The 57,351-nt window shown below is 71.2% G+C and carries 50 protein-coding genes (2 of these 50 running past the window's edge); 22 read left to right on the forward strand and 28 right to left on the reverse strand.

The window, feature by feature from the left end:
- Nucleotides 1–310, forward strand: the 3' portion of a protein-coding gene (locus ACT3UL_RS03785; protein ID WP_444576816.1) for a MerR family transcriptional regulator. 275 nt of this gene lie to the left of the window's left edge; 310 of the gene's 585 nt are visible here — the last part of the coding sequence; its start codon lies off the left edge, out of view; its stop codon occupies nt 308–310.
- A 167-nt stretch (nt 311–477) separates the two neighbouring features.
- On the opposite strand, the gene ACT3UL_RS03790 is transcribed toward ACT3UL_RS03785, so the two are convergent.
- Nucleotides 478–1,269, reverse strand: a complete 792-nt coding sequence (locus ACT3UL_RS03790; protein WP_444576817.1) for a ParA family protein — start codon at nt 1,267–1,269, stop codon at nt 478–480.
- A gap of 95 nt (nt 1,270–1,364) precedes the next feature.
- On the opposite strand from ACT3UL_RS03790, the gene ACT3UL_RS03795 reads away from it, so the two are divergent.
- Nucleotides 1,365–2,384 carry a methyltransferase gene (locus tag ACT3UL_RS03795; protein ID WP_444576818.1) on the forward strand — a complete coding sequence of 340 codons (1,020 nt, stop codon included), beginning with the start codon at nt 1,365–1,367 and terminating at the stop codon, nt 2,382–2,384.
- 54 nt (nt 2,385–2,438) lie between these two features.
- On the opposite strand, the gene ACT3UL_RS03800 is transcribed toward ACT3UL_RS03795, so the two are convergent.
- From ACT3UL_RS03800 to ACT3UL_RS03815, 4 genes are all read right to left on the reverse strand, one after another.
- Complete coding sequence (locus tag ACT3UL_RS03800; RefSeq protein ID WP_444576819.1) at nt 2,439–3,068, reverse strand: TIGR03085 family metal-binding protein; 630 nt, start codon at nt 3,066–3,068, stop codon at nt 2,439–2,441.
- A gap of 4 nt (nt 3,069–3,072) precedes the next feature.
- Nucleotides 3,073–4,074: a sugar phosphate isomerase/epimerase family protein gene (locus ACT3UL_RS03805; protein ID WP_444576820.1), complete on the reverse strand. Its 1,002-nt coding sequence runs from the start codon at nt 4,072–4,074 to the stop codon at nt 3,073–3,075.
- Between the two features lie 87 nt (nt 4,075–4,161).
- A complete protein-coding gene (locus tag ACT3UL_RS03810; protein WP_444576979.1) occupies nt 4,162–5,307 on the reverse strand; it encodes a Gfo/Idh/MocA family protein in 1,146 nt (381 codons plus the stop codon).
- A 96-nt stretch (nt 5,308–5,403) separates the two neighbouring features.
- Entirely contained in the window at nt 5,404–6,513 is a 1,110-nt protein-coding gene (locus ACT3UL_RS03815; protein ID WP_444576821.1) for a Gfo/Idh/MocA family protein, read from the reverse strand.
- 233 nt (nt 6,514–6,746) lie between these two features.
- Between ACT3UL_RS03815 and ACT3UL_RS03820 the strand changes: the two genes are divergently transcribed.
- Nucleotides 6,747–7,544, forward strand: a complete 798-nt coding sequence (locus tag ACT3UL_RS03820) for a transglutaminase-like domain-containing protein (RefSeq protein ID WP_444576822.1) — start codon at nt 6,747–6,749, stop codon at nt 7,542–7,544.
- Nucleotides 7,545–7,576: 32 nt separating this feature from the next.
- Here ACT3UL_RS03820 and ACT3UL_RS03825 read toward each other — a convergent pair whose 3' ends face one another.
- Together ACT3UL_RS03825 and ACT3UL_RS03830 are read right to left on the reverse strand one after the other, a co-directional pair.
- Nucleotides 7,577–8,539, reverse strand: coding sequence for a PAC2 family protein (locus tag ACT3UL_RS03825; protein WP_444576823.1), 963 nt, complete (start codon nt 8,537–8,539; stop codon nt 7,577–7,579).
- 100 nt (nt 8,540–8,639) lie between these two features.
- Entirely contained in the window at nt 8,640–9,443 is an 804-nt protein-coding gene (locus tag ACT3UL_RS03830; protein ID WP_444576824.1) for a TSUP family transporter, read from the reverse strand.
- Between the two features lie 66 nt (nt 9,444–9,509).
- Here ACT3UL_RS03830 and ACT3UL_RS03835 point away from each other — a divergent pair, with 66 nt between their 5' ends.
- From ACT3UL_RS03835 to ACT3UL_RS03845, 3 genes are read left to right on the forward strand one after another with little or no spacing between them, the layout of a single operon-like run.
- The gene (locus ACT3UL_RS03835; protein ID WP_444576825.1) at nt 9,510–10,130 is read left to right on the forward strand and encodes an HAD-IA family hydrolase; all 621 of its coding nucleotides are present in this window, start codon (nt 9,510–9,512) and stop codon (nt 10,128–10,130) included.
- A 31-nt stretch (nt 10,131–10,161) separates the two neighbouring features.
- Nucleotides 10,162–11,076, forward strand: coding sequence for a hypothetical protein (locus tag ACT3UL_RS03840; RefSeq protein ID WP_444576826.1), 915 nt, complete (start codon nt 10,162–10,164; stop codon nt 11,074–11,076).
- A gap of 44 nt (nt 11,077–11,120) precedes the next feature.
- Nucleotides 11,121–11,690 carry a maltokinase N-terminal cap-like domain-containing protein gene (locus ACT3UL_RS03845; RefSeq protein WP_444576827.1) on the forward strand — a complete coding sequence of 190 codons (570 nt, stop codon included), beginning with the start codon at nt 11,121–11,123 and terminating at the stop codon, nt 11,688–11,690.
- 138 nt (nt 11,691–11,828) lie between these two features.
- Here the strand turns inward: ACT3UL_RS03845 and ACT3UL_RS03850 are convergent, their stop codons facing one another.
- The 5 genes from ACT3UL_RS03850 to ACT3UL_RS03870 all read right to left on the reverse strand — a co-directional run bounded on the left by ACT3UL_RS03850 (nt 11,829) and on the right by ACT3UL_RS03870 (nt 16,821).
- Nucleotides 11,829–12,557 carry a GNAT family N-acetyltransferase gene (locus ACT3UL_RS03850; RefSeq protein WP_444576828.1) on the reverse strand — a complete coding sequence of 243 codons (729 nt, stop codon included), beginning with the start codon at nt 12,555–12,557 and terminating at the stop codon, nt 11,829–11,831.
- Between the two features lie 200 nt (nt 12,558–12,757).
- Nucleotides 12,758–14,191: a multidrug effflux MFS transporter gene (locus tag ACT3UL_RS03855; RefSeq protein WP_444576829.1), complete on the reverse strand. Its 1,434-nt coding sequence runs from the start codon at nt 14,189–14,191 to the stop codon at nt 12,758–12,760.
- Between the two features lie 135 nt (nt 14,192–14,326).
- A complete protein-coding gene (locus ACT3UL_RS03860; RefSeq protein ID WP_444576830.1) occupies nt 14,327–15,091 on the reverse strand; it encodes a queuosine precursor transporter in 765 nt (254 codons plus the stop codon).
- A gap of 99 nt (nt 15,092–15,190) precedes the next feature.
- Nucleotides 15,191–16,003, reverse strand: a complete 813-nt coding sequence (locus ACT3UL_RS03865) for a GH25 family lysozyme (RefSeq protein WP_444576831.1) — start codon at nt 16,001–16,003, stop codon at nt 15,191–15,193.
- 146 nt (nt 16,004–16,149) lie between these two features.
- Nucleotides 16,150–16,821, reverse strand: a complete 672-nt coding sequence (locus tag ACT3UL_RS03870) for a TetR/AcrR family transcriptional regulator (protein WP_444576832.1) — start codon at nt 16,819–16,821, stop codon at nt 16,150–16,152.
- 220 nt (nt 16,822–17,041) lie between these two features.
- Here ACT3UL_RS03870 and ACT3UL_RS03875 point away from each other — a divergent pair, with 220 nt between their 5' ends.
- Nucleotides 17,042–19,816, forward strand: coding sequence for an MMPL family transporter (locus tag ACT3UL_RS03875; protein ID WP_444576833.1), 2,775 nt, complete (start codon nt 17,042–17,044; stop codon nt 19,814–19,816).
- Entirely contained in the window at nt 19,813–22,611 is a 2,799-nt protein-coding gene (locus ACT3UL_RS03880; RefSeq protein WP_444576834.1) for a YhgE/Pip family protein, read from the forward strand. The genes ACT3UL_RS03875 and ACT3UL_RS03880 overlap by 4 nt, the downstream gene beginning before the upstream one ends.
- Nucleotides 22,612–22,623: 12 nt before the next feature.
- On the opposite strand, the gene ACT3UL_RS03885 is transcribed toward ACT3UL_RS03880, so the two are convergent.
- From ACT3UL_RS03885 to ACT3UL_RS03895, 3 genes are read right to left on the reverse strand one after another with little or no spacing between them, the layout of a single operon-like run.
- A complete protein-coding gene (locus ACT3UL_RS03885; RefSeq protein ID WP_444576835.1) occupies nt 22,624–26,049 on the reverse strand; it encodes an error-prone DNA polymerase in 3,426 nt (1,141 codons plus the stop codon).
- A 27-nt stretch (nt 26,050–26,076) separates the two neighbouring features.
- Nucleotides 26,077–27,828 (reverse strand): DNA polymerase Y family protein, encoded by a 1,752-nt coding sequence (locus ACT3UL_RS03890; protein WP_444576836.1) that lies wholly within the window; start codon nt 27,826–27,828, stop codon nt 26,077–26,079.
- Nucleotides 27,828–28,691, reverse strand: a complete 864-nt coding sequence (locus tag ACT3UL_RS03895; protein WP_444576980.1) for a hypothetical protein — start codon at nt 28,689–28,691, stop codon at nt 27,828–27,830. Before ACT3UL_RS03895 ends, ACT3UL_RS03890 begins: the two co-directional genes overlap by 1 nt.
- A gap of 872 nt (nt 28,692–29,563) precedes the next feature.
- Between ACT3UL_RS03895 and ACT3UL_RS03900 the strand changes: the two genes are divergently transcribed.
- The 5 genes from ACT3UL_RS03900 to ACT3UL_RS03920 all read left to right on the forward strand — a co-directional run bounded on the left by ACT3UL_RS03900 (nt 29,564) and on the right by ACT3UL_RS03920 (nt 34,248).
- Nucleotides 29,564–31,318: an HNH endonuclease gene (locus ACT3UL_RS03900; protein WP_444576837.1), complete on the forward strand. Its 1,755-nt coding sequence runs from the start codon at nt 29,564–29,566 to the stop codon at nt 31,316–31,318.
- Between the two features lie 170 nt (nt 31,319–31,488).
- Complete coding sequence (locus tag ACT3UL_RS03905; protein WP_444576838.1) at nt 31,489–32,520, forward strand: NAD(P)-dependent alcohol dehydrogenase; 1,032 nt, start codon at nt 31,489–31,491, stop codon at nt 32,518–32,520.
- A 2-nt stretch (nt 32,521–32,522) separates the two neighbouring features.
- Nucleotides 32,523–33,071, forward strand: coding sequence for a histidine phosphatase family protein (locus ACT3UL_RS03910; RefSeq protein ID WP_444576839.1), 549 nt, complete (start codon nt 32,523–32,525; stop codon nt 33,069–33,071).
- Between the two features lie 10 nt (nt 33,072–33,081).
- Nucleotides 33,082–33,426 carry a 2'-5' RNA ligase family protein gene (locus ACT3UL_RS03915; protein WP_444576840.1) on the forward strand — a complete coding sequence of 115 codons (345 nt, stop codon included), beginning with the start codon at nt 33,082–33,084 and terminating at the stop codon, nt 33,424–33,426.
- Between the two features lie 75 nt (nt 33,427–33,501).
- Nucleotides 33,502–34,248, forward strand: coding sequence for a class I SAM-dependent methyltransferase (locus ACT3UL_RS03920; protein WP_444576841.1), 747 nt, complete (start codon nt 33,502–33,504; stop codon nt 34,246–34,248).
- Here ACT3UL_RS03920 and ACT3UL_RS03925 read toward each other — a convergent pair.
- Genes ACT3UL_RS03925 through ACT3UL_RS03935 form a run of 3 tightly spaced genes read right to left on the reverse strand, consistent with a single transcriptional unit; the run spans nt 34,220 to nt 38,066 of the window.
- Nucleotides 34,220–35,065 (reverse strand): TrmH family RNA methyltransferase, encoded by an 846-nt coding sequence (locus ACT3UL_RS03925; RefSeq protein ID WP_444576842.1) that lies wholly within the window; start codon nt 35,063–35,065, stop codon nt 34,220–34,222. The genes ACT3UL_RS03920 and ACT3UL_RS03925 overlap by 29 nt on opposite strands.
- Nucleotides 35,066–35,072: 7 nt before the next feature.
- On the reverse strand, nt 35,073–35,867 hold the full coding sequence (locus ACT3UL_RS03930; protein WP_444576843.1) for an ABC transporter ATP-binding protein: 795 nt from the start codon (nt 35,865–35,867) through the stop codon (nt 35,073–35,075).
- A gap of 15 nt (nt 35,868–35,882) precedes the next feature.
- Entirely contained in the window at nt 35,883–38,066 is a 2,184-nt protein-coding gene (locus tag ACT3UL_RS03935; protein WP_444576844.1) for a DUF6351 family protein, read from the reverse strand.
- 211 nt (nt 38,067–38,277) lie between these two features.
- Here ACT3UL_RS03935 and ACT3UL_RS03940 point away from each other — a divergent pair, with 211 nt between their 5' ends.
- The gene (locus tag ACT3UL_RS03940; protein ID WP_444576845.1) at nt 38,278–39,777 is read left to right on the forward strand and encodes an RNB domain-containing ribonuclease; all 1,500 of its coding nucleotides are present in this window, start codon (nt 38,278–38,280) and stop codon (nt 39,775–39,777) included.
- The gene (locus tag ACT3UL_RS03945; protein WP_444576846.1) at nt 39,774–40,547 is read left to right on the forward strand and encodes a hypothetical protein; all 774 of its coding nucleotides are present in this window, start codon (nt 39,774–39,776) and stop codon (nt 40,545–40,547) included. Before ACT3UL_RS03940 ends, ACT3UL_RS03945 begins: the two co-directional genes overlap by 4 nt.
- Here the strand turns inward: ACT3UL_RS03945 and glgA are convergent, their stop codons facing one another.
- On the reverse strand, nt 40,548–41,741 hold the full coding sequence (gene glgA / locus ACT3UL_RS03950; protein WP_444576847.1) for a glycogen synthase: 1,194 nt from the start codon (nt 41,739–41,741) through the stop codon (nt 40,548–40,550).
- A 91-nt stretch (nt 41,742–41,832) separates the two neighbouring features.
- Here glgA and glgC point away from each other — a divergent pair, with 91 nt between their 5' ends.
- Together glgC and serB are read left to right on the forward strand one after the other, a co-directional pair.
- The gene (gene glgC / locus ACT3UL_RS03955) at nt 41,833–43,074 is read left to right on the forward strand and encodes a glucose-1-phosphate adenylyltransferase (RefSeq protein WP_444576848.1); all 1,242 of its coding nucleotides are present in this window, start codon (nt 41,833–41,835) and stop codon (nt 43,072–43,074) included.
- Nucleotides 43,071–43,739, forward strand: a complete 669-nt coding sequence (gene serB, locus ACT3UL_RS03960; RefSeq protein WP_444576849.1) for a phosphoserine phosphatase SerB — start codon at nt 43,071–43,073, stop codon at nt 43,737–43,739. The genes glgC and serB overlap by 4 nt, the downstream gene beginning before the upstream one ends.
- Nucleotides 43,740–43,751: 12 nt before the next feature.
- Here serB and sixA read toward each other — a convergent pair whose 3' ends face one another.
- On the reverse strand, nt 43,752–44,279 hold the full coding sequence (gene sixA / locus ACT3UL_RS03965) for a phosphohistidine phosphatase SixA (protein ID WP_444576850.1): 528 nt from the start codon (nt 44,277–44,279) through the stop codon (nt 43,752–43,754).
- Nucleotides 44,280–44,345: 66 nt separating this feature from the next.
- On the reverse strand, nt 44,346–45,071 hold the full coding sequence (gene fabG, locus ACT3UL_RS03970) for a 3-oxoacyl-ACP reductase FabG (protein WP_444576851.1): 726 nt from the start codon (nt 45,069–45,071) through the stop codon (nt 44,346–44,348).
- Between the two features lie 167 nt (nt 45,072–45,238).
- On the opposite strand from fabG, the gene ACT3UL_RS03975 reads away from it, so the two are divergent.
- From ACT3UL_RS03975 to ACT3UL_RS03995, 5 genes are all read left to right on the forward strand, one after another.
- Nucleotides 45,239–46,540 carry a hypothetical protein gene (locus tag ACT3UL_RS03975; protein ID WP_444576852.1) on the forward strand — a complete coding sequence of 434 codons (1,302 nt, stop codon included), beginning with the start codon at nt 45,239–45,241 and terminating at the stop codon, nt 46,538–46,540.
- Nucleotides 46,537–47,064, forward strand: a complete 528-nt coding sequence (locus ACT3UL_RS03980) for a hypothetical protein (protein WP_444576853.1) — start codon at nt 46,537–46,539, stop codon at nt 47,062–47,064. The genes ACT3UL_RS03975 and ACT3UL_RS03980 overlap by 4 nt, the downstream gene beginning before the upstream one ends.
- Nucleotides 47,061–47,999, forward strand: coding sequence for an SURF1 family cytochrome oxidase biogenesis protein (locus ACT3UL_RS03985; protein WP_444576854.1), 939 nt, complete (start codon nt 47,061–47,063; stop codon nt 47,997–47,999). Before ACT3UL_RS03980 ends, ACT3UL_RS03985 begins: the two co-directional genes overlap by 4 nt.
- Nucleotides 47,971–48,783, forward strand: a complete 813-nt coding sequence (locus ACT3UL_RS03990; RefSeq protein WP_444576855.1) for a glycerophosphodiester phosphodiesterase family protein — start codon at nt 47,971–47,973, stop codon at nt 48,781–48,783. The genes ACT3UL_RS03985 and ACT3UL_RS03990 overlap by 29 nt, the downstream gene beginning before the upstream one ends.
- A gap of 112 nt (nt 48,784–48,895) precedes the next feature.
- Nucleotides 48,896–49,246, forward strand: coding sequence for an RNA polymerase-binding protein RbpA (locus ACT3UL_RS03995; protein ID WP_444576856.1), 351 nt, complete (start codon nt 48,896–48,898; stop codon nt 49,244–49,246).
- Nucleotides 49,247–49,359: 113 nt separating this feature from the next.
- On the opposite strand, the gene ACT3UL_RS04000 is transcribed toward ACT3UL_RS03995, so the two are convergent.
- The 7 genes in view from ACT3UL_RS04000 to tatC are tightly spaced (at most 37 nt apart) and all read right to left on the reverse strand, a layout consistent with a single transcriptional unit that may run on beyond the window.
- On the reverse strand, nt 49,360–49,923 hold the full coding sequence (locus ACT3UL_RS04000) for an FxsA family protein (RefSeq protein WP_444576857.1): 564 nt from the start codon (nt 49,921–49,923) through the stop codon (nt 49,360–49,362).
- A gap of 37 nt (nt 49,924–49,960) precedes the next feature.
- A complete protein-coding gene (locus tag ACT3UL_RS04005; protein WP_444576858.1) occupies nt 49,961–50,716 on the reverse strand; it encodes a polyprenol monophosphomannose synthase in 756 nt (251 codons plus the stop codon).
- A gap of 2 nt (nt 50,717–50,718) precedes the next feature.
- The gene (gene lnt, locus ACT3UL_RS04010; RefSeq protein ID WP_444576859.1) at nt 50,719–52,326 is read right to left on the reverse strand and encodes an apolipoprotein N-acyltransferase; all 1,608 of its coding nucleotides are present in this window, start codon (nt 52,324–52,326) and stop codon (nt 50,719–50,721) included.
- A complete protein-coding gene (locus ACT3UL_RS04015; protein ID WP_444576860.1) occupies nt 52,323–53,132 on the reverse strand; it encodes a hypothetical protein in 810 nt (269 codons plus the stop codon). The genes lnt and ACT3UL_RS04015 overlap by 4 nt, the downstream gene beginning before the upstream one ends.
- Nucleotides 53,129–56,029, reverse strand: coding sequence for a DEAD/DEAH box helicase (locus tag ACT3UL_RS04020; protein WP_444576861.1), 2,901 nt, complete (start codon nt 56,027–56,029; stop codon nt 53,129–53,131). Before ACT3UL_RS04020 ends, ACT3UL_RS04015 begins: the two co-directional genes overlap by 4 nt.
- Entirely contained in the window at nt 56,026–56,967 is a 942-nt protein-coding gene (locus ACT3UL_RS04025) for a diacylglycerol/lipid kinase family protein (protein WP_444576862.1), read from the reverse strand. The genes ACT3UL_RS04020 and ACT3UL_RS04025 overlap by 4 nt, the downstream gene beginning before the upstream one ends.
- Nucleotides 56,964–57,351, reverse strand: the 3' portion of a protein-coding gene (tatC, locus tag ACT3UL_RS04030; protein WP_444576863.1) for a twin-arginine translocase subunit TatC. The gene runs 485 nt beyond the window's last position; 388 of the gene's 873 nt are visible here — the last part of the coding sequence; the start codon falls outside the window, past its right edge; its stop codon occupies nt 56,964–56,966. The genes ACT3UL_RS04025 and tatC overlap by 4 nt, the downstream gene beginning before the upstream one ends.

A 57,351-nucleotide genomic window follows, 5' to 3' on the forward strand; every position in this document is an offset into this window, starting at 1 on the left:
CCTCGACACCGGCGTCTCCCTCCAGCAGATCCGTGTGGCCGTGAATGCTCTGCGTGAGCGCGGCAGCGACGACCTCGCCGGGATCACGCTCATGAGCGACGGAGCCTCGGTGTATGAGTGCACGTCCGCCGAGGACGTCTTCGACCTGGTCCAGGGCGGGCAGGGCGTGTTCGGCATCGCCGTGGGCCGTGTCTGGCGCGAGGTCGAGAACGACCTGGCCGTGCTGCCCGGCGTGAACCCCGCCGACGACGCGGCACTCGCCCTGCAGGACGAGCTGGCGGCCCGCCGCCGCTCCCGCCAGGCCGGCTGAGCAGCAGCCTTCCTCACAGCACGACGGCGAGCCCCGGGAAGGGACTCGCCGTTTCTGTGTCTCCCAGTGGCTCTGAGCCCGGTGCGTGGCTCTGAACCCGGTGCAGCGACGAGAGTGCGCGGACGGAGATCGCCGCCGCCCTCGAGCGTTCACGAGTGCGGGGGAGCTCAGGAGTGCTGGCGCGACTCGAGCACGGTCTTCAGCAGTGCGTCGAAGTCCTCGGTCAGCCTCTTGCCGGATGCGCCTTCGTACCGGTGGAGCGGGACTGCGCCGCCCTGCGCCTGCTGCAGACCCACACGCTCCTCGATGACCGGCTCGAGCACGGCGTCCCCGAAGAGGTCCCGCAGTTCGGCCAGGCGGTACTGGTGCTCGACCGAGCGGGGCCGGTAGCGGTTGACCACGAGCCCGAGGGGCTGCAGCCGCGGAGCGGTGCCTGCCTCGTGCATCTCGGTGGCGAGCTTGAGGGCACGATCGGCGGCGGTGACCGCGAAGAATCCGGGCTCGGCGACGACGAGGGCCCGATCCGAGGCGGCGAGCGCCATCTGGGTGAGCCCGTTCAGCGACGGCGGGCAGTCGATCAGCACCAGGTCGTACTGGTGGGTGCGCTTGTCCAGCGCCTCATGCAGACGACGCGCGTCCTTCGCGCTCGGTGCGGGGGAGTCCATCACCGAGGAGCGGCTCGAGCCGGGGATCATGTCCAGATGGGAGGCCGCACCGGTGGACCACGGCGTGGGCAGGATCGACCTGTCGATGGTCTCGGTGCGCGGCGAGGAGAGCACCTCGGCGATGTCGACGGTGGAGGCGGGCTCGCCCAGCAACCCCAGCGTCGTATCGCCTTGAGGGTCCAGGTCGATGACGAGAGTGTTCACCTCCTGATGCAGGGCGGCAGAAGCCAGGCCCAGGGTCACGGACGTCTTGCCGACGCCGCCCTTCAGGGAACACACACTCACGATGAACACAGGACGAGTCTACCGACCCGAGCCTGATCATCGAGCACGCCACGGGCGGTAACCTGCGTGAATCGTGTGCAGAACCCGCCGAGGAGGAGGAGACGATGTCGCAGATCACGCATGAGCTCGTGCTGGAGGTGCTCGACGGCTGCGGAGACAGCGCCCTGGAGGAGGCCGGCCGGCTGGGCCCGGCCCGTCAGGTCACTCCCACGGAGCTGTCCCTCGTCACGGACGACCTCGACGGCGTGCGGGGTCTGCGCCGGGTGGTGGCCGCCTCCTCGGGGCTCACCGTCCCTGCTCGGCGGCCGCGGGAGCTGCTCGAGACCTCCGTGCAGCAGCAGCTCGCGGAGCTCCTGGCGGACATCGGCCGGCAGCGTCCCCGCCAGCGCTTCCACGGCCTCCGGCTCGAGGCGGCGGGGTCGCAGACCCCGGACATGCGTCGCATCGCGGAGGCGATTGCGGAGCTGGCCGGGGTGGAGGTCTCCGAGGACGGGGACCTGGTCGTGCGGGTGCGCCGCGGCATCCCCGAGCACACCTGGCAGATCCTGCTGCGGACCACCCCGCGCCCTCTGTCGACCAGGCCGTGGCGCACGGTCAACTACCCGGGCGCGGTCAACGGCACGATCGCCGCGACCGTCCTGGACCTGCTCGAGGTGGGGAGCGAGGACAGCGTGCTCGACATGACCTGCGGGTCCGGGACGTTCCTCATCGAGCAGCTCCATGACGTGGTTCCCGCTCGTGCGCTCGGCGTGGATCTGGACCCGTCCGCCATCGAGGCCGCGCAGCAGCACCAGCGCGCCGCCCGCCGCAAGGGGAGGATCGACTGGATCGCCGGGGACGTCCTGACCGCCGAGATCGATCCCGGCTTCACCCGGATCCTCACCAACCCGCCCTGGGGAACCCTCCATGGGGAGCACGAGAGCAACGAGCAGCTGCTCGCGGATCTCCTCGCCCGGGCCGCACAGCTGGCCGCGCCGCAGGCGCGGATGGGTGTGCTCACGCACGAGATCACGCGGATGCAGCGCGTGCTCGAGGAATCTTCCAGCGGCTGGCGCCCGATCGAGGAGCACCGGTTCTTCCAGAAGGGGCACCATCCGCGCCTGTTCCTGCTCGAGCGCGGCTGACTCAAGCGCGGCGGAGACGACGCCAGGCACGTCCCGCGCACGGTCGTCAGGAGGTCAGAGTCCCCGTCGGCCCTCGCGCAGGGCCTGCTGCCCGGCCTGGTCGCCGTGGATCCTCACCCGGGCCACGTCATCGCGCCCGGAGGCCCACAGCAGCAGCTCGAGCGGCTCGCCGTGCACCCGCACGCTCCCGGCGGAGCGCCGTGCCCGCCGCAGCAGTCCACCGCGCGACGAGACCAGCGTGACGTCGACCGGGACGCGGAGGACGACCCGGGACAGCAGCCCGAGCGCCTTCCACGCCGACGCCTCCTGCGCGGCGGAGAGTCGCCGGGGCTCCCAGCCGTCCTGGGCACGGCGCAGATCCTCATGATGGATCAGCAGCTCGCCGTCACCGCTGAGGGAATCCATGGTCCCGGCGGGGGAGAGACGCCCGGGCCCGGCGCGGAACCGCTCCACGAGCTGCTCCCACGGCGTGGCCCGCAGATCCTCCCGGGCCCGGACGGCGCGCCGACCGAGGGGTCCGGGCAGCGCCGAACCGACCATGAGGTGGGGGAGGCTCTCCCGCATCAGCAGGTGCTCCAGGAGGTCCGGAGCGTCCCATCCCGGCAGGATTGTCGGCGCGTCCTGACCGAGCTCGAGGAAGCTCGCGGCGAACTCTGCACGTTCCTGGGCACCTGCTGCGCTCATGCGATCACTCCTGGTTGCTGAAGGCGTCGTCGAAGGAGCCCTGGGCGACGGGATAGTCGAGTCCCTCGAGTGTGGCCAGGGCTTCCTTCGCCCCGTGGAGACGGTCCATGCCCGCATCCTCCCACTCGATGGAGATCGGGCCCTCGTAGCCGATGTGCCGCAGCGCGCGGAATGCGGCATCCCACGGGACGTCCCCGCGCCCGAAGGAGACGAAGTCCCAGCCGCGCCGAGGGTCGCCCCAGGCCAGATGCGAGCCCAGGCGCGTGTTGCGCCCGGTGATGCGCACCCGGATGTCCTTGCAGTCCACGTGGTAGATGCGGTCGGCGAAATCGGTGATGAAGGAGACGGGGTCGATGTCCTGCCACATGAAGTGGGAGGGATCCCAGTTCAGGCCGAAGGCAGGGCGGTGGCCGATCGCCTCGAGGGTGCGCTGGGTGGTCCAGTAGTCGTAGGCGATCTCGGACGGGTGCACCTCATGCGCGAAACGCACGCCGCACTCGTCGAAGACGTCGAGGATCGGGTTCCACCGGTCGGCGAAGTCCTGGTAGCCCTCGTCGATGACCTCCTGGGACACCGGCGGGAACATCGCCACGTACTTCCAGATCTTCGAGCCGGTGAAGCCGATGACGGTGTCCACCCCGAGCTTCTGCGCGAGGCGGGCGGTGTTCTTCATGTCCTCCGTCGCACGCCCGCGCACGCCCTCGGGATCTCCGTCGCCCCAGATCGCGGAGCCGACGATCGCCTGGTGACGGAAGTCGATCGGGTCGTCGCAGATCGCCTGGCCCTTGAAGTGGTTCGAGATCGCCCAGCACTTCAGGCCGTGCTTGTCGAGGATGCCCAGACGCTCGGCGATGTAGGACTCGTCGTCCCAACGGGAGGCGTCGAGGTGCTCGCCGCCCACGCAGATCTCGAGTCCGTCGTAGCCGATGGACGCGGCATGGGCGGCGACCTCGTCGAGGGTGAGGTCGAGCCACTGCCCGGTGAACAGGGTGTGCGGGTGGGACATGGGGGAGATGCTCCTTCTCAGCGGTGAGCGTTGGTGCGGGTCGAGGGGATCAGAAAGGGTCAGAGGGTGCGGTGTCGTGGCCGCAGGTCAGAGGGCGACGCCGGCGCCGTCCGCGGCGTCGGACGCGATGATCGCGTCGAGCACGCGCTGCAGAGCGAGCCCCTCGGCGAAGCCGGGCGAGTAGGCGGCGTCCTCGTCGCGGATCGCGAGCAGCAGATCGCGGGCCTGGTTGGTGAAGGCGTTCTCCCAGCCCAGCACGTGCCCCTGCGGCCACCAGGCCTCGAGATACGGATGCTCGGGCTCCGTGACCAGCACCCGGGTGAAGCCCTGCTCGGCGACCGGCACGGTGGCGTCGAGGTACCAGAGCTCGTTGGGGCTCTCGAGGTCGAAGCGCAGCGCGCCCCGGGTCCCGAAGAGATCGACGGTCAGCCGGTTCTTCGCCCCGGTCGCCATGCGGGAGACCTCGACGGAACCGATCCCCCCGCCATCCAGCTCGAGGGTCGCCCAGGCGGCGTCGTCCACGGTGACATCCTCGAGCCCGTCCTCGCCCGGGCGCTGGGGGACCATGGTCGCCAGGCGCCCCCGTACGGCGGTGGCCCGCTGGCCGGTGAGGAACTGGATCTGGTCGATCGCATGGGAGGCGATGTCGCCGAGCGCGCCGGAACCGGCGGTCTCCCGGCGCAGCCGCCACGACATGCCGGCCTCGTCGTCCACCAGCCAGTCCTGCAGGTAGGCGGCCTTGGCCTGACGGATCGTGCCCAGCTTGCCGGCGGCCACGAGCTGCTGGGCCAGGGCGAGCGCCGGGACCCGGCGGTAGGTGAAGCCGAGAGCGGCGATCTGGCCCCGCGCAGTGGCCGCCTCGGCCGCGGCGACCATGGCCTCCGCCTCGGCGGTGTCATTGGCCAGCGGCTTCTCGCACAGCACGTGCTTGCCCGCGTCGAGGGCCGCGATCGCGATCTCGGCGTGGAGGAAGCCGGGGGTGCAGATGTCGACGATGTCGATGTCGTCGCGGGTGATGACCTCACGCCAGTCGGTGGCGTGCTCCTCCCAGTCCAGGCGTCGGGCCGCGGCGGCGACCGCGTCCTCGTCGCGGCCCACGATCACGCGTCGGGCGATCTCGGGCACCTCGAAGGCAGCGCCGACGGTGCGCCAGGCCTGGGAGTGGGCTCGCCCCATGAAGGCGTAGCCGATCAGGGCGACGCCGAGCGGGCGGTCTGCGGGCAGGCGGGGCACAGTGGCCACATCGGTCTCCTGGGGTCGGGGAGCGGTCAGACGGTCAGAAAGTCAGGCGGTCGAGCGGTCAGCGTGCCCGGTGTCAGGGTCAGCGCCTCACAGGGTCGCGGCGAGAGGGTCGAAGTCCTCGGGCAGCAGCTCCGGGACCTCGACGCTCGAGTCGATCGCCGCGGAGCCGTCGCCACGGGAGGCCTCGTCCAGACCGATCATGATGTCCAGCACGTGCCCGGCCAGGTCGCCGGTGAGGCGGTGGGGGCGACCCGCGCGCAGGGCCCGGGCCATCTCGAGGGTGCCGAGTCCCCGGCCGCCGACGGCGCCGACGGCTTCCCGCTCGGTCCAGTCCTCGTCGCCGCGCTCGGCCCTGCCGGTCTCGCCGACGAAGCCGTTGGGGTCGGGCAGGGACAGGGATCCGGTGGAGCCTGCGAGCTCGAGCACATGGGGCTGTCCCGTGGCGTCGTCGAAGGAGAACTCGACGGCGGCGACGGCGCCGCTCGCGAATCGCAGGAGGCCCTGCACCCGGGTGGGCACCTCCACCTCGAAGGTTTCTCCGGCGCGCGGGCCGGAGCCGATGGTGCGGGCAGGCACGGACTGCGAACCGACCGCGGAGACCGAGGTGACGGGACCGAGGGCGAGCACGAGGCTGGTCAGGTAGTAGGGGCCCATGTCGAAGAGCGGGCCCGCGCCGATCTGGAACAGGAAGTCGGGATTGGGGTGCCAGGACTCCGGACCGGGGGAGCGGAACTGCGCGAGCGCGGAGCGCGGCTCGCCGATCTCACCGTCGCGCAGCGCCCGCAGGCCCGTCTGCACCCCCGCGCCGAGCACCGTGTCCGGGGCGCCGCCGACGCGAAGCCCCTTCTCCCGTGCGGCAGCGAGCAGGGAACGGGCGTCCTCACGCGTGGTGACCAGCGGCTTCTCGGTCCAGACGTGCTTGCCGGCCTCCAGGATGCTGAGGGAGACCTCGTAGTGCGCCGCCGGGATCGTCAGGTTGACGACGATCTCGATCTCAGGGTCCTCCAGCACGACCTCGGCCGGTCCGTGCGCCGGGATGCCGTACTCCTCCGCGCGGGTGGCGGCGGCCTCGGGCCGCAGGTCACCGATGGCGCGCAGCTCGATGTCCGGGTAGGTGGTGAGCTGATCGAGGTACTGCGTGGAGATCACGCCGGCCCCGATGATGCCGACGCCGACGGGTCCTGTGGATCGGGTCATGAAGGTTCTCCTGGAGTGCTGGGTACGAGGGGGTACGAGGTCGACGTCGGTCGTGCCGCGCCGGGGAACCGGGGAAACGGCGCAGTGCGCCACGGGGGTCGAGCAGGTCCGGAGGGACCGTGCCGACGATGACGATGCCGACGATGACGACTGGGTCACAAGCCTATGTCGCGGATCACCCGGCGGCAAAGGCGTCCGGGCCTCGGCCAGCCGGCGGATGCCACACTGAGGAGGTGAAGAGACACGTACGCGCATGGATGACGGCCGACGTCGCCGAGGGCACCGACGTGGCCCTGCTGATCGCGGTCTCCGATGCCCCTGCCCGGCAGGAGTCCCTGACCGTGGTCGCCGGTGGCCGCGAGCACCCGAGCACGGAGACCCGCGACCGTTTCGGCAGCAGGATGCACCTGGTCACCGGTCTGCCGGAGGGGCGGGTCGAGATCACCTACGAGGCCCACGACGTCACGGCCGCCCGGACTCCCAGCGCGAGCGAGGCCGACGCGGTGCTGCATCTGCGGCCCTCGCGCTACTGCGAGGTCGACGAGTTCACGAAGATCGCGGAGGAGGTCCTCGACGGGCGCACCGGGAACGCGGCGGTCGACGCGGTCGTGCAGTGGGTGCACGAGCATCTCGACTACGTGCCCGGATCCAGCACGATCACGGACTCCGCGAGGAGCACCTACGTCTCGCGCCAGGGCGTGTGCCGGGACTACGCCCATCTCACGGCCACGCTCCTGCGTGCGGGCGGGATACCCGCCCGCTGCTCCTCCGTCTATGCGCCCGGGCTCAGTCCGATGGACTTCCATCTGGTGGTCGAGGCGATGGTCGACGAGGCCTGGACGGTCGTGGACTCCACCCATCTCGCCCCGCGGAGCTCGATGGTGCGCATCGCGACCGGGCAGGACGCCGCGGACACGGCGTTCATGACCACCCTGGCCGGGAACGTCGTGCTCACCGGCATCCAGGTCACTGCCGTGGCCGACCCGGACCTTCCTGTCGAGGTCATCGGCGCGGCAGTCGCTCTGCGCTGACCTGTCGACGGGGTCGACGGATCAGTGGTGGCTCAGCCCTGTGCGGGCGGCTCCTGCTCGTCCGGTGTCTCGTCCGGACCGGCCGGTCCGTCCTCGGGCGTGTCCTCGATCGTCCCGTCCTCGGCGATCCCCGCCAGGTAGCGCTCGACCTCAGCCGCGATGTCATCGGCGGTCGGGACCTCGGCGGTGGCCCCCGAGGTGATCATCCGGTCGTAGCGCTGCTCGAGACCGGAGACCATCTCCTGCAGCTGCTCCTGCGAGGCGATCTGGGCGGCGACGGCCTCGCGCACCGGCGCGGCCAGCGCTTCGAGCCCCTCGACGGGGATCATCGGACCCTTCTCCTGGCCGATCGCGGCGAGCAGCGCGATCGCGGCGTCGGGATAGGACATCTCGTGGAGGTACTGCGGCACGTGGACCACGAGCCCGACGACGTCGTGGCCGGCGTCGGCCAGCCGCAGCGTCAGGAGCGCCGTGAACGGGGCGCGGAGGCGGAAGGTGCCCGGCATCGTGCGACGGACCTCGATGGAGTCCGGATCGCCCGCGAAGCGCGTCACCGGCAGCTCGCGGGTATGGGGGACCGGTGCGGGGAAGCCCTGCACGAGCAGGGTCCGCTCGATGCCCAGCTGCTCGACGATGATCCGCAGGGACGTCGCGACCCGCTCCCACTGGAAGGACGGCTCCGGTCCGGTGAGCAGGAAGAACGGTTCGCCCTCGGGGTCGGTGACCTCGTGCAGCAGGATCTCGGGCTTCTCGTAGCCGTCGAAGTGATCGAGCTCGAGGGTGACCTCGGGGCGGTGGCCCGCGTAGTCGTACACCTGGTCCATGTCCAGGCGCCCGACGATGCGGCTGGGGAGGGTGTTGAGCAGATGGTCGTCGATGAGGTCCTGGGCGTTCCCGGCATCGGTGAACGCTCCGAGGCTCACCACGAGGGTGCGTCCGTGCAGCGAGCGCGAGTCGACGTGGCGCTCGTAGCTGAACAGGGTCGTCGGATCCATGGTGACCTCCAGGCAGACGGGCCGCAGGCAGGAGCGGCGAGGGTGACGCATTCTTCAACGACCTGCGGTGGAGGACTATTCCCCGGCTCGAGCAGAGGGGTCAGGTGAGCAGCGCCACAGAATCCGCCGCAAGGCGCACGGCGAGAGCTCCGGTGACGAGGAGGAACACGATCCGCACGAACCGCGAGCCGAGTCGGAGCGCGAGGCGGGCCCCGAGGAAGCCGCCGAGCACGTTGGCCACGGCCATGACCCCGCCGAGCACCCACCACACCTCGCCCTGCAGCCCGAACACCAGCAGCGCCCCGATGTTCGTGGTGAGGTTCGCGAGCTTCGCGTGCACGCTGGCCTCGAGGAACCCGTACCCGAGCAGCGCCACCATCGCGATGATGAAGAAGCTGCCGGTGCCGGGACCGAGCATTCCGTCGTACACGCCGATCACGGCGCCGATCCCGCCGGAGCGCAGCATGTGGCCGCGCCCATGGTGGCGCGGCTCGTGCACGAGTCCCATCGCCGGGCGCAGCAGGGTATAGAGCCCCACGGCGATCAGGGCGACGAGCACGATGGGGGAGAGCCACGGCTTGGGGACGAACGTCGCCAGCCCCGCCCCGAGCGCGCTGCCCGCGAGGGCGCAGAGCACGAGGGGGATCGCGGTCGCCGCGATCGGCATGATCCGTCGGACGTAGGTCCAGGAGGACACCGCCGTGCCGGCGGCAGAGGCGAGCTTGTTCGTGCCCAGCACGGTCGACGTCGAGGTGTCGGCCGGGAGCGCGGTGAGCAGCGCCGGCAGCTGGATCAGCCCGCCGCCGCCGACGACGGCGTCCACCCAGCCCGCGACGAAGGCCGCGCCGACGAGCAGCACGAGGGTCAGCACGGAGAGCTCGAGGATCTGGTCGGTCAGCGGCACCGGACCAGTGAACACCGATGCCGCTCCCGTCGACGAATCCGGCGCCCCACTGTCAGAATGGCGGACATGGAGGCAGTGATCTGGGACCTGGGAGGCACCCTCCTGAACACCTATCCCGATGTGGACCGGGCACTGGCTGCGGTGATCAGCGCGGAGCCGGGGGAGAGCCTCCTCCAGGAGGTCGCGCAGCTGACACGGCGCTCGAGCGGCGAGGCGATCAGCACCCTCGCACGTCGCTACGACCTGCCCGAGCACGATCTCCGAACGGCCTATGACGGCACCAAGGCCCGCTGGGTCGACCACCCGCCGCCGGTCATGGACGGAGCGCGGGAGGTGCTGGCCGCCGTGCGCGCCGCCGGCGGGCTGAACCTGGTGGCGACGCATCGCGATCGCGACAGCGCCGAGGCTCTCCTGGCCTCCCTCGGACTGGCCGTGGACGACCTGGTCTGCGCGCCCGACGGATTCGCCCGGAAGCCGGATCCGGCCATGGTGCATGCGTTGCTCGAGCGGCATGATCTCGCGCCGGGGGAGTGCCTCGCCGTCGGCGATCGCCCGGCGGATGTCGCGGCGGCGCGGGCCGCGGGTGTGCGCGGGGTTCTCCTGCGGACTTCCGGTGTCGCGCTCGATGCCGGGAACGCGGGGCACATCGATCATCTCCCTGAGCTGCTCACGCTGCCGGACCGGTGACGGACGGCCATCCACGGGCCATACTGACGCCATGGCGATGATGCTCTCGGACCCGCCCGTCCCTGCCGACTGGGCACGTCACACCCCCACGAGCGACCCGGGGAGGTTCGCGACGCTGCTGGACGGCGTCGACCCGGACCCTGCGGCGATCGGGCCGGTGGTGCGCAACCTGCTCGCCCATTACCGCGCTCAGGCGGAGGATCTTCCCGCCACCAGCCGTCACGACGTGGACCTGCGCTGGGTGGAGGAGATGCTCGCCGTGGATCAGCAGCGCCACCCCGGGCTGGCCCTCTCCGCACCCCGGGAGATCGGCGAACGGCTCCAGGGCTGCTGCCGGGACCACACGCTGCTGGCCGTCTCGATCCTGCGCCATCACAGGGTGCCGACGCGCAGCCGGGTCGGCTTCGCCGACTACTTCCTGACCGACTGGCACAGCGACCACGTGGTGCTGGAGATGCACGACGGGAACCGCTGGCGACGCGTCGACACGGAGGTCGAGCAGGGGTCGGGGCTGCTGTCGGACCCGCTGGATCTGGAGACGGGCCCCGGTGCCCCGTTCCTCACCGCGGCGGAGGCGTTCCGTGCGCTGCGCGCGGGGACGCTCGATGCCGCCTCGTACGGTGTGGCCCCCGGACACCCTCTCAGCGGCGAGTCCTTCGTGCTGTCCGAGGTGTTCTGGGAAGTGGCCCATCGCTACGGCGACGAGATGCTGCTCTGGGACGGGTGGGGCGCGATTCCGGCGCCCGACGAGACCATGGGCGAGGAGCTGCTCACGGTGCTCGACGAGGTCGCCGAGCACCTGATCGCGGCCGATGCGGGGGACATGGCGGCGGAGCGCGGCCTCTATGAGCAGTACCTGCGCGACCCGCGGCTGCACCCCGGCACCGCTGTGCTGCAGTTCTCGCCGGTCGGCGACGGTCCGGTCACGGTCGCGCTGCGCTCCTGAGGCGCCGTCCTGAGGTGCGGGGCCTCCCGCGCTAGCCTGGACCCATGGCGATCATCTATCAGGCCGAGCTCACCCCGTCCAAGCCCGAGATCCTGCATCGTTTCCTCGAATCTCGCTCCTGGGGCGAGGCGGGTGAGCTCGAGGTGCTCGGTGCCTACCGCTTCGACGACCCCGCGGGCGAGGTCGGCATCGAGTGCCATCTGGTGCGCGCCGGCGACACGATCTATCACCTGCCGTTGGCCTATCGTGCCGAGCCCGTCGAGGGCGCGGAGGCGAGCCTCGTCGGCACCCTCCAGCATTCGGTGCTGGGGGAGCGCTACGTCTACGACGGGCTGGCCGATGACGTGGTCCTGGACTGCTTCCGGCGTGCGATCTGCGGCGAGCAGGAGCAGGCGGAGCTCGAGATCCATGCGCCCGACGGAGAGCACGTCGAGACCAGGCCCCAGAGTGTGACGCTCCGCCTCGAGGTCGACGAGGGCGAGGAGCCGCCGAGCGCCGACGAGCTGCTGGACGGCGAACCCTTCACGATCGCTCGCACCGTCGGCGGGCTCGACGGCACCGTGCGCCTCGTCGCCACCTGGGCCGACGGGAACGGCGTCATCGCGGCGTACTGAGTGCGTTCCGCCTGTCAGTCGGGACCTCGACAGGGGAGCCTGGAAGAGGGACTGTGCTGAGCCGTCCTTCCCTGACTTTACATAACGTACATTATCGGCGTTGCCGCAGGAGGGATTGCTGACCCCTTCCGGCCCTGCTCAGGGCGACTGCGACGGCTCTGGGCGCTGAAGGTCCGACCGCTGCGGCATCGCCGTGAATCCCGCCGACTCGTAGGTCGCGACCGCCGCGGTGTTCGCGCTGGGAGTGGCGACCAGTGCCCGCGACGCACCGAACTCGCGCAGCATCGCGACACCGGCGCGCGTGATCGCCGCGCCGTATCCGTGGCCGCGCTGCTCACGACCCACGCCCAGCGGCTCGATCAGCCCGGCCCGTCCCATGCCTGCCGTCCAGACCGTCGTCGCCGCGACGGCCGCGCCGTCGACGTCCAGCGCCAGCAGACAGCGTGATTTCCCAGCGCCCGTCGCGGTCCGCAGGGTGCGCCAGTGCTCCTCGGTGAACCGTGACCCGTCGAACGACTCCCGGTGCACCGTGGCGCGCATGCCCGCGAGCTCAGGGCCGACGACCTCGATGCGCAGGCCCGGATCCTCGACAGGCTCGGCCAGGTCCATCTCCAGCGGCGTCCAGACCTCGCCGGTCGTCCATCCGGCGGCTGTCAGCGCCTCTCGCAGCCGTACTCCGTTCGGAACCTCGAGGCTCGAGGGGCTGGCTCTCAGCACGCCTCTCCCCTGGTCAGCAAGACCTTGTACCAGTACAAGTGCGAGCTCATCGTCCTGCTGCACGGTCGGATCGATCGCCAGGCGCAGCAGCTCCGGTCCGTCGAGCATCCCGATCGCCAGGAGCTCGCCGTTCCGGCTCCAGGTGCGCACCGCCGCTGCGGTGGCGTCGGCTCCCAGCCGCAGGTGCCAGCCGATGTCCCCCCGGGTGCAGCTGCAGGGGTGCGCCCTCCCTCTGCCAGGTGGCGAGCGTGCTCACGACCTTCGTGAGCTCGTCGGCGCGCGGGGTGTTCGGAAGGGTCTGCATGCCACCGACTATCGACCTGCACGGATCGGCCGGCTCGACCAGGAGCTCAGACCGCGCCGGTGTGCGGGTTCGGGGTGCCGCTCCCCCGCCCTGCCAGGATGAAGAACGTCACCGAGATCATGCATCCCACGACCATCGTGATCGCCATGGGCAGCGACGAGTGGGTGCCGGCGATACCCACCAGCGGGGCGGCGATCGAGGCCGAGAAGGAGAAGCCCAGGCCCAGCATCGCCGAGCCGGTCCCGGCGAACTCGCGGGCCTGGTCCGAGGCCAGCGCGCCGCCGTTGCCGAAGATCATGCCCTGCGGCGCGACGGTGAAGAAGAACGCCGGCAGCACGATCCAGGCCGGGGTATCCAGGAACAGGCTCCCGATCAGCAGGGAGAAGCTCGCCAGCGACACGAGGACCAAGCCCACCCGGATGAGCTTGCGCGGGTGGATCGTGCGCGTCAGGCGGGCCGAGAGCAGCGAGAGCGCCATCATGCCGCAGGAGTTGATCGCGAAGCTCACCGAGTATTCCGTCGAGGTGAAGCCCAGCATCTCCTGGACCACGAAGGACGACGCCGACACGTACGCCATCAGGGCGAACGCCGAGAAGGCGTTGACCAGCATGTACGCGACGAAGGTGCGCCGGTGCAGCAGGGTGCGGACGTTGCGCAGGAAGGTGCGGAATCCTCCGGCATGGCGCCTGGAGACCGGCAACGACTCCGGGATCAGGAAGATCACCCCGATCAGCGAGATCAGGGACATCGCGGCGATGACCAGGAAGATCTCGCGCCACTGACCGAAGACCAGGATGATGCCGCCCAGCAGCGGCGCGACGATCGGGGCCACCCCGCCCACGCCCTGCATGATGTTCATGATCCGGAACAGCTCGGGGCCGTCGGTCAGATCGATGAGCACGGCGCGGCCCAGGACCATGCCGAAGCCGCCGCCGATCCCCTGGATCACGCGCAGCACCAGCAGGATCTCGGCCGACGGCGCCAGGGCGCAGCCGATCGAGGCCAGCAGGCACAGGATGATGCCGATCAGCAGCGGGGCGCGCCGGCCCATCCGGTCCGAGAGCGGGCCGGCGACGATCTGGCCGCTCGCGGTGCCGAGGAAGAACGCGGTGATGGTCAGCTGCATCCGCGACGCGGTGGTGCCGAGGTCGTCCGCCACCTCCGGGAAGGCGGGGATGTACATGTCGGTCGCCAGCGGACCGATCGCGCTGAGCGTGGTCAGCACGACGATCACCAGCACGGTGACCTTGCTGCGCGTGCGGCGCAGCTCCTCCTCCGTGGGAAGGTGCGCGAGGTCGTGGTCGGCGGGGTCCTCCATCACGGGGATGGCGCCGGTGATGGTGGGGATCGAACCGGTCTGGGTGGGGATCGACCCGGTGTAGGTCGGGAGGGAGCCGGTCTGCGTGGGGACGGAGCCGGTGGAGGTCAGGGGTTCGTCGCGGTGGTCATCGCGTCGGGGATCAGGTGCGGCGGGAGCCACGGGGGTCCTTTCAGGCGGTCATGGATCGAGCCGGGCGGATCACGCGGATCGCGCCCGACTCGATCGGACCATCCTAGGGACGTCGTGAGCGTTCACGGAAGGGGTGGTCCCGGATTGGGACGGGAAGGTCCGGGCTCAGGCGGTGGCCGCGTCGGCCAGTCGTGCCTGATAGGTCGGATCGGTGCGCTTGAGCCACCGGATCACGGCGGAGGTCACCGGGATCATCGCGTACTGCACCGCGACCTTGTAGACGAAGCCGAGGATCGTGTACTCGGCCCACTGCTCGAGGGTGGTGATGCCGATCGCGGTCGCGGCGATGGAGCAGAAGATGATCGTGTCCACCAGTTCGCCCAGGCCGCTCGAGGTGAACAGGCGGGCGACGAGGCCCCGCTCCCCCGTGCGCCGCTTCATGCGGCTGACCACCAGGGAGTTCAGGGTCTGCCCGGCGAGGAAGCCGGCCAGGCCGGCGAGCACCACGATCCAGACGGGCCCCAGGGCGAGCTCAAGGGCCTCCTGCTTGGCCAGGCCGTAGTCGTCCGGGAACGGCGGCAGGGCGATGATCACCTGATAGCAGATCGAGGCCAGGATGCTCACGGCGAAGGAGGTGAGGATCGCGCGGCGGGCGGCGCGCGGGCCGTACAGCTCGGTGACGATGTCTCCGAGCACGTAGGCGAGGGGGAAGAGGAAGAATCCGCCGTCGGTGAGGATCTCGAAGCCGGTGCCGGGAACCGTCCCGAAGCTGACGCCCTTCGCTGCGCCGATCCCGGACAGCACGACCACGGTGACCATGGCGGCGAGGAGGATGTCGAAGTGAGAGGTTCCCCGGTCGGCGTAGACGGCGCCGGCCGGGCCTCCAGAGGTCGGAGCGGTGCGCGGGGTGGATGTTCTGGGTGTGTTCACCGGGGCAGGTTACACAGTGTGCCGGGCATGCCGAGGGCCGGGCCCCCGTCGGCGTGACGAGGACCCGGCCCTTCGCGGATCGCGCGGCGCGCGGTCGGCTCAGATGCCGATCGCGTGGTAGTCCGCATCGGCGACGAAGCTCTCGAACTGGGACTCGGAGCCGTGCCAGAGGTTCGAGTCCCCGGCGAAGGGGCCCGAATCGGAGTACTGCCAGATCTCGTGGGCCCACCAGCGGCCTGGGAGGGTGGTCGGTGCGCTGCTGCTGTACGACGCGAGGAACAGCGGGGAGTTGACCGGGGTCCAGTCCCCCACCACGTCGTTCCACCAGTGCAGGCTCGTGTAGAGGACCGGACGGCGTCCGACGCTGTCGCGGTAGCGGTTCGAGAACGCCATGATCCAGTCCCGCATCTCCTGCTGGCTCAACCCGTAGTCCCGGGGCAGGCCCGAGTAGGACTCGAGGTCGAGCATGCCCGGCAAGGTGATGCCGTCATCGGACCATCCCCCGCCGTTGTTGAGGAAGAAGTCGACCTGCTCCTCGGGGCCGCCGGAATCGGGCCGGGCGAAGTGGTAGCCGCCGCGGACCATGCCCGCAGCGCCGGCTCCGCTGTACTGCTGGTTGAAGGCCGGGCTGCGGTACGAACGGCCTTCGGTGGCCTTGACATAGGCGAAGCGGGAGCCGAGCTCGACCTGCGCGGCCCAGTCGACCTCTCCCTGCCAGCCGGAGACGTCCTGGCCGTAGAGGCCGGCGGCGTTCGCGGCCGGGGCCATCACGGCGGCGGTGCCCGTGCTCAGCGCCGCAGCGCCCAGGACACCCCCTCGCAGGACGGAGCGTCGTGAGGCGCCGGGGGCGGAGTCGGGTGCGGTGTCGGGGCCGGGAGGAGGGGCGAGATGGCGTGCACGGTAGGGACGCATACGTGTCTCCTGGGGAAGAGGGAAGCACAGTGCGACGGACGCCACACCACGCCCACCGTACGCAGAGACGCCTTTTTCTGGGGGGGGCGACACCTTTCCATTGCGGCGTGTCGCGACGAAACGGGCACGGCGGACGATCGGCGTGATCAGTGCGCGCGGGGCTCCACGAAGGCACGCAGCGTGCCCAGGATCGTGGTCGCAGCGAGCTCGGTGACGTCGCGGCCGTCCATCTGCTCCCGCACCATGAGATCGACGAAGACTCCCACCAGCAGCTGGGCGAGGTCCTCGGGAGGCAGGAGGGGGCGATCGCCGTTCTCCTCCATGTGCGCACTGAGCAGCTTGCCGATCTGGTCGCGCAGGCGTTCGCGCTGCACGGCCAGCTCCGCCCGCATCGTCTCGTCGCGCAGAGAGCGCGCGATGGCGTCGGAGTAGAGCAGGTACCACTGGCGGCCGAAGGGTCGGATCCCCTCGAACACCGCGACCATGATCGTGGCGTCGTCGATCTGGGAGAGGCTCCCAGCGGCGCTCCCGCCGGCGTGGGCGGCGGTGAGCGCGGAGGCCACGGACGTGTTCGCGATCTCGAGCATCTCCTCGGTGACCGAGGCGAACAGTGCCGAGAAGACCTCCTCCTTGGTGGAGAAGTTCGAGTAGAAGGCGCCGCGGGTGAACCCGGCGGCCCGCACGAGGTCGTCGACCGTTGCGCCGTCGATGCCCTTCTCGACGAAGACGTCGAGGGAGGCCCGTACCAGCTTGGTGCGGGTGTTCTCCTTGCGCCGGGTGCTCGCGGACTCGGGCAGCGGTTCGAACAGATCGGTCATGGCTCCTCGGTGGCTCAGGCGCGTCGGTCGGGGCGGTGGGGTGGTCAAGATCTCACGGTTCCCCGTCATCGTGCCCTGCCCTCGCGTGACTCCCCAGTATGCCATCGATACACTGTTGTATCGAATACGGGATCGTCGTGGATACGCGAGTGCATCGTCTCTCATGGTCCGTGGGCCCGACCATTCGTCGCTCATCCGCTGTGCCCGCCCTGGAGGTCGCGTGTCCTCGTCCCTGTACCGACTCGGCCTGCTCATGGCCTCCCTGCGCTGGAAGATCATCGCGGTCTGGGTGATCCTGCTGGTCGCCCTCGGCGGTCTCGCCGTGGGCCTCGGCGGCACGTTCTCCTCGGACATCGAGATCCCCGGCACCGAGGGGCAGCGCGGCATCGACAACCTCGCCAACCGGTTCCCCGAGATGGGCGGCGCCTCCGGTCAGGTCGTCCTGCTCTCCGAGGACGGCGCCGACATCGACGCGCACCGCGACGAGATCGATGACCTCATGGGACGGATCGCCGAGGTGGACGGCGTGGCAGCGGCCCCCTCCCCCTTCGACGACGTCTCCCCCGGCACCCGCAGCGACGACGACTCGGCGATCATCGCCCAGTTCCAGATGGACGGTCAGGTCGGAGCCTTCCCCGCGGGCTCTCTCGAGAAGATCGAGGAGCTCGTCGACGCCGCCGACTCTGCCGACGGCGCGGATCTCAGCGCGAACATCGGCGGCCAGGTGCTGCAGAGCTCCGAGGTGCCCTTCGGCGTCGGCGAGGTCGTCGGCCTCCTCATCGCTCTGCTGATCCTCGCGATCGTCTTCCGCTCGTTCGTCCCCGCCGTCATCCCGATCGTCACCGCCATCGTCGGCGTCGGCATCTCGATGCTCGCCGTGATGGCGCTCGCCGCCGGGGTCGAGATCCCGTCGGTCACGACCGCTCTGGGCGCGATGCTCGGCCTCGCCGTCGGCATCGACTACGCCCTGTTCATCCTGTCCCGCCATCGCGACCAGCTGAGCGCCGGGGAGGACGTGCGCGAATCCATCGGACGGGCGCTGGCCACCTCCGGCAGCGCCGTCATCTTCGCCGGCCTCACGGTGATCGTGGCTCTGGTGGGCCTGTTCGTCACCGGCATCCCGTTCCTGACCATCATGGGCGTCGCGGCCGCCGCGACGGTCGCTCTCTCGGTGGTCGTGGCGCTGACGATGCTGCCCGCCATCATGGGCGTGCTCGGCGAGCGGCTGCGGCCCCGGAAGATCCGCGCCCTGATGGCGCAGAACGACGGGGTGCTGCCCGAGCCGGATCCCGAGCAGCCCCGTCGGCGCTCGTTCGGCACCTTCTGGGTGCGGCTGGTCACGAAGGTCCCGGCGCTCACGATCCTGCTCGTCGTGCTCGGCGTCGGCGCTCTCGCGATCCCGATCAAGGACCTCGAGCTCGCGCTGCCCGACCTGGGCACGGAGCAGCCGGGGACGCCCGCGCGCGACACCTACGATCTGGTCGCCGAGGAGTTCGGGCCCGGATACAACGGTCCCCTGCTTCTGACCGCCGACATCATCAACACCACCGACCCGCTCGGCGTGGTCGAGGATCTGAAGGCCGACGTGAAGGGCCTGGACCACGTCAAGGAGATCCAGATGGCGACCCCCAACCGGGGCGCCGACCTGGCCGTCGTGGTCGTGATCCCCGATGGCGGACCCACCGACCAGTCGACCAAGGACCTCGTGCACGAGCTGCGCGACAGCGCGGCGACCTGGGAGGACGAGTACTCGATCTCCGACGTCACCGTCACCGGCGCGACCGCCGTCGGCATCGACGTCACCGACAAGCTGTCCAAGGCCCTCCTCCCCTTCGGGATCTTCGTGGTCGGACTCTCCCTCATCCTGCTCGCGATGGTGTTCCGCTCCGTGTGGGTGCCGCTCAAGGCGTCGCTGGGCTACCTGCTCTCGGTGGCGGCCGCCTTCGGCGTCACCGCGATGGTGTTCGAGTACGGCTGGTTCAACGCCCCGCTGTCCGTGAGCGTCAACGGGCCCGTCGTCGCCTTCATGCCGATCATGGTCATGGGTGTGCTCTTCGGCCTCGCGATGGATTACGAGGTCTTCCTCGTCTCTCGGATGCGCGAGGAGTTCACCCGCACCGGGGACGCCCGGGCGTCCATCGAGAAGGGCTTCACCGCGAGCGCCCCCGTAGTGGTCGCCGCCGCGCTGATCATGGTCTCCGTCTTCGCCGGCTTCGTGACCTCCGGCTGGTTCATGCTGCAGCCGATCGCCGTGGGCCTGGCCGTCGGCGTGCTCGTGGACGCCTTCGTGGTGCGCATGACGCTGGTCCCGGCGGTCCTCGCACTGCTGGGTTCGCATGCCTGGTGGCTGCCCGGCTGGCTGGACCGCGCCCTGCCCAAGGTCGACGTCGAGGGTGAGGGCCTCCACGCGGTCCTCGAGCACCGGCACTGGACCCAGGAGCACGGCGCCCACGCGCTGCGCCTCCAGGACGCCGTCGCTCCGCTGGTCGGGGAGAAGGGCACCATCGGCCCGCTCACCGGAGCCGTCGCCCCGGGCTCGCTGCTCGTGGTGCGCTGCGCCGACGACGCCGCCCGGGCAGCCTTCCTCGCCCTCGCCGCCGGTCGCCTCGAGCCCGAGTCCGGCCTCCTGGCCGTCCACGACCGCCTCGCCCCGGACGACCTCGGAGCCATCCAGGGCCGCGCCCACTGGATCTCCGCCGGATCCGACGTCGCCGCCCGGCTGCGCGAGATCCCCGGTCGCCGCCTGTCCACCGCCGTGATCGTCGTCGAACGGCTCGAGGACCTCGCCCACAGTGCCACGAGCATCGACGACACCCTCGTCGAGCGGCTCGACGCTCTGCTGGAGAGGGGTGCCACGCTCGTCGTGGGCTCTCGTCGACCTGACGTCTCCGACGCCGAACGTCTGCTCCAGGACTCGCTGCGCGACCCTCGCCGCCTCCTGGCCCTCGCCGTCCAGCGCTCCACCGCCTCCGTTCCCGAAGGAGCCCTCGCATGACCCGCCTGACCCATCCCCGCACCCTGATCGTGGTGCTCCTGCTGCCCCTGCTGGTGGTCGGTGCCGGACTGTGGGCGCTCAGCGATCGTGTGGACCGGCTCGACACCGTGCCGGCCGCCGTGGTCAACCTCGACGACGGCGCCGAGATCACCGACGCCGACGGGAAGACCCAGACGGTGCCCTTCGGGCGCCTGCTCGCCGGGTCACTCACCCAGCCCGGCACCGTCGAGGACGCCGATGCCCCGGAGACGACCGGTTTCGACTGGCAGCTGACCTCCGCCGACGACGCGGAGCAGGGACTCGCGGACGGCTCCTACTCCGCCGTGGTCGTGATCCCGGAGGACTTCTCCGCGGAGCTCACCACCATCGGGACCACGGAGGCCGCCCCGGCGATCCTCCAGGTCGCCACCAACGACGCGAGCGGGCAGATCAACGCGCTGGTCGGCACCGCGGTCGCCGATGCCGCCGCCGCGACGACCGGCGGGCAGATGGCGAAGCAGTACCTCGACGGCCTCTACCTGGGCTTCAACGACCTCCACGACGGCTTCTCCGACGCCGCCGACGGCGCCGACCAGCTCGCCGAGGGCACCACGGAGCTCGAGGACGGCACGCAGGGCCTCGCCGACGGCAGCCGCGAGCTGGCCGACGGCGCCACCCTGGCCGCCGACGGCGCTGACGAGTTCTCCGGCGGGGTCTGGAGCCTCGCCGACGGCACCCGGCAGTCGGCCGACGGCTCCCGGCAGCTCGCCGACGGCCTCGACCAGCTGGCCACCGGCACCGATGACGCCGCAGTGGGCGGCGGCGACCTCGCGACCGGTCTCGACCAGCTCGCCACCGGCGCGGAGGACCTCTCCACCGGTGTGGCCGGCCTGCAGACCGGCATGAACGGCACCGATGCCGAACCCGGGATCCTCGACGGCGCGCAGCAGCTGGCCGCGGGCGTCGAGGGGGACGGCACGGCCGAGAACCCCGGTCTGGTCGCCGGCTCCGACCAGCTCGCCACCGGCGTCGAGGACTTCGCCGACGGCGTCTCCCAGGCCGGTGCCGCCGTCTCGGGCGACGGCACCGAGCAGAGCCCCGGGCTGGTCCCGACCGCGCAGAGCGTGGCCGACGGCGCGGTCGAGCTCGGCGACGGCGCCCAGCAGGCCGCGGACGGCCTCGACGGCTCCGCGGAGCAGCCCGGTCTCGTCCAGGGCGCCGACGGCGTCGTGCAGTACGCGGACGGGCTCCAGGGCATCCTCGACGGGGACGGCAGCGCCGAGAACCCCGGGATGCGCGAGCTCGCCACCCAGATGGATGCCACCGCCGACGCCCTGCTCGCGGAGGATCCCGAGGATCCCACCGCGCTCGCCATGAAGCAGCAGGTCGCCGGGATGCAGGGCTACGTCGACGGGGTCGGGACCACGCTCGAGGGTGACGGCACCGCCGAGAACCCGGGCCTGGTCCCCACCGCCCAGGGCGTCGGGGAGGGCGCGGGCGCCGCCGCCGACGGGGTCCAGCAGATCGCCGACGGCCTCCAGGGCACACCGGACCAGCCGGGCCTGGTCCAGGGCACCCAGGGCGTGGTCGCCTACGCCGAAGGTGTGGAGACGGCGTTCACCGGGGACGGCAGCGCCGAGAACCCCGGCCTGGTCGCCGGCGCGGACCAGCTCGCCACCGGCGCCCGAGCCAGCGCCGACGGCGCCGGCTCTCTGGTGACCGGGGTGACCGGTCTGCGCGACGGCCTCGAGCAGTACGCCGGCGGCGTCGACCAGCTCGCCGACGGGGCCGACGACCTCGCCACCGGCGCACGGGCCAGCGCCGACGGCGCCGGGGACCTCGCGACCGGGCTCGACGACCTGGCCGCCGGCACTCGCACCTCTGCCGACGGCGCCGGAGATCTCGCCGACGGCAACGACCAGCTCGCCGACGGCGCCACCGAGCTGGGCACCGGTGCGGACCAGCTCGCCTCCGGCAGCGACGACCTCGCCACGGGCACGAGCGACCTCGCCGATGGCAGCGACGAGCTCGCCTCCGGGACCACCGAGCTGGCCGACGGCACCGATGACCTCGCGACCGGCCTGCGCGACGGCGCCGACGGGGTCCCCACCTACACCGAGTCCGAGCGGACCCGCATGGCCGAGATGGCGTCGAATCCGGTTCAGACCGAGGCGACGCGGCAGAACGAGGCCAACGGTGCGTCCACCGCGACCTTCCCCTTCGTCGCGGCGCTCGCGCTGTGGCTGGGCGCGTTCGCGAGCTTCCTGCTGCTGCCGGCCCTGTCCCGGCGTCTGCTGGACCGGGCCGTGCCGATGGGCCGGGTCGTGCTGCGCTCCCTGGCGCCCGCGCTGCTCATCGCGGTGGTGCAGACCATCGCGGTGCTCACGGTGCTCGCCGTCGTGGGCATCTCCCCGGTGTCCCCGCTGACGGTGGGCGTGGTCGCCCTCGCGGGCGCCGCGATGTTCGCCGCCCTGCACCAGGCGCTGATCACCGTGCTGGGCGTACGCATCGGCCGCATCATCTCGATCGTGCTGATGGTGCTGCAGGTGGTGACCCTGGTGGGCATCCTGCCGCTCGCGACCGCTCCCCCGCTGCTGCAGTCCGTCAGCGCCCTGCTGCCGCTGCCGATCGTCACCCAGGGGCTCGTGCACGCGGCCCTCGGCGGCTCGCTCGTGTCGACCTCGAGCACGCTGCTGGCGATCCTCGCGTGGGGTGCGATCTCGCTGGTGGTGACTCTGGTGTCCTCCCGCTCGGCCCGCCGCGCGGACCTCTCCCCCGAGCGGATGCCGACGGGCACGGTGCCCTCGGCCGCCTGATGTCCTCCCTGCTCACTGGAAGTCCCTGGACCGGCCCGCCGCGGCCAGGTCCAGGGACACGACGTCGTCGGCCACGAGGTTCACCGCCCCGCTGCGGTTCTCCACGATCCCTCGCAGCACGATCGCCCGGGCAGTGCGCAGCAGGGGCCGGTGGCGCACCCAGAACCCCTGCGAGCACACCACGTTGAGGATCCCGGTCTCGTCCTCGAGGCTGAGGAAGGTGACGTTCCCGGCCGTCGCCGGCCGCTGCCGGTGGGTGATCACCCCGCCCACCCGGATCCGGCTGGAGTCCTCCGCCTCCCGGGTGCCCTGGATCGAGAGGACCCCCGCGGCCGCCAGCTCCTCGCGCAGCAGCGCCATGGGGTGATCGTCCAGGGTGATCCCGGTGGCCCAGGCGTCGGCGGTCGCGAGCTCCGCATCGCTCATCCCCGGCAGCGTCGGGGCCTGCGCGCCCACGGCGAGGTGCGGCAGCGTGTCCGGGGACTCCTGGGCCGCGGCCCCCGCGGCCCACAGCGCCTGCCGCCGCGAGGACGCGAGCGCATCCAGCGCCCCGGCCGTCGCCAGCGCCTCGAGCTGGCGGGCGCTCAGCCGCACCCGTCGGGCGAGATCCGGGACCGAGACGAAGGGACCGCCCCGCTCGCGCTCGGCGATGATCCCGTCGGCCGTCTCCGTGCTGATCCCGCGCACCTGGTCCAGACCCAGCCGGATCGCCGGACCCCGCGCGGCCGCCTCCCCCTGGACCTGCTCGCGCGGCGGATCCACGCGGTAGCCGGTGTGCTCCTCGTCGGTCTCCAGATCGGTGCAGGCGCGGCTCCTCAGCACGTCCGGACCGCGGGTGAGCACCCCATGCCGCCGTGCATCCGCGACGAGCGACTGCGGTGAGTAGAAGCCCATCGGCTGGGCGCGCAGCAGCGCCGCGGTGAACGCCGCCGGGTAGTGGCACTTCAGGTACGAGCTCGCGTAGACCAGGTAGGCGAAGGAGTAGGCGTGGGACTCGGGGAAGCCGTAGTTCGCGAAGGCGAGCAGCTTGCGGTGGACCGCGTCGGCGTCCTCCCCCGTGATGCCGTGGTTCGCCATCCCGGTGAACAGCGCGTCGGAGAGCTCGAGCATCTTCTGGGTGGAGCGCTTGGAGCCCATCGCCCGACGCAGCTGGTCCGCCTGGGCGGGGCTGAAGTCGGCGACGTCGACCACCATCTGCATCAGCTGCTCCTGGAACAGCGGGATCCCCAGGGTGCGGCCCAGGGACTTCTCCAGCAGCGGGTGGAGGAAGGTGACCGCCTCCTCCTTGTTCCGGCGGCGGATGTAGGGGTGCACGGATCCGCCCTGGATGGGCCCGGGCCGGATCAGCGCGACCTCCACCACCAGGTCGTAGAACACGCGCGGCCGCAGCCGGGGCAGGGTGGAGATCTGCGCGCGGGACTCCACCTGGAACACGCCCACGCTGTCCCCCTCGCACAGCATGTCGTAGACGGCCGGATCCTCCTGCGGCAGGGTGCGCAGCTCGAAGTGCTGCCCGTGATGCTCGGCGACGATCGTCAATGCATGGTCCAGGGCGGTGAGCATCCCCAGCCCCAGCAGGTCGAACTTCACCAGGCCGGCGTCGGCGCAGTCCTCCTTGTCCCACTGCAGCACGCTGCGGTCCGCCATCGCCGCCCACTGCACCGGGCACACCTCGATCACCGGACGGTCGCACAGCACCATGCCGCCGGAGTGGATGCCCAGGTGCCGCGGGGCGTCCCGCAGCTGCTTCGCGAGGTCGACCACGTCGGCGGGGACGTCCGCGTCGGCGAGCGAGGAGAAGGACCGTTCCATCCGCTTGGAGAAGGCGTCCTGCGCGCCGGGGTCGTAGCCGAGCGCCCGGGCGGCGTCGCGCACCGCGAGCTTGGCCCGGTAGGTGATGACGTTGGCGACCTGCGCGGCGTTCTCCCGCCCGTAGCGGGCGTAGACGTGCTGGATCACCTCCTCGCGCCGGTCCGAGGCGATGTCGATGTCGATGTCCGGCGGGCCGTCGCGCTCCGGGGCGAGGAAGCGTTCGAACAGCAGATCGTGGCCGACGGGCTCGACCGCCGTGATCCCCAGCGCGTAGCAGACGGCGCTGTTCGCGGCCGAGCCGCGCCCCTGGGCGAGGATCCCCTCCCCGGCGCAGAAGTCGACGATCTCGTGGACGATGAGGAAGTAGCCGGGGAAGTGCAGGTCGATGATGACCTTCAGCTCATGGTCGATCTGCGCCCAGGCCCCGGGGATCTGCTCGGGCCGTCCCGGGGCGGGCCGCGGCCCGTAGCGCTCACGGCCCTCGATCTCCACCAGCTCCACCAGCCAGCTCGCCTCGTCGTGCCCGGTGGGCACCGGGAAGGGCGGCAGGTCCGGGGCCAGCAGGCGCAGGTCCAGCGCGCAGTCCCGGCCCAGCCTCGCGGCCGCGGCGATCGCGCCGGGATAGCGCGGCAGCAGCTGGGCCATCTCCTCCCCGCTGCGCAGGTGCGCGGGCCGGGAGGACAGGTACGGGTCGGCATCGACCAGGGGCACCCCGGCGCGCAGGGCGGCATGGGTGTCGGCCAGGCGCTTGTCGGCCGGTCGCGCGTAGTGCGCGTTCGTCGTCGCCACGAGCGGCAGGGAGATCTCGTCCAGGCCGTGGTCCTCGCGCACCAGGCGGGCGCCCTGGGCGAGGGCGTCGTGGAGCTCGTCGGCCTCTCCCCCGCCGCCGGCGACCAGCTCGACCGCGACGTTCCCGACCCCGAACAGGTCCAGCAGGCGGGCGATGGCGCCCGCCGCGGCCTGGGCGGCGGCCTCGAGGTCCCCGTCGGCCAGATGCGCGGCCGCCGCCCGGGTCACGGACCCTTTGCGGCAGCCGGTGAGGATCTGCCAGCGACCCTCGCGGGCGAGGCGGGAGAGCTCCGCGAGCCGGTAGCGCGGCACCGCCTTCTCCCCGCTGTCGAGGTGGGCGCGGGCGATCGCGGCGGAGAGCTGCCGGTACCCGTCCGTATCGCGCACCAGCACCAGCAGGTGCTCGCCCTCGGGATCGGGGATGCCGGTGCGGGGCGCGGAGATGACCGGGGTGGCGCTCGCGGCATCGGCCCCCGGTTCGAGCCCGAGGGTGAGCTCGGCCCCGAACACGGTGTCGATGCCCGCCTCCCCCGCCGCGCGGGCGAAGCGCACCGCCCCGGGCAGGCCGTCGTGGTCCACCAGGGTGATCGCACCCAGTCCCAGGCGGGCGGCCTGCTCCACCATGTCCTCGGGGCTCGAGGCGCCGTCGAGGAAGCTGAAGTGCGAGTGGGCGTGCAGCTCGGCGTAGTCGACGGTGCGCGCCGGCCGGTAGGCGTCGTCGGCGACCTTCCCGGTGTGCTCGACGATGATCGGCGGGGCGACCAGCTCGGCGGGACGGTCCGAGAGGATCGCCTCGATGTCCTTCCACGCGGGTGGGCCCAGGAACCAGCCGGCCATCAGCGTCTCCTCCTCGTCATGTCTCCCCTAGTCATAGAGCCCCTCCAGCGTCCAGCTCCCGGTCCGGGACAGCGCCAGGACCGCGGTTTCCTCATCGCTCGCGCCGCGCACCACCAGCTGCAGCCGGGCGGAGCGGGCGCCCTGCGGCGTCCACCACCGCTCGTCGATCACGGTGGGCGCGCCATGGGCGAGCACCGGATGCGAGGAGCCGGCGCGCAGGCCGAGACGCTGCAGGACCGGGGCCCCGGGCGCGAGGACCAGCAGCCGCGCCGGCGCGGCGCTCAGCAGACCCCGGGCGGTGACCACCACGGGCCTCCCGTCGGCGTCCTCGAGGGTCACCGGCGGCGGGTCCCGGAACACGGTGGTGGGCACCGGCCGCGGCAGGGAGCCGGGCCAGGGCCCGGGGTGGGAGGCCGGTTTCTCGCTGCGCCACGGCACGAGCACCATCTCGTCGGCCAGCAGTCGCCCGCCGACGTGGACGGGGACCTGGACGGCGTCCTCCCCCGCCAGGCCCTGCGCCCGGGCGAAGGCGCGCGAGGCCCGCACGGCGGCCTCTCCGGCGCTGCCCCACAGGGCCGGGGCGCTCTCGCCCGCCGGGGCGAGCTGCAGCGGGTGCAGGCCGATCCGGGTGATCGCTCCGGTCGAGGGACCGCCGAGCCGCGAACGGGTGATCCAGCCGTCGCACTGCCAGCGGATCCGGTCCACGACATCGGCCACCGTGAGCGCGCCGTCGTGCCGCCAGGTGCGCTCCATCTCCTCGCCGCCCTCGGTGCGGGCCACGATCCGCAGCCGGGTGCACACCAGGCCGTTCGCGACGAGCATCGTGTGCAGCTCCTCGGCCAGCGGGCGCGCGATGAAGGCCGCCTGGTCGGTGCGCACCAGCGGGGTCTCCAGCGTGGTCTCGGCCAGGATCGGCTGGGTGGGATGGTGCGTGGCGGGCGGGGCGGGCTCGTCGCCGCGGGCCAGCAGGTGCAAGGTGGAGACATCGGGACCGAAGCGGTCCGCGACCGCGGCCGACGGGAGCGCGGCCAGATCCCCCAGGGTGGTGATCCCCAGGCGCTGCAGCAGGTCGACGGTCTCGGCGAGGTCCAGTCGGCGTTCGGGGCGCTGCGCCGACGGCTGCCCGCGATGCCCCCAGCCGGGGCCGACGGGGGCGCTGCGCAGCGTCGTGATCGGATGCGGGGAGAGGTAGTCGGCGCTGCGCCCCTCCCGCACGATCCGTCCCGGCGGGGAGGCGAGCAGCGCGGCGAAGGGCCCGTCGGCGATCCCCACGGAGCAGTCCCAGCCGGTGAGCTCGGCGACCGCGTCCAGGATCCGCTCGGCCAGCTTCTCCTCCCCGCCCTGGTGGCGGGCCGGTCCGCGGGCCGACATCAGCAGCACTCCGGGGCGCAGCACGTCGACCCCGGCGGCGATCGTGTCCACCGCGGCCGCGACCAGCTCGAACAGGGCCGATTCGTTCTCCCTGTCCGCCTCCAGCACGAGCGCCTCGGGGCAGGCTGCGCGCGCGGCACGGCGCTTCATGCCGGGCAGCGCGCCGGCCTCCCGCGCGGCGGCGCTCGTGTGCGTGACGCGATGCTGGTCGAGCAGGATCACGGGGACGACGACCGGATCGATCACGGCGGGTCCGCCCTCGGGGCTCTCCTCGACCAGCCGACGCTGATGCCGGTCCAGCGCGGCCAGCAGCGGCCAGTCCGGGACGGTGACGGCGATCGTGCGGGTTGCTGTGCTGGCGGTGCTTGCGGTGCTGGTACTGGCGTCGGTGCGAGTGTCGAGGGTCATCACCCGGCCCTCCGCACCGGTTCGAGCAGGCGCACCGGGGTCGGGACAGCCTGGCCCTCGGACCGGCTGCGCTGCTGCGGCGCTGCCGCGATCATGCCGCCGACCTGTGGCAGCAGCACCTCGACCTCCCGTTGCCCGGCGATCCCCCGGCCGCTCGCGACGACCTCGAGACGCCGGGTGCGCAGCCGTCCCGAGCCTGCGCCGAGACCGGTCCAGCGCAGCGTCGTGGAGCGCAGGGTGAGATCGGCGCGTCCGGGCGGGACGGCGGCGAGGACCAGGGTGTCGGCGGTGCGGGCGCGACCCAGCAGGCTGCGCCACAGCGCGGGGGCGAGATCGAGATCAGGACCGAGCACGAGCACGTCGACGCCGTCTGCCAGGGCGGAGAGCACCTGGGGGCGCTGCTCGCCGTGCGCGGGCACATGGGCGAGACGGCAGGGATCCAGACCGGCATCGACCGCGGAGCGCAGCCCCAGATCGGGCATGCCCGCGATCGCGCACCAGGAGTCCTCCCCCGCCGCCGCGACCGCGAGGGACAGCAGCAGCGACGTGCTGGCGGCGCCCGTGATCGCGACGGAGCTTCCCGCCCGCAGGCTGCCCCGGGGGAACAGCCCGGCAAGCGGCCCGGGCACCGGCACCCGGGTGCCCATCCCGTCGTCGGCGAGGCCCTGCTCTGCCTGTTCCGTCGTTGCTGTCTGTGCTGTCTGTGTTGCCGGTGTCGTCGCGGTGCGCAGGGCTGTGCGGTCGATCCGCCCTCCCCACCGGGAGGCGCTGCGCTCAGCGGCACCCAGGGTGGCGCGGGCCAGCGCGAGGCGATCCTCGCGGTTCGCGGGCTCGGCCTCGCGAGAAGCCGCCTGCAGACGCATGCTCACTGATCCACCTCCATCCCGCTCTGTCCCGGCCGGGAACTGCGCATTGCTTCTAATCGAACATCTGTTCGAACTCTACGCCTGGCCGTGAAGGGCGAGTCAAGCCCTGCAGGTCGTGACTTCGAACGTACGTACGGAGTGTGCGGGAGGGGTGGGACAGTCGGCGCACCAGGCGGCAGCACCTCCCCGCAGACCACCCCACGGGCGCCCTCGCAGGCTCCTCGTGGCCCCTCCTCCCGGGGCGACTTGAGGCTGGGTAGGCCGATGGGAACGGAGGGGTCTGCGTGGTCGATGCACTTCTTTCCTCCACAGATAGCGGTTATCCACAATGTGCAGTTCGGAGCGTCAAGAGGTGTAGTGATTTGCCCGAGATCCAGCATTCTTGTGATGCCGAACAGCATTCCTCCGCGGCGCCTGAAGGGTAGGTCCGACAATCGGGCCCAGCCGCATCGTTCGGCCGCGCCATTCGGGGAGCCGGCGAGTGGGATCTTCGGTGTGCCCCCGCACTGCATCCACCCCGCATCTCCCTCAAGGCGTTCCCTCGGAGTGCCTTCCGAAACGATTCCTTCCTCCACAGTGGATGGTTATCCACAATTTGATCCACATTGCCGTTCGGGCCTATCGAAAAGGCTTTCTAGGGGATAAACTGGGGTGACGTCGTCGGCAGTGAGGCCGGTGTTTTCCAGGGGTGGGAAGGAGGGGTCGTTGTGGGTGAGGAGTTCGAGCAGGATTCGCTGTCCGGTGGCGGGCAGGATGGGCCTGCGAGCAACGTTCCGGGCGACCGCTCCGGCGGTCCTTCCGGCGATCATTCCAGTGGTCCTTCGGGTGCCGCCTCCGATCCTGCCTCCGACTCGAGTGCAGTTCCTGCGGTGCCGGTGTGGACGGTGCGTGCGCGGCGGGCGCTGACCGCGCAGCGGGTCATCGAAGCCTGCGAGGCCGAGCCCGAGAGCGAACAGGCGGCGCGAGCACTGGCGATCCACGACAACATGCGCGACCGCACGATGCTCTATGCCCGGGAGCAGGAGCTGCTCACGGCGTTCCTGACCCGGGATCCAGAGTCCGATGGGTGCATCGACTCAGCAGACATCTCCGCGTTGAAGGTCGCGACCGGTCTACGGGCGTCCCTGCATCGGGCGGAGTGCCTGATCCGGGACGCCCACCGCTCCGTGTCCCTGATGCCCGGCACGTTCGAGGTCCTCTCCACCGGGGATCTGCCTGAGGATTTCCACCGGTTGTTGCTGCGCAAAGTACGGGCGCTGCCCGATGACCAGGTCCGGGTCGTCGATGAGCACGTGGCGGGGTGGGACCTGGCGTCGATCTCCCGGGATCAGTTCGCCCGCCACCTGAACTCGTTGGTCACCCTGGTCACCGCTGGCACGATCCCCGTGGCTCCGGAATCGGAGCGGCGTGTGGATCTTGAGATCACCGACCCGACCCGGGGTATCGCGACGTTGTCGGTGACGGGGCCGACGCTGGAGATCAAGGCCCTCGCCCACCGCCTCGATGTCGCCGCGCTGGCGATTCAGAAAGCCCAGCGCCACGCCCTGAACGACCAGGACAGCGACACCCCGATCCCGTTCGATCTTGATGAGGTGCTGCGTCAACGCGGCCGAGCGATGTCGCTGGCGGCGTTGCGGTATGCGGTGCTGACGCAGTCGATGCTCGACACCGACCCGGTCCCCGAGCCCGCCTCCCCGTACAAGCTGCTGGTCACCGTGCCGGCGATGACGTTGCTGGGTGAGAGTGACGCGCCCGGGGTGATCGACGGGCTGATCCCGGTCCCCGCCGAGCAGGCCCGCGCTCTGGCCGCGGGTCAGGCCACGTGGCAGCGGATCCTCACTGATCCCACCACCGGCGCTTACCTCCCCGTCACCGCCGACACGTACACCCCGACCGCGCAGATGCGACTCCAACTCCGCCTCCGCCACCCCGTGTGTGCCGCCCCCGGCTGCACGCGGGCGACGGTGCTGGCGTCGGAGGACGACCACATCGAGGAATACGACCACACCGACCCCACCGCCGGCGGCCCGACGTCGCTGGCGAACCTCCACCGACTCTGCTGGCTGCACCACACGATCAAAACTGCGGGTCTCATCGACCCCGAACGCGACACCGACACCGACACCGACACCGATTCAGACTCAGACTCAGACTCAGGTCACAATCCAGAGTCCGGTTCCAGGCTTGAACCGCTCCGGAATACTCCCGAAGATCCACCCCGGTTCCCACCTGCCACATTGCCTCCCCGCCCGGTCCCACGTCGGCCGATCATCGAACCCACCCGGACGCAGTGGACGATCGATGGCGAGCTGCGCACCGCGACCTATGAAGAGCACGACCTGCTCACCCCTGTCCTCGCCGCCGCGCTGGACCAGGCCTGGGACACGCACCTGCGCGCCCACGCCGACGCGACCCGGATCGCCGAGATCGAAGCCGCCCGCCCCGCCCGCGACCGGATCATCGAACAACGCCGTCTCGAGAACCAGCGCCGCACCGGACACCGAGCACACGGCGCGGACAGCGACGAAGCACTCCAGAAGTTCCTCGAGAGGAATCCCCTGCCACCCCTGAGACCCCGACCCTCACCCGACGAGCTCGACGAACCCGACGACAGCCCCTCCTGACTCGGCGACTGAGCAGTCGACCATCCGAGTGCCCCGGCAGAATCGGCGACGCTTCCTGCGCCGCGTTCTCCCACAGGTCCGCGCCTGCTCACACCTCGAGCCTCCCGTCATGACGTGCCAGGACTCTGCGATCATGAGGCCTCGGACACATCACGTCGAAAGGGAGTTCCATGCGCGCGCTCGTGCTGCAGGAGAAGAACCGGATGTCCATCGAAGAGGTCGAGCCCGTCGGCTCCCCTGGTCCGGGTCAGGTCCGCATCGCGATGCACACCGTCGGGATCTGTGCCTCCGACGTGCACTACTGGACCGACGGCAAGATCGGCCCCTTCGTCGTCGAAGAGCCGATGATCCTCGGCCACGAGGGTGCCGGCACCGTCGTCGAGGTCGGCGAGGGCGTCACAAACCTCTCCCCCGGGGATCGCGTGGCCATGGAGCCCGGCGTGCCGGACCCCTCCTCCCGCGCGGTGAAGGAAGGCAACTACAACGTCGATCCCGCCGTGCAGTTCTGGGCCACCCCGCCGGTCGACGGCTGCCTGACCGACGAGGTCATCCACTCCGCCGCCTACACCTACAAGCTCCCCGACAGCCTCAGCTTCGCCGAGGGCGCCCTCATCGAGCCGTTCTCCGTGGGCATGTTCGCCGCTACAAAGGCCGGCATCAAGCCCGGTGACGTCGCAGCCGTCATCGGCTCCGGCACCATCGGCATCATGACTGCAATCGCCGCCCGCGCCGGCGGCGCCAGCACGGTCTACATCAGTGACGTCCTCCCCGAGAAGCTCGCCCTGCTCGACGGGCTCGAGGGAATCGTCCCGGTCGACGCCACGAAGGAGGACCTCGGCGAACGGGTCCGTGCGGAGACCGGCGGCTGGGGGCCGCAGGTGGTCTTCGAGGCCACCGGTGCCGCTCCCGCGTACAAGAATCTCTGGTCGCTGCCCGCCCCCGGCGGCCGCATCGTCCTGGTCGGGATGCCCGTGGACCCTGTGCCCTTCGACATCGCCACCGCCCAGAGCCGCGGCATCTCCCTGGAGACGGTGTTCCGGTATGCGAACGTCTACCAGAAGGCGATCGATCTCGCCGCGAGCGACTCCGTGGACCTCTCCCGCTTCGTCTCGGAGACCTTCACCTTCGACAACTCCGTGCAGGCCTTCGAGCGCTTCCTCGAAGGACGCCCGACGGACGTGAAGCTGCAGATCACGCTCTGAACATGGCGTGCGGCAGCGAGCGGGAGCCCGGGCAGACACGGCAGGTGCACCTGCTGCGTCACGCCATGCCGATCCCGGACCCTCACCTCCCGCCGTCGCACTGGACGTTGAGCTCTGAGGGCCGGGCCGCCGCCCTCTCGATGCGTCACAAGCTGCCCGCGGGCTCCATCCTCCTCAGCAGCACGGAGCAGAAGGCGATCGAGACTGCTCGGCTGGTGGCCGGAAGGGAGCCGGCAGCAGACATCGGATTCTGCGAGGTGCACAGGCCGGGCGAACCCTTCGACGAGTTCTCCTCCGAGAGGCGTGGAGCGTGGATCCGCGGGGAGCTCGACGCCCGGCATCGCGACTGGGAGACTCCGGACCAGGCGCGGCGACGATTCGCCCTGGCGGTCGGAGCTCACCCAGGGAGCGACCTCGTCATCGCGACGCACGGCATGGTCCTGGTCGCGTGGCTCGTGCAGATCGGTTACCTAGAAGCAGGCCAGGCGGCGGAGTCGTACTGGTCGACGCTGACCTTCCCGCAGCTCATCACGGTCGAGATCGCGAACTGAGGACGAGGATATGACGGCGACGACGGAGAGCACCGACGCGACAGCCTTGCTGCTGAGGGTCCCGGGTGCCGAGAGCGCTGTCGGGAGGCATCGGGGGCAGCTCGACAGTGCTGCGGCCGACGGGATCCCCGCGCACGTGACAGTGCTCCACCCCTTCGTCCCCCTCGGTGATCTCCAGGAGGAGGATCATTATCGTCTCAACAAGCTGTTCGCGATGCAACAGTCGTTTCAGCATGTAGGGAGGCGTACGTCCTGGTTCGGTGATCGGGTCCTGTTCGTGCAGCTCGACGATCCCGAGCCGGTCCGGGTGCTCACTGCGCAGGTCGCCGCCGCCTGCTCGTCCTCCCCCATCTGACCGTCGGCCACGGGCGTCGACAGATCCGGGACGAATTCCCTCGCTCGACGCTCCGTGGCGCTCTAGCCTCGGGTGATGAGCACCTATGACGACACCCGACGAGCCTGGGACGAGGCCTCCTCGAAGCATGTGAGGGAGTACGCGGAGCATCTCGAGCAGGCCCGCACGGCGCGGCTGCTGCCGACCGAGGAGAAGCAGCTCCGGCCTCTGATCGAGGACGCTGAGGTGCTGCATCCGCAGAGCGGGCACGGACTCGACGACCATGCCCTGATCCGGCTCGGGGCGCACTCCGTGCTCGGGCTCGACTACAGCCCGACGGCGGTCGCGGCCGCCCAGCAGCGGGCCGACGAGCTGGGCGCGCCGTGTCGATACGAGCTCGCCGAGCTGCCTGACACCGGACGGCCCGCGCAGAGTGCGGATCTGGTCTACACCGGCAAGGGCGCCCTGATCTGGATGGCCGATCTCGACGCGTGGGCGGCGGAGATGCACCGGCTGCTGAGGCCGGGTGGGCATCTGTTCGTCCATGAGGGGCATCCGCTGGTGCCGCTGTGGGCCTGGGACCACGACGAGGCGAGGGTGCGGGAGGACCGCAGCTACTTCGCCGCGAGCCACGTCAACGACACCTTCCCGGCCCGCGGGGCGACGGAGCACCAGCGCACCCTCGCGCAGCTCGTGATGACGGTGCTCGGCGCGGGGTTCGAGCTCCTGCACCTGGCGGAGCATCCGGATCCGTTCTGGATGCCGGACGACGAGAACCCGGCGGCGGCCTGGGACGGCCGCCTGCCGAACGCGATCAGCCTGCTGGCGCGCCGGAGGCGATGAGCGCGGCGCGGCGCTGCCAGAACACGACAGCGCTGGCGGCGGCGACGTTCAGGGAATCCACTCCCCCGGCCATCGGGATCACGACGTGCTGGTCGACCGCTGCCAGCGTGGCGGGCTTCAGCCCGTGGCCCTCCGCGCCGAGCACGAAGGCGACCTTGCGATCCGGTCCCAGGTCCAGGTGCTCGAGCGCGACGGCGCCGTCGGTGAGGGCGAGCGCGAGCACGTCGAAGCCGGCCTCGTGCAGCAGCTCCACGCCGTCGCTGGGCCAGGCCTCCAGGCGCGTCCACGGCACCTGGAAGACCGTGCCCATCGACACCCGGATGGAGCGGCGGTAGAGCGGGTCCGCGCACTGCGGGGTGACCAGCACCGCGTCGACCCCGAGCGCCGCGGCGGAGCGGAACAGGGCCCCGACGTTGGTGTGGTCGACGATGTCCTCGATCACCGCGACGGTGCGGGCGGTGCGCAGCACCTCCGCGACCTCGGGAAGCACCGGGCGCTGCATGGAGGCCAGTGCGCCGCGGTGCAGGTGGAAGCCGGTGAACTGCTCGATCAGGTCCCCCTCGCCCACATACACGGGCACGTCGGGGAACTGCTCGTACAGCGGTGCGAACTTGTCCTTCCACTTCTCGGACATGAGGAAGGAGCGGGGCTCCATCCCGGCGTCGACCGCGCGGGAGATGACCTCGTAGCTCTCGGCCATGAACAGGCCCCGCTCGACCTCGACGCGCGAGCGCAGCCGCACGTCGGTCATGCGCAGGTAGTCGTCCAGGGCCGGATCGCCGAGGTCGGTGATCCGCTGCAGCTGTGCGTGCTCCACCGCCGGGTCAGTCCAGCGAGAGGGAGCGGGCGGTGTAGCGCTCGCCGCGCTGCTCGACGATCAGCGGCAGGCCGAAGGTGCGGGTGAGGTTCTGCGAGGTGAGGGTCTCCTCGATCGGGCCGGCGGCGACGAGGCCGCCCTCGCGCAGCAGCGCCACATGCGTGTAGCCCGGAGGGATCTCCTCGACGTGGTGGGTGACCAGCACGGTCACCGGCGTCGCAGGGTCCTTCGCGAGGCGCCCCAGGGTGCGCACGAGGGACTCGCGGCCGCCGAGATCCAGGCCTGCGGCGGGTTCGTCCAGCAGCAGCACCTCGGGGTCGGTCATGAGGGCGCGGGCGGCGAGCACCCGCTTGCGCTCACCGGTGGACAGGGTGCCGAACATGCGCGTGGCGAGATCGCCGACGCCGAAGGCTGCGAGCAGGGTGCGGGCCCGCTCGAGATCCATCTCGTCGTACTGCTCGCGCCAGCGGCCCACCACGCCGTAGCCGGCGGTCACCACCACGTTCTCCGCGGTCTCCTCGACCGGGATGGTGTCGGCGAGCTCCTGGCTGGCCAGACCGATCATGGGACGGAGCTCGAAGATGTCGACCTTGCCGAGCTGCTCGCCGATGATCTCGACGGTGCCGGAGGTGGGGTGCATCCGGGCGGAGAGCAGGCGCACCAGCGTCGATTTGCCGGCGCCGTTGGGGCCGAGCACCGCCCAGCGCTCGCCCTCGGCGATCTCGAGGGTCACGGAATCGAGGATGTTGCGCCCGCTGCGGCGCACGACGACATCGGTCAGGGAGGCTGCTGCGACGGACATGCTCCGAGCCTATCGTCAGAACCGCTGCCAGGTCCCCGCATGCTCGACCTCGCCGCGCCCCGGGAGCGTGTAGTCGCACACGCCGTCGGGGAACGCGGCCAGGAGCTGCTCCCACTGCTCGTCGGTGAACTCGACCGGGTACTCGGCCCGTACGGGCTCCGACGTGGTGCAGGCGATGACGTCGGCCTTCACCGATTCGCCGGCCACCTCCCGGGGGAAGCTCGCCGAGGGGTAGAGCTGCTCGCACGCGGAGGCGGGATCGCGGTCCAGGGTCATCGCGTGGAACTCGGGGTCGGCGCCCTGATCCATGCAGCCCTCCACGAGGGAGTCCGGACGGGCCGCTCCGATCTCCGTGAGCGTGGGCCGGTCCTGGAGGTCGTCCGTCGGCTCGAGCTCCGTGAGCCAGGCGTCCATCTCGGTCAGCGCGTGCATCAGCAGCGGGCTCCTGGTCGAGAACAGGCCGTACCGGTCGTCCTCGAGCAGGCTGACGTGGTTCTCGATCGAGCCGTTCGCGTCGCGCAGGCGCTCCCGCATCGAGCTGGTGTGATACCTGATGTGGATGTCCCCCGCCGGCTTCTCGTCGGCGTAGGCGCGGTAGTCGATGACCGGGGTGCTCGCGAGTCCCTGGCCGCCGTCGGTCAGGCGCCCCGTGCGATAGGCGGCCTCGACGGCGGGGAGGTCGGCGACGGAGCGTTCAGGGCGGAAGTTCGCGTCCTGGTCGTAGCCCCCGATGGCGTCGTTGAGGTCGAGGAACTGGTCGACGTCGATGGTCCCGTCGGCCAGGGCGGCGAGCCCGTACTGGATGCCGACGTTGTCCAGCGGCCGCAGTGCGAAGCCCGTCTCCGGGTCGGTGCCGTAGATGGTCGCGGTGTGGTCGTAGACGTCGCAGCGCACCCCGGTCGGAGTGGTCTCGGGGTCGTAGCGCTGCTCCTGGGGCAGGGTCGGCGGGCAGAACTCGCGCGGATCGATGCGCAGCGCGCCGCCGGAGACGTTGTCCGTGGTGGCGAGGGTCTGGAACCCGGTGACCTGCCGCTTCTGCTCCTGCGTCCAGTCGACCTCGGCGCCGCCCGCGAAGTAGTTCTGCAGCAGTCGGGCGTCGGTGATGGAATCGATCGTGGCGAAACCGACCTCCGGGAAGGAGGCGCCGACGACGATGCCGTCGAAGATCCCGGGGTAGTTGTCCGCGGCCTGGTGGCCCTGGTAGGAGCCTCCTGAGGCGCCGAGGCCGATGGTGAAGTCGTCGCGGCCGTAGGTCTCGATGAACTCCTCCTTCGTCATCTGGGCGGTCTCCGAGGTGAGCAGATCGTTGCAGTTGTTGCCGAACACGTTCAGGGACGACGAGACCATGGCGTAGCCCTTCGACAGCACCCGCGGGTCGAGCACCCCTCCGGTCGTCGGCCCCTGGCGGTACCAGCCGTCCACGCATCCGCCGCCGAGGGTGTAGACCACTTCGCCGTTCCAGCCTGCGGGGCGGGCCGCGGGGGTCACCGGGTCCTCGGTGAGCGGATCGTGCAGCGCGGCGTGCTGGAAGATGCCGCGGTTGGCGGTGCCGTGGGCGAGGCGCACGATGAACGGCACCTCGATCCCCTCGTCGGTCGTGGTGCGCGCGAGGTCCTCGGGATAGGCGGTGGCGTCCTCCGGGAACGACTCCCAGGTCCCCGCCGTCGTGTAGTAGACGTGGTCGACCCGGTCCTCGATCGAGCAGTTCTCGTCGAGGGGCTCGCCGAGCGTCTCGTCGGTCCCGGGGATCTCGAAGTCCTGGGTCTCACAGGCGAAGGGCTGCTCGTGGGGGCCGCTGAACAGCGGCCCCTCGTCCGGATGGTTGATCACCGTGAGCTCGTCGGCGCCCCGGGCCTGCCCCGGAAGCGCGGCGCGCAGCAGGTTCTCGCCCTGGACCATGCCGTCGACGCGGCCGACCAGCACCTCGCGGCTCCCGTCCCAGGTGAAGGCCGAGGTCACGTCCTTCCCGTTCAGGGTCACCTCCACGCGGTCGTGGGGGAAGCCGTGCCCGGAGGAGATCTCGACCAGGGCGTCGCCGCCGGTCACCAGATCCGGGGCGCTGGAGGCGGTGTCCAGATGCAGCCCGGAGCCCTCCGTCGCCGCGGGGACCTCGGCCAGTGCTGGTCCGGCGACGAGGACCCCGAGGGCGGCGATCGCGGCGGTGAGGAGGCGGATGCGTGGGCCGGGGAGGAGCGGCACGAAGTGTCCTTCAGCAGGTTCGAGGAGTCGGGAGAGCGCTCGCTGGCGCGTCCGGAACGCTATCGGACCGTGGAGCTCACGTCCCGGGAATGCCCAGGTGCCCGAGGAGAATTCTCTGCTTTCGCCATCCCGTGACCTGTCGGACGCCCCCCGTTCTCCCCCTCGCTCCCCGTAAGCTGGCAGGGCCCGAACCACCCTCCAGGAGGTCGCTGTGCCGCATCGTCCCGTGTCCCTGAGCGCCCCACGAGGATCGGTCGCGGCCGACGTGATCAGCGAGGGCATCGACGCACTCCTGGCCGCCGCCGCGGACGAGATCCCGCTCGAGTTCCCCGCCGATGTGCTCGCCGAGGCGGAGCAGGTCGCCGCCCAGGAGATCGACGGGGACGGGCGCTCGGACCGCACCGACGTGCCCTTCGTGACCCTGGATCCCGCGAGCTCGACCGACCTCGACCAGGCGATGCACCTCGAACGCACCGATGACGGCTTCCGTGTGCTCTACGCGATCGCGGACGTGCCCTGGTTCGTCGGTCTCGACAGCGCCCTGGATCGGGAGGCCCGTCGTCGGGGCGAGACCCTGTACCTCCCGGACCGGCGCATCCCCCTGCACCCGGAGGTGCTCTCCGAAGGGGTCGCCTCCCTGCTCCCTGACCAGCCCTCGCCCGTTTTCGTCTGGGTCCTGGGCCTGGACGCCGCCGGCGAGGTGCGGAGGATCGACCTCGAGCGCTCGCAGGTGCGATCGGTCGAGAAGCTCGCCTATGACCAGGTGCAGGAGGATCTCGAGCGCGGTGACGGGCATCCGATGATGGTCCTGCTGCAGGAGATCGGCGCTCTTCGCGCGCAGCGGGAGTCCGCTCGCGGCGGGGCGAGCCTGAACGTCCCCGAGCAGGAGGTCGTCGCCGACGGCGACCAGGTGCGCCTGACCTGGCGCCGCCCCCGACCGATCGAGGACTCCAACGCCCAGATCTCGCTGATGACCGGGATGGCCGCGGCGCAGCTGATGCTCGAGCACGGCTCCGGGATCCTGCGCACCATGCCGCCCGCCGAGGCCAGCGCCGTGGACCGTTTCCGGCGTCAGGCCGAGGTGCTCGGCATCCCGTGGGCGACCGATCAGGCCTATGGGGACTTCCTGCGGTCGCTGGACTGGCACGAGCCGGCGCATCTGGTGCTCCTCAACCATGCCACCGCGCTCTTCCGCGGAGCCGCGTACGCGGCGTTCACGAGCCCCGAGGAGATCCCGGAGGATCCGGAGCAGGCCGCGATCGCCGCGCCCTATGCGCATACGACGGCGCCCCTGCGGCGGCTCGTGGATCGGTTCGTGCTGCTCGTCTGCCACGCCCACGTGCAGGGCACCGGACCCTCCGCCGAGCTCCTCGCCGCGCTCGCCGAGATCCCCGAGGCGATGCGTGCCACCGGGGCCCGGTCCGGTGATCTCGAGCGCAAGGCCATCGACCTGGTGGAGGCTGCGGCGCTCGCCGCCTGGACGGGTGAGACCTTCGAGGCGACCGTGATCGAGCGGCGGGAGGCCGGCCCGGCGAAGGACGGCCACGACGGCTCGCCCACCCGCGTCGAGGTCCAGCTGTCCGATCCTCCGGTCACCGCCTGGGTGCCGATGGATGCGGCGCTGGGCGAGGTGGTGCGGGTGCGCCTCGACTCCGTCGACACCGCAGAGCGCGAGGCCGTGTTCGTCGCGGCGGCGGACGGGGCCGCGTGAGCGAGGCGGCCGCCGGCAGGGACCTCGTCGCGCTGCCCCGGGCCGCGGTGCTGGCCCTGTGGGCCTCGACCTATATGCACGGTGATCTCGGGCCCGACGACGCCGCCGACATGAGCTACGGCGTGGGCCGCAGCGGACCCGGCGACGAGGGGGTGGACCTCTTCGACTGGATGACCGGGCTGCGCCGGCTCCCCCTCGCCCAGCTGCGCCTGGTGCTCCCCGCGCCCGGTCGCATCGCCGGCGTCGTCGGCCCGCCGGCGGCGCTACCTGCCGCGATCGAGGCGGAATCGGCGATCGTGGTGACCGCCGCCGGGATCGCGGACCACACGCTGATCCCGCTCTCCCTGCCGACCGAGCAGGACGGCAGGAGCAAGACCGCCGTGAGCTGGGTCCGGTACGACGCCCCCGTGGGCACTCAGGTCCCGCCGGCGGCCAGCTCCGGTCACGCCCGCGAGGAGCTGCTGCGCGCGCTGCGCCGGGCGGCCGACGGCAGCATCGAGCTGGATCTGGTGCCGGACGAGCCGGTGGAGCCGGCCAGGATCCCGGCCACCTGGATCTCGACGGCCCTCCCCCGCCATGTCGACGCAGGAGACGCGCATCTGCTGGTGCTCGCCGCGCGCACGCTCCTGCTGACCCGGTCCGAGATCGACGACGGGCACGGGCACACCGTGCACCTGGCCGAGGCGCTCGCCCGGCGCGGGCTGCTCGACGAGCTGCACGATGTCGCCCGCGGGGCGCTCATCGAGGCCGTCGAGCGGATCGCCTCCTGATCAAACGCCCTGCGCGATGACCGTCCTGTAGACCTCGAGCGTGCGCTCGGCGATCGAGGTCCACGAGAAGTGCTCGGCGGCGCGACGCCGGGAGGCCTCGCCCATCTCGCGGGCCCGCTCCGGGTCCGAGACCATCGTCACCAGCGCCGTGGTGAGGTCCGCGACGTAGCGGTCCGGGTCCACGGGCGTGCCGGTGCCGTCGGTGACCTGCTCGAGCGGCACGAGGTAGCCGGTCTCCCCGTCGGCCACGACCTCGGGGATGCCGCCGGTGGCGGAGGCGACCACCGGGGTGCCGCACGCCATCGCCTCGAGGTTCACGATGCCCAGCGGCTCGTACACGCTGGGGCATACGAAGGTGGTGGCGTGGGTGAGGATCTGGGTGAGCTCGTGCCGGGGCAGCATCTCGGTGATCAGATGCACGTTGCCGCGCTCGGCGTGGAGCTCGCCGACGAGGCCGTCGACCTCCGCGGCGATCTCCGGGGTGTCCGGGGCGCCGGCGCACAGCACCACCTGGTAGTCGGCGGGCAGGTCGCGCACGGCGCGCAGGAAGTACGGCAGGCCCTTCTGGCGGGTGATGCGGCCGACGAAGACGATCGTGGGGGCGTCCGGGTCGATGCCTCGCGAGGTCAGGGCGGAGGTCTCGGGGTTCGGGGACCACTCCTCGATGTCGATCCCGTTGTGGACCACGTGGACCTTGTCGGGGTCGACCGAGGGGTAGGCGCGCAGGATGTCCTCGCGCATGCCGCTGGAGACGGCGATGACCCCGGCCGCCCCTTCGTAGGCGGTGCGCTCGGCGAAGGAGCTCACGCGGTAGCCGCCGCCGAGCTGCTCGGCCTTCCAGGGGCGCAGCGGCTCGAGCGAATGCGCGGAGAGCACGTGAGGCATTCCGTGCAGCAGCGAGGCCATGTGCCCGGCGAAGTTCGCGTACCAGGTGTGGGAGTGGACGAGGTCCGCCCCGGCGCAGTCGGCCGCCATGAGCAGGTCGGTGCCCAGCGTCGAGAGGGCGGCGTTGGTGCCCTCGAGCTCGGCCGGCGGGCTGTAGGAGGAGGTGCCCTCCTCCTCGCGCTCCGCACCGAACGCACGGACCCGCACGTCGATGGACGGACGCAGCACCCGGGTCAGCTCGGCGACGTGCACCCCGGCCCCTCCGTAGACCTCGGGCGGGTACTCCTTCGTCAGCAGATCCACGCGCATGTCCGACTCCTTCGTGCTTCAGGCTTCCAGCGAGCGTCCGAAAATCCCCGAGGGGGCGTGACCAGTGCCACGTCTGGTCTATCCTCGCATTATGTCGTCCAAAAAGGTCCTCGCCATCGTCCTCGCCGGCGGTGAGGGGAAGCGGCTGATGCCGCTGACCCTCGACCGGGCCAAGCCCGCTGTGCCGTTCGGGGGGATCTACCGCCTCATCGACTTCGCGCTGTCGAACATCGCGAACTCCGGCTATCTCCGGATGGTCGTCCTGACCCAGTACAAGTCGCACTCGCTGGACAAGCACATCGCGCAGACCTGGCGCATGAGCTCGCTCCTGGGCAACTACGTCGCCCCGGTGCCCGCCCAGCAGCGCATGGGCAAGCACTGGTTCCGCGGCTCTGCGGACGCGATCTACCAGTCGATGAACCTCATCCATGACGAGAAGCCGGAGTACGTGGTCGTCGTCGGCGCCGACAATGTCTACCGCATGGACTTCTCCCAGATGGTCGATGCGCACATCGAATCCGGCAAGGCCTGCACGGTCGCCGCGATCCGCCAGCCGATCGAGCAGTCCGACCAGTTCGGCGTGATCGAGACGGATCCGTCGGACCCCACGACGATCAAGGCCTTCGTCGAGAAGCCGACGACCACCGAGGGGCTCGCGGACGATCCCGGCTCCATCCTCGCGTCGATGGGCAACTACGTCTTCACCGCCGACGCCCTCATGGAGGCCGTCACGCGTGACGCCGAGGACGACGAGAGCAAGCACGACATGGGCGGCGACATCGTCCCCTACTTCGTCGAGCAGGACTCCGCCGGCGTCTACGACTTCATCCACAACGTCGTGCCCGGCTCCACCGACCGCGACCGCGACTACTGGCGCGACGTCGGCACGCTGGACGCGTTCTACGAGGCGCACATGGATCTGATCTCGATCCACCCCGTGTTCAACCTCTACAACTACGACTGGCCCACCTACACCGGCCACCGCAACGAGCCGCCCGCGAAGTTCGTGCACGCCGGCCCGGGCCGTGTGGGCACAGCAGTGGATTCCCTGATCTCGCCCGGAGTGGTCATCTCCGGGGCCCAGGTGTCGAACTCGGTGGTCTCCCCCGGGGTGCGGATGAACTCCTGGTCCAGCATCTCGGACTCGGTGATCATGGACGGCGTGTCCATCGGCCGTCACTGCCAGATCCACCGCGCGATCATCGACAAGGGCGTCGTGGTGCCGCCGCGCACCCAGATCGGCCTGGACGCCGCGAAGGACCGGGCCCGGGGCTTCGTGGTCACGGACTCCGGGATCACCGTGATCGGCAAGGGCACGGTCCTCGAGCCGTGACCGCCGCAGCATCCGACAGCCCGGCCGTCACCGGGCTGCTGATCTCCGACGTCGATTCGACCTTCCTGACCCAGGAGGTCATCGAGCTCGTCGCCGAGCATGCCGGGGTGCGTGATCAGGTCGAGGCGATCACCACGGCCGCGATGCGCGGGGAGCTCGATTTCGCGCAGTCGCTGCGCGCCCGGGTCGCGCTGCTCGAAGGGCTCGACGAGTCGGTGCTGGAGCAGGTGCGCCAGGTGCTCGTGCCGACGCCGGGCGTGTTCGAGCTGGTGCGCCGTGCGAAGGCCGACGGCTGGATCACGGCCCTCGTCTCCGGAGGATTCCACGAGGTGATCGACGAGCTGGCCGCGAGCAGCGGCATCGATCATGTGCTCGCGAACCGCTTCGAGATCATGGACGGCCATCTCACCGGGAAGGTCTCGGGTCCGATCATCGACGGCGCCGCCAAGCGGCGGATGCTCGAGGAGCTGGCCACCACCTACGACGTCCCCGCCGCACGGATCGTCGCCATGGGCGACGGGGCCAACGATCGCGAGATGCTGCGGGCCGCGGGGACCGGGATCGCCTTCCGGGCGAAGCCGGCCCTGCGCGAGGTGGCCGACGTGGTCCTCGACGGGGAGTCCCTGCTGGACGCCTGGCCGCACCTGCTCGCGACGGCCCGCTGAGCTCAGTTCAGTTCAGGGGCGCACGATGGTGTGCAGCGTGAGGGAGTCCTCTGTGAGGTCCGACCAGTGCTCGAGGCGTCCCGAGAGCACTCCCATGCCGCCGGTGGGCATGCCCAGCCGCGCCTGGGCGACGGATCCGGGGTCGGAGTCGTCGTCCCCGAGCAGCGCCATGAGCGAAGCCATCGTCGGCTCGTGGCCGATGACCATCACGGCGCCGTGCTCGTCGTCGACCTCGTGCAGGAGGTTCACGACCTCGCCGACCCCGCCGAGGTAGATCTCGTCCTCGAAGGACACGGTGCCGTCGAAGCCCGGCATCTGCGAGAGGACGGCCTGCCAGGTCTGCGTGGTCCGCACCGCGTCGGAGACGAGGACCCGTGCCAGGTGCACGTTCTGGGAGGCGAGGTACTCCCCCACCAGCCGTGCCTGGGTGAGCCCGCGCTCGGCGAGGGGACGCTCGTGGTCCGGCTGACCGGAGCCGGCGTCCGCCTTGCCGTGACGCATCAGCAGCAGGAGACGACTGGCGGGGTCGGAAGATGACATGGGGGTACGTTCACGCCTTCGGTGTGGGATGTCGGTGGGGTGCGGTCCTCGGACCGAGGATCCGGATCAGTGTCCCATGCCGAGGCCGCCGTCGACGGGGATCACGGCGCCGGAGATGTAGGACGCGTCGTCGCTCGCGATGAAGGCCACCACCCGGGCCACCTCCGAGGGGTCGGCGAAGCGGCCGGCCGGGATCGACTTCTTGTAGGAGGCCTGCACGTCCTCTGCCAGCGCTGCCGTCATCTCCGTGTCGATGTAGCCGGGCGCGACGACGTTCGCGGTGATACCGCGCGACCCCAGCTCCCGAGTGATCGCCCGCGCGATGCCGAGCAGTCCGGCCTTCGAGGCCGCGTAGTTGACCTGACCGGGCGACCCGTAGAGGCCGACGACCGAACCGATCAGCACGATGCGCCCCTTCTTCCGGCGCATCATGGACTTGATGACCCGCTTGACCGTGCGGAAGGACCCCGTGAGGTTCGTGTCCAGGACGGTCTCGAAGGACTCGTCGCTCATCCGCAGCAGCAGCTGGTCGTCGGTGACCCCGGCATTGGCGACGAGCACCTCGATCGGCCCGTGAGCCTCCTCGGCGGCCTTGACGGCGGCGTCGAGGCTCTCGCCGGAGGTGACCTCCGCCGCGACGGTGAGCGCTCCCTCGGGCCCGCCCTGCCCGGAGCGGCTGGTCACGGCGACCTTGTCGCCCCGGCGCAGGAACTCCTCGGCGATGGCGTAGCCGATTCCCCGGCTGCCTCCCGTGATCAGGACACTGCGCGGCTCGGTGATGGCGTCGGACATCTGGGCTCCTTGCGGGATTGCTGAGAACTGTTCGGCTGGGGTCGGCCCACGAGGTGCGTCATGCAGTCTCGGAAGGCCTGAGTGCTCTACGATACGGGGCGAGACCACGTCGGGATCCTTGGGGGGAAGCCCGGTCACGAACTTCAGCCTCGGAAGGTGCTATCCAGATGGCTTACCGCTTCAATCCTCCGCCGAACTGGCCGATCGACGACGCTGCGTGGAGCCCGCCCCCGGGCTGGCAGCCGGACCCGTCGTGGGGTCCCGCACCGGAGGGCTGGAACTTCTGGATCCAGGACGAGGTGGCCGACGCCGACCTCCCGTCCCAGGACGCCGCGAACCCCGAGAACCCCGAGAATTCTGCGAACGCCGATGACTCCGAGGCCGGGACCGTGGTGTCCTCCGCTCCGGCGGACGAGCAGGCTGTGACGTCGCCGTCCGAGGAGGCAGAAGCTTCCGCGGACGCACCGGGGCCGGACCCCTCCCCGCAGGACGCCGCGGCTCCGGCGACCGATGAGTACCCGGGACCGGACCTCGAGGCCGATCTGGCCCAGCAGGCCCCGTACGAGACGGCGGAGCCGGCGGAGGGAGCAGAGCCGTACGGGACTGCCGAACCGTACGAGGCGGCTGCCCCGCAGCAGGGGTCTCCGACCTCCGCGCCGGCGGCACCTGCTGCGGGCTACGACCAGCAGCATCAGGGCTACGGCACCCACGCGGGATCCGACTACCCGGCGTCCCCCGCCTTCGGCCAGGAGTCCGCGAACTCGATGGCGGGAAGCCCGAGCTCCGGCTCGGAGTGGACCGCCGCCACCGCCACCGGGGAGGCGCCCAAGAAGGGGGCGATCGCCCGGTTCTGGTGGGTCGGCTGCATCGTGCTGTTCCTGGTCGTCGCCCTGATCGTCGCGATCGCCGGCGGCATCTACCTGTTCCGTGACGGCCCCGAGACCGCCGGCGGTGGCGGGAAGACCACCACCCAGGAGGAGACGACTCCCGAGGAGGAGGCCACGTCCGACTCCGAGGAGCCGGCCTCCCCGGATCCGACGACCGACCTGCCCGTGATCGGTGATGACGCCGAGGCGAAGGACATCGTCGGCGAGAACGGCTCCGGGAGCCTCGCCGTCCAGATGGAGTGGAAGAAGGCCGAGGACCTCCCCAGCAGCTACGGCGGCACCGTCGAGCCGGCGAAGAACGGCGAGTACCTCGTCGTGACCGCCGAGATGACCGTCACCGAGGGCCAGATGGCGTTCCCGTCCTACTTCTTCCAGGTGATGACCCCGTACGGCGGCGCCGTGGATGATTCCTCGGAGGGCTACGGGCTCGACGCTTCGGGGCGCGACTACGACACGAACTACGAGTTCACGGAGGGCGAGAGCTACACCATCGTGCTCCTCTACGACTTCGTGCGTGCCGGCGGCAACACGCTCCAGTACGACAACTACGTCGATGTGTACACCTGGGACGTCCCTGCGTGACCCAGCGTTTCAACCCGCCGCCGAACTGGCCGGAACCGCCGCACGACGGATGGAACCCGCCGGCGGACTTCCGACCCCAGTACACCTGGGGTCCGATCCCGGCCGGGTGGCGTCTCTGGGTGCCGGAGGCCGCCGACGGGACGGACGCGTCGCCGCTGCTGGACTCCGAGGATGTCCCGGCCAGCGGCGCCCGACCCCGGGAACGGGTGGAGACCTACCCCGTCTCCGTGATCAACCCCGGCATGTGGTCCGATAACCATCTCCAGGACGAGGACTACGGGTTCCCACCGGCGAAGCCGATCAAGGACCGCCCGCAGCTCCGCCTGGGCGTCACGATCGCCGTGACCGCCCTCGGCTTCGTGCTGGCCGCCCTGACCGCGGTGATGTTCGTGCTGCTGGTCGACTTCGCGATCGAGGACCTCCCGGGCAGGATCGCCGGATCCGCCGGGTTCATGGACCCCGGATCCCACGACGTGTCGATCTCTGCCGCCGGGAGCGCGACGGGCGAGCCGGTCCGTCGATGACCCGCAGCTCCACCCTCCGGCGCGTTCTCCTCAGCCGTGAGACCCTGCTCGCGCTGCTCGGCGTCCTGCTCGCCTCCGCGCTCTGCGTCGGCCTCGGGCTCTGGCAGTTCGGACGCTTCGAGCACAAACGCGATGTCGCCGCCGTCATCCACGCGAACTTCGACGCGGAGCCGGTGACCCTGCAGAGCGTCCTCCCCACCCCCGGGTCGACGCTCGCCCCCGAGGACGACTGGACCCCGGTGTCCCTCCACGGCAGCTACTGCACCGATGCGCAGTGCGTGCTGTACGTGCGCAACCGCCAGCTCGACGGCCAGGTCGGCTTCTGGCAGCTGGTGCCCTTCCGGACCGACGACGGCTCGACCCTGCTCGTCGTACGCGGCTGGGTGAGCTCCCAGGGCGATGTCTCCGAGCCGGTCGCCGCGCCGCCGGTCCCCGAGGGCGACCTGGACATCGTCGTGCGCCTGAGGCCTGCGGAGCCGACGCTGGACCGCAGGATCCCTCCGGGCCAGGTCCACTCCGTGAACCCGCCGCAGATCGACTCGCTGCTGCCGGAGCATGACGGGACCATGTTCCACGGGGCGTACGGGGACCTCGACGCGGAAGCCCCCGCCGGCCCGCGGCCTGCGGCGCTGCCGGATCCCGAGACCGGGCTCGGCCCGCACCTCTCCTATGCGTTCCAGTGGTGGATCTTCGCCCTGTTCTTCCCGGCGGCGCTGATCTATCGCACCCGTCGCACGATCCTGGACCTCGAGGAGATGGACGAGGAACCGGCCGACGACGGACCCGCCGATGGACCTGCCGACGGACGCGCCGAGGATCCCACCACGACACCCAGCACGACCACTGATCATCGACCGCGCCGGGCCGTGCGTGCCCGACAGCGCGGTCAGGACGAGGAGGAAGAAGATGCGCTCATCGACCACTGGGAGCCGTGAGCACGGGTCGGTCCCCGGGTCCCGGTTCCTGCCCGGCCCCCGCCCGCGTCGCATCGCCCATCGCGGTCTCGCGCTCGACGTCGCCGAGAACACCCTGCGCGCCTTCGAGGCCGCCCTGGGCGCGGGCGCGGACATGCTCGAGACCGATACCCACGCCACCTCCGACGGACTGGCCCTGGCCGTGCACGACGAGGACCTGGTACGTCTCGCCGGGGACCCGCGACGGATCGACGAGCTCACCGCGGCCCAGGCGGGGGCGATCCGGCTGACCGGGGACGAACCACTCGCGATGCTCGAGGACGTGCTCGGCACCTTCCCGGACGTGCCGGTCAACATCGATGTCAAGGCGGCCTCGGCGATCGGACCGGCCGTCGCGGCGATCGCCCGCACGCGCAGCGCCGACCGCGTCTGCATCGCCGGCTTCGACCACGCCGTCGTGCGCCGCACCGTGCGGACCGTGCAGGCGGCCACCGGGATCCTGCCGGTGCGCAGTCCGGCGCGCCCCGTCATCGCGTCCTTCCTGGCCGCGCGGGCCGCCGAGGCCCCGGATGCGCTCATCCGACGGATCCTGGCCCCCTATGCGGCGCTCCAGGTGCCCGAGAGCTACCAGGGACTCCCCATCGTCACCGCGGCCAACGTCGCCGCCGCTCATCGGGCGGGCTGCGAGGTGCATGTGTGGACCGTCGACGACCCCGTGACCATGCGGAATCTCCTGGTCAACGGGGTGGATGGTATTATCACCAATCGTGTCGATCTGCTCTCCGAGCTGATCGACGGCCAGTGAGCGCTTCTCGACGCCGCGGAACATTTCCGGGCCCTCGGGCGTTGTCACCCCATAGACCTCATCGGGCGGGATCCCGCCCGCCCACCATCCCCCGGCAGGAAGCGAGAACCGCATGAACAGCCGCAGCCTCCGAGGCACCCGACTGGGCTCCCTCTCCATGGAGACCGACGAAGGCGTCCTCGCCGCACCCCGTCAGGAGTCGGTCTACGACTGCCCCAACGGCCACACCATCGTCCTCCCCTTCTCGGTCGAGGCGGATGTCCCGGCCGTCTGGGAGTGCCGCTGCGGCGCCTCCGCGCTGCTGCGTGACCATGAGCGGCCCGAGCTGAAGCCCGGCAAGCCCGTCCGCACCCACTGGGACATGCTGCTCGAGCGTCGCAGCGAGGAGGACCTGCAGGTGCTCCTCGACCAGCGTCTCGCGCTCCTGCGGGCCGGCAAGCTGCACCAGCGCCGCAACCTCTGAGACGGTCCTCGCCCCTGGCGAGAGCACAGCGCCCCCGTTCCTGCCGTGATGGCGGAGCGGGGGCGCTGTGCTGTCTGCGCCGGCTGTGCGTCGAGGCCGGGTGGGAGCGGCCCTCAGCCCTGCGAGATGGTCGGCGGGGTGCTGTCATCCCCGCTGCGCGGCGGCTTCTGCGCGTTCAGGATGATCTCCCCGTCGATGACGCCCTCCCCGGAGCGACGGTAGAGCACCTTGCGCGCACCAGCGGAACCGCCGCCCAGACCCATCGCCGCGACCGACTTCCGCTGCACCGGAGTCACCAGCAGGATCAGTCCGATGAGGTCGGTGAGGATCCCGGGGAAGAAGAAGCACAGCGCCGACAGCATCGTGAAGGCGGGGCGCGAGAGGTGGTCCTGGATGTCACCGCGGCCACGCACGGCCCGGACCAGGGAACGGAGCCGCACGAAGGACTGCTGCCCGGCGGCGACCACCAGGGCCACGCCGATCACCCACCCGACGACGATGATCAGCACGGACCACCACAGACTGGTGTTGATGCCGATCAGCACGAGGATCGTGAGCTCGAGCAGGCCCAGCACGACGATCGCGACAGGGAGGAGCCTGCCCCAGCGCGAGCTGCTGCGGGGGGACCCGGAGGTCCCTGCGGTGGGGCGCGGGGCGGTGCCCGGTGCGGTGCTCATACGAGATCCCTTCCTGTGGCTCTCGGGGCCAGCCAGACTAACGCAGGAGCGTCAGAGCCTGCTGGACACGGTGTGAGAGTCCCCAGAGCGTGACCAGCACGAGCGCCTCGCGCACGATGCGCGGGGACATCTTGCTGGCGCCCTCGGTGCGCTCGTCGAAGTCGATGGGCACCTCGCTGATCACGGCGCCCGCGGCCCGGGCCCGGCGCGTCATGTCGACCTGGAAGCAGTACCCCTGGGACGCGACATCGCCCTGCACGAGCCCCTGCAGCAGCTCGGCGCGGAACACCCGGAAGCCCGCGGTCGCGTCGCGGACCCCGAGCCCGAGCGCTGCGCGCACGTAGACGTTCGCTCCGCGCGAGAGCAGCAGTCGGCTCAGCGGCCAGTCGTGCACGTGGCCGCCGGGCATCCAGCGCGACCCGATCGCCAGATCCGCCCCGCGCCGCACGGCCTCGAGCAGGGAGGGCAGCTGCTCCGGACGATGGGAGGCGTCCGCGTCCATCTCGACGAGCTGTTCGTAGCCCCGCTCGAGACCCCAGGCGAATCCGGCCAGGTAGGCGGGCCCGAGGCCCTCCTTGCCCGCGCGGTGCAGGACGTGGACGTTCTCGTCCCGGGCGGCGACGTCGTCGGCCCAGTCCCCCGTGCCGTCGGGTGAGGAGTCGTCGACGACGAGCACATGGGCGGCCGGCACGGCGGTGCGGAGCCGGGCGAGCGTGCCGGGCAGCGCCTCGCGCTCGTCATAGGTCGGGATCACGACGAGGGTCGGTGGCAGCGGGGCGGTGGATGGTCGCACGGTCAGCTCCTCGGGCGGCGTCGGGTGGGGGTCGGGGCGAGGGCGCGCCGTCGGCCGGAGAGGGCTGCCAGCAGGCCGACGAGCCCGAGGGCCGAGATCCCCACGGCGATCCAGGGTCCACCGGCGACGGCCGGGGTGATGCCCGTGCGCAGCGGGACGTCGGCGAGGACCGCACCCTGCTCCCAGTGATCCACGAAGTCCAGCTGCCGGCCCTCGGGGGTGAAGATCGCGGACTGGCCGACGGTGGAGACGTGGACGACGCTGCGGCCGGAGACCACCGCCATCACCTTCGCCTCGGCGAGCTGCTGGATCGCCTCGTGGGAATCGCCGAACAGGGCGTTGTTGGACTGGACCACGATCACCTCGGCGCCGGAGTCGACGGCATCGGTGACCAGGTTGTCGTAGGCGATCTCGAAGCAGATCAGCACGCCGACGGAGTCCTCGCCCACTCCGAGCTCACCCATGTCCATCACTCCGACCTCCTGGCCGGGGATCATGTCCCGGGAGACGAGATCGACCTTGTCGGACAGCGTCCGGAAGAAGTCGCGGTACGGGATGTACTCGCCGAAGGGCACCGGATGGCGCTTGGAGTAGGCATACGGCGTGGAGCCGTCGGGGGTGTAGAGCACCGACTGGTTCAGCCGTTCCGACTCCCCGACCGCAGCCTGCGTGCCGATGAGGACGGGTGCCCCGGCGTCGGCCGAGGCGGCGGTCAGCTGGTCCGCCATCCACGGGTCCTGCCGGGGGTCATACCCGGTGGAATCCTCGGGCCAGACGATGAGGTCCAGCTGCCGGCCCTCGAGGGAGGCCGAGTCGATCGTGGAGCGGGTGACGGCGAGATGGTTCTCGAACACGTCGTCCGGCATGACCATGGTGGCCGGGTCGATCCTCTCCATCGAGCCCTGGATGCCGGCGACGGTCATCGTGGGCCGGTCGAGCGGGGCGCGGTTGACAGGGTGCGGGACCACGACCGTGGCCAGGATCGCGCCGACGGTCAGGGCGAAGGGCCAGACCCCGGCGAACCCGGTCAGGCCGCGGTGGCGTCGTCCCAGCAGCGACAGCGCGCCGTGGAGGATCATCTGTCCCAGGAAGGCGACGAGGAACGAGAGACCGGCCATCCCGATCCACGGTCCGAGGTTCAGCAGCGGGGAGTCCCCGAGCGCGAAGGCGGAGGCGCCCCAGGGCAGCCCGCCCCACGGGGCGTGGCTGCGCAGCGTCTCGACCCCGACCCAGAGCGCGGAGACCACGAGCGCCGAGGTGGGGCACAGCCCCCGACGGATCAGCACGACGCGGGCCAGCAGGCCGAAGAGGACGATGAACAGCGCCTCGAAGACGCCCAGGGCGATCCAGGGCGCCGTGCCGGCATAGGTGTTCGCCCAGGCCGTCAGCGGGATGAAGAAGGCGGCGCCCCAGGCGAGCGAGGCCAGCGCCGCGACCCACACGGATCGCGTGAGCACGGAGGCCGAGAGGAGCGCGAGCGACACGGGCAGGAGCATCCACATCCCGTACGGCGGGAAGGCGGCCAGCGCGGCGAGACCGCCCGCGGCCCCGCCGATCAGCGCCACGGGCCAGGGCGTCAGATCGAACTCGTCCCGGGGCGGTGGCGTCATGCGCTCCCCTGCCCGAGCCGGTCGTGGACGATCCGCCCCCCGACCACGGTGCGCAGTGCTCGCGGAGTGCCCTGATCCAGATCCGGCAGCAGCGGGGTGCGGGAGCGGGGGTCCGTGGACCAGGAGTCGACGCGTTCGGCGCGGGACTGGACGGTGAGGTCCCAGGGCTCCCAGACCACGAAGGTCGCCTCGATGCCCGTCTGCAGGCTGCCCGGATGGCGGGCACCGGCGACCCGCTGCCCTCCACGGGAGGCCGCGAGGAAGGCGGCACGATCGCTGATCCGGTGCTCCACGGGCGGCCGTCGGGTGGCGCCGCGCACCCAGTCCCAGGGATCGGCCGCGTCGGGATCGCCGGCCGAGCCGAACGCGACCGGGATCCCTGCCGAGGCCAGGTCGAGGTAGTCGGCCTCCTCGGTCACGGGGGCGATGATCCGCACACCCTCCCGCTCCCCCGTCGGACCGGGCAGGCGCAGCACGATCCCGTGGACGGCGGCGTCCGCCTCCGTCCCGGGTTCCGGCGCGGAGCCGTCGGCGGTGGCGGCCGCATCGACGAATCCGGGGGTGATCAGGCAGCCGGTGGCATCGACGATCTGCGCGTCGTCATGGATCACCCGGGCGGTGTCCTCCGGGCCCGTCCAGGCGATCAGGCCGCCGGAGACGAGCATCGCCGAGGCCTCGGGGTCCTGGTTGCTGTAGAGGACGATGCCGGTGTAGAGCACGGACTGGGCTGGCTGGAGGGGCGGAGCGGCGCTGTCGATCTCGGTCACGTCCCCCAGGATGTCGTGCCTGCCTGGGAGAAAGCTCATCGATCGATCTCCTGGGCGACCAGTCCGCGGCGCACGGCAGCGATCGCCGCCCGGGCCGCGGCACCGAGCTGCTCGTCACCGGTGAGCTGGGAGAGCAGATCGATGACCTGCCGGCAATGGCGCACGAAGTCACCGGGAGGCAGGTCGCTCCCGTTCAGGGCGGCGGCGAAGTGGTCCCCACGGGCCCAACGGTGCACGATCGCCGCGATCGTCGGATCCGGGGGCGGGGTGGCGTCGATCCCATGGCGGGTCTGGGCGACCTGCAGCTCCGCGGCGATCCGGGCGGACGCGGCCAGAGCGGCGTCGACCGCCGGGTCCGGGATGACCTCCGGGGCGCGATCGTCGCGACGGGCCTCATGGACCGCGGCGGAGACCATCGCGGCCAGGCCGGCGGGGTCCAGCCCCTGCCAGGCCCCGTGCTCGATGCACTCCGCGATCAGCAGATCACGATCGCTGAACAGGTGCCGCAGCCGCAGACCGCTCGCGGTGGGGACGAGCTCCTCGCCCTCGCGCTCCAGGTAGCCGAGCTCCCGCAGCAGGTCGGTGAGCCGGTCGAACTGACGGGCCAGCGAGCTGGTGCGGCCCTCGATGCGGCGCTGCACGCCGTCGAGATCGAGGCGGGCCTTGCGCCAGCGCCCCACCCAGCGCAGGTGGGAGGAGAGCTCCGGGCAGTCCGCGCACGGGTGCGCTGCGAGCTCGGCCCGGAGCCGCTGCAGCTCGTCGTCGCCCGCAGCGGTGGACGGGGTGCGCTCGACGCGGGCGCGGACCTCGCGCCGAGGATCGTCGCGCCCGGACAGGGCCCGTCGCAGGGCGGCGGCGGTGTCCTTGCGCACCTTGCCGCTGCCGAGCGAGTCCTGGCTGGGCAGGCGGAGGGAGTCGATGACCGCGGGCGGGGACGGGACATCGCCGGGCCGCAAGCTGCGCCGCCGGCCCTCGGTGTCGAGCAGATCGACCTGGGGCCCGCCGAGTACGTGGCGGTCCACACCCAGCACGGCGGCGTAGCCGCGGCGCTTGCCCCCGGGCAGCGCGATCACGTCGCCGCGGCGCAGTGATCCGAGCACGGAACGGGTGCGGTCGCCGTCCGCGGCGGCACGGGCCCGCGAGAGCGTCTTCTCCCTCGCGGTGATCCGCTCCTGGAGCTCCGCGTACTCGGTCAGGTCGCCGCGGTCGCAGGTGACGGCCTCGCGATAGGACTCTGCCGTGTCCTCGAGCTCCCGGGCTCGACGGGCCAGGCCCACGACGGAGCGGTCCGTCTGGAACTGGGCGAAGCTGGTCTCGAGGGTCTCGCGGGCCCGCGACAGGTCGAAGCGGTCCAGGAGGTTGACCGCCATGTTCGGCGTGGGCCGGAAGGCGGAGCGCAGCGGGTAGGTGCGGCGGGATGCGAGGGCGCCGACGGCGTGGGCGTCGAAGCGGCCGCCCGCGACCACGATCGCGTGTCCTTCGGTATCGATGCCGCGGCGACCCGCACGCCCGGTGAGCTGGGTGAACTCCCCCGGTGTGAGGTCCGCGTGGTCGACCCCGTTGAACTTCACGAGCTTCTCGAGCACCACGGAGCGCGCCGGCATGTTGATCCCCAGGGCGAGGGTCTCCGTCGCGAAGACGGCCTTGAGCAGGCCGCGGGCGAACAGCTCCTCGACCACCGTCTTGAGCAGCGGCAGGATCCCGGCGTGGTGGGCGGCGTAGCCGTCGAGCACGGCCCTGCGGAAGGCGGGGATCCCCAGGACGTCCTCGTCCTCGACATCGATGCTCTCCAGCCGCTCGTCGAGCACGCGGCGGATCTCGCGGCGCTCGGCCTCGTCGGTCAGCCGCAGCCGGGCGCGGGTGCACTGCTGCACCGCTCCCTCGCACCCGGCGCGGGAGAAGATGAACATGATCGCCGGCAGCAGGTCGGCGTCGTCGAGCATCTCGATCACCTCGGGCCGACGGGCCGGCCGCGGGACCGTGCTCTGGCGATCGCTCCCGCGAGCGGTTCCCGGCCCGCCGCCCATGTGCCCGTCGCGCCCGCCGCCCTTGCGCAGGTGCGGCGGCTTGTGCTGGCCGGAGCCGCGCGGGCGGTGCCGACCCCGGGTGCCCTTGCGGCCGCTGGGGGCCCGGCCCCGGGGGCCGCCGGAGCGTTCGTCGACGGGGAGCGAGAACGTGGTGATCCGCTCGATCTCCGGGTTGACCAGCCGCTCGCCGCGCACGCCGGGACCGTGGGAGACCACGGCCTCCCCGTCGGCGTCGACGAAGAGGTCCATCAGCTCATCACCGATGACGACGTGCTGCCACAGCGGCACCGGCCTCGTCTCGGAGACGACGATCTCGGTGGCGCCGCGCACCTCCTGCAGCCAGGCACCGAACTCCTCGGCGTTGGAGACCGTCGCGGAGAGCGCCACCAGCTGCACGGAGCGGTCGAGGTGGATGATGACCTCCTCCCACACAGGCCCGCGCAGGCGATCGGCCAGGTAGTGCACCTCGTCCATCACCACGAACCCGAGACCCTCGAGCAGGGACGATCCGGCATACAGCATGTTGCGCAGGACCTCGGTGGTCATGACCACGACGTCGGCATCGGGCCGGATCGAGGTGTCACCGGTCAGCAGGCCGACCCGGTCGTGGCCGAGCCAGTCCACCAGTTCGCCGAACTTCTGGTTCGACAGCGCCTTGATGGGAGCGGTGTAGAAGACCTTGCGCCCGCGGGCGATCGCCAGGTGCACGGCGAACTCCCCGACCACGGTCTTGCCGGCACCGGTCGGGGCGGCGACGAGCACGGAGCTGCCGCCCTCCAGCACCCGGCACCCGGAGAGCTGGAAGTCGTCGAGCGCGAACTCGTAGCGGTCGGTGAAGGCGCCGAGCTCGGAGGCGGCGAGCTCCTTCTCGGCGGCCCAGCGGGCGTACATCTCAGAGGGTGAAGTCACGGAGCGTCCTCCGGGGCGAGATCGGCGAGGAGTCGCACGGCGCCGGGCAGGATCCGGGCCGTGAGCGGAAGCAGGGTGCGGGCCTCCCCATCGGAATAGGCCCGCAGCGCGCGTCCATGACGCAGCCCGATCGTCACCTCGCGGACCGGTTTGATCGAGAAGCCGGGGACGGAGGTGTGGGTGCCGCGGAAGACGCGCGGGAAGAACCTCAGCAGCTCGGCGCGGCCGATCCTCTCGAGCGTGATCAGCTCGAGCGAGCTGTCGTCGAGGCGGGCCTGTGGCGCGATGCGCATCCCGCCGCCGAAGATCCCGGAGTTGCTGATGGTGACGATCGACGCGTCGAGGTCCTGGCGCGGGCCGCCGTCGACCTCGATCCAGTAGGGGAAGGGCTTGAAGGCGGGCAGCTCCCGCAGGACGGCGGTCTTGTAGCGCACGGTATGGGAGTGCTGGGAGCTGTTGGCACGGGCGTTGACCAGCGCGTCGAAGCCGAGGTTCACATTGCCCAGCGCGATGGAGCGGTGAGGCAGGGCGTGCTCCCCGGTGGAGACCACCTCGATGGCGTCGACTGTGACCACGGGGCGCGAGAGGGCATGCAGGAGGATCCGGGTGGATGCCTCGGGGTCGTTCAGGGGCAGGCCGAGCGCCCGGGCGAGGTCGTTGCCGCTGCCGGCCGGGACGATCCCCAGGCGGACGGGACTGCCGGCGACGATATCCGCCCCGAGGGCGACGGTGCCGTCGCCGCCGACCACCACGAGGGCGGTGAGGGTGTCCCGCACCTCCTCCGCCCGGGCCCGTGCCACGTGCGCGGAGGGGCCGGAGAGGTCGACCACCGAGATCCCTGCGAGTCGGAGCAGGTCACCGACCTGTCGACCGACCCGTCGTGCTGTCCCCTGAGCCGCAGTCGGGTTGGAGAGCAGCCCGACCCGGAGCCTGCTCACCGGCCGTCGTCCTCGTCGAGGGAGGAGGGGCCGTCGTCGAGGCTGCTCGCCTGGTCGTCGTCGAGCTCGTCCTCCTCGTCCACGCCCTTGCGGCGGTCGTGGATGAGCGCGATGACGATGGCGCCGAAGAAGAGGCTCGCCATCGCTCCGGACATCACCAGCAGGGTGATCGGCTCGGGAGTCGGGACCATGATCGCGGTGAACAGGACGCTGAGGAAGATGATCCAGCGCCAGCCCTTGAGCATCGTCTTGCCGCGGACGATGCCGAGGAAGTTCAGCAGGACCATGACGACCGGGATGACGAACGCGATTCCGAACGCGAGCATGGTCTTCACCAGAAGGTTCAGGTATTCGTCATAGCCGATCAGCTGATCGACCTGGTCA

The organism is Brachybacterium sp. 107 (genome assembly GCF_052379725.1).
Classification (GTDB): Bacteria; Actinomycetota; Actinomycetes; order Actinomycetales; family Dermabacteraceae; genus Brachybacterium.

Bases quoted from the DNA above. Each gene is read 5' to 3' on its own strand.
- ACT3UL_RS03795 (WP_444576818.1), top strand. From the start codon at position 1,365: ATGTCGCAGATCACGCATGAGCTCGTGCTGGAGGTGCTCGACGGCTGC.
- ACT3UL_RS03800 (WP_444576819.1), bottom strand. From the start codon at position 3,068: ATGAGCGCAGCAGGTGCCCAGGAACGTGCAGAGTTCGCCGCGAGCTTC.
- ACT3UL_RS03805 (WP_444576820.1), bottom strand. From the start codon at position 4,074: ATGTCCCACCCGCACACCCTGTTCACCGGGCAGTGGCTCGACCTCACC.
- ACT3UL_RS03815 (WP_444576821.1), bottom strand. From the start codon at position 6,513: ATGACCCGATCCACAGGACCCGTCGGCGTCGGCATCATCGGGGCCGGC.
- ACT3UL_RS03825 (WP_444576823.1), bottom strand. From the start codon at position 8,539: ATGGATCCGACGACCCTGTTCAGCTACGAGCGCCACGTCGACTCGCGC.
- ACT3UL_RS03835 (WP_444576825.1), top strand. From the start codon at position 9,510: ATGGAGGCAGTGATCTGGGACCTGGGAGGCACCCTCCTGAACACCTAT.
- ACT3UL_RS03840 (WP_444576826.1), top strand. From the start codon at position 10,162: ATGGCGATGATGCTCTCGGACCCGCCCGTCCCTGCCGACTGGGCACGT.
- ACT3UL_RS03845 (WP_444576827.1), top strand. From the start codon at position 11,121: ATGGCGATCATCTATCAGGCCGAGCTCACCCCGTCCAAGCCCGAGATC.
- ACT3UL_RS03865 (WP_444576831.1), bottom strand. From the start codon at position 16,003: ATGCGTCCCTACCGTGCACGCCATCTCGCCCCTCCTCCCGGCCCCGAC.
- ACT3UL_RS03870 (WP_444576832.1), bottom strand. From the start codon at position 16,821: ATGACCGATCTGTTCGAACCGCTGCCCGAGTCCGCGAGCACCCGGCGC.
- ACT3UL_RS03880 (WP_444576834.1), top strand. From the start codon at position 19,813: ATGACCCGCCTGACCCATCCCCGCACCCTGATCGTGGTGCTCCTGCTG.
- ACT3UL_RS03885 (WP_444576835.1), bottom strand. From the start codon at position 26,049: ATGGCCGGCTGGTTCCTGGGCCCACCCGCGTGGAAGGACATCGAGGCG.
- ACT3UL_RS03890 (WP_444576836.1), bottom strand. From the start codon at position 27,828: ATGACCCTCGACACTCGCACCGACGCCAGTACCAGCACCGCAAGCACC.
- ACT3UL_RS03895 (WP_444576980.1), bottom strand. From the start codon at position 28,691: ATGCGTCTGCAGGCGGCTTCTCGCGAGGCCGAGCCCGCGAACCGCGAG.
- ACT3UL_RS03905 (WP_444576838.1), top strand. From the start codon at position 31,489: ATGCGCGCGCTCGTGCTGCAGGAGAAGAACCGGATGTCCATCGAAGAG.
- ACT3UL_RS03910 (WP_444576839.1), top strand. From the start codon at position 32,523: ATGGCGTGCGGCAGCGAGCGGGAGCCCGGGCAGACACGGCAGGTGCAC.
- ACT3UL_RS03915 (WP_444576840.1), top strand. From the start codon at position 33,082: ATGACGGCGACGACGGAGAGCACCGACGCGACAGCCTTGCTGCTGAGG.
- ACT3UL_RS03920 (WP_444576841.1), top strand. From the start codon at position 33,502: ATGAGCACCTATGACGACACCCGACGAGCCTGGGACGAGGCCTCCTCG.
- ACT3UL_RS03930 (WP_444576843.1), bottom strand. From the start codon at position 35,867: ATGTCCGTCGCAGCAGCCTCCCTGACCGATGTCGTCGTGCGCCGCAGC.
- glgA (WP_444576847.1), bottom strand. From the start codon at position 41,741: ATGCGCGTGGATCTGCTGACGAAGGAGTACCCGCCCGAGGTCTACGGA.
- glgC (WP_444576848.1), top strand. From the start codon at position 41,833: ATGTCGTCCAAAAAGGTCCTCGCCATCGTCCTCGCCGGCGGTGAGGGG.
- sixA (WP_444576850.1), bottom strand. From the start codon at position 44,279: ATGTCATCTTCCGACCCCGCCAGTCGTCTCCTGCTGCTGATGCGTCAC.
- fabG (WP_444576851.1), bottom strand. From the start codon at position 45,071: ATGTCCGACGCCATCACCGAGCCGCGCAGTGTCCTGATCACGGGAGGC.
- ACT3UL_RS03975 (WP_444576852.1), top strand. From the start codon at position 45,239: ATGGCTTACCGCTTCAATCCTCCGCCGAACTGGCCGATCGACGACGCT.
- ACT3UL_RS03985 (WP_444576854.1), top strand. From the start codon at position 47,061: ATGACCCGCAGCTCCACCCTCCGGCGCGTTCTCCTCAGCCGTGAGACC.
- ACT3UL_RS03990 (WP_444576855.1), top strand. From the start codon at position 47,971: ATGCGCTCATCGACCACTGGGAGCCGTGAGCACGGGTCGGTCCCCGGG.
- ACT3UL_RS03995 (WP_444576856.1), top strand. From the start codon at position 48,896: ATGAACAGCCGCAGCCTCCGAGGCACCCGACTGGGCTCCCTCTCCATG.
- ACT3UL_RS04000 (WP_444576857.1), bottom strand. From the start codon at position 49,923: ATGAGCACCGCACCGGGCACCGCCCCGCGCCCCACCGCAGGGACCTCC.
- lnt (WP_444576859.1), bottom strand. From the start codon at position 52,326: ATGACGCCACCGCCCCGGGACGAGTTCGATCTGACGCCCTGGCCCGTG.
- ACT3UL_RS04015 (WP_444576860.1), bottom strand. From the start codon at position 53,132: ATGAGCTTTCTCCCAGGCAGGCACGACATCCTGGGGGACGTGACCGAG.